The following is a 55,294-nucleotide window of genomic DNA, read 5'->3' as shown; positions in this document are numbered from 1 at the left end:
GGAAGAACGCCTGGCGGGCGCCCGTGAACGGATCCTGCTGGCCACTCGCGAGCTGGTCGCCACCGGCGGCTGGCGCAATGCACCGGTGACCGCCGTGGCGACCCAGGCGGGGGTGTCTACCGGCCTGATCTACCGGCACTTCCCGTCCAAGGCCGAGCTGTTCGTGGAGGTGCTCAACGCTGCGGTGGCCCACGAGGTCGCGATCATGGAGCGCATCGCCAGTGGCCCGGAGGTGGCCAGTGAGCGCCTGCGGCTGGCGATCGCCGCCTTCGTCCGCCGCGCCCTGGCCGGGCCGGGGCTGGCGCATGCCTTCATCGTCGAACCGGTCGACCCGGATGTGGAAGCCGAGCGCATGCGCGGTCGTCGCGCCTTCGGCGACGTGTTCCTGCGGCTGGTGGAGGAGGGCGTGGCGGCCGGTGAGCTGCCGGCGCAGGACGCGCATGTGGCCGCCGCCTGCCTGGTCGGTGCCTTCACCGAGGCGATGGTCGGTCCCACCGCGCCCAGCCGCGAAGCACACCGCGACGAGGACGCGCTGGTGGACGCAATCTGCAGCTTCTGCCTGCGCGCGATCGGCGCCCCCGCAAAACGGTAGCGCCGGGCCATGCCCGGCGGCTGTTGCCATCCTCGACCGTTGTTGCCGCGCTTCGCGCTCGCCGGGCACGGCCCGGCGCTACCCGCATGCGGCCACGGCCGCATGTTGCGCCGCACCAGCAGTGACGCCTGTTGTCGCACGCAAAGCGCGTTCTATACTCGGTCCATCACGCAGTCGCTCAGCCGTGGTCCAACGACTATCAGCCAGGGGTAACGAAGAGTGCGGAATTACGATCTGGAGTTCCTGAAACGCTTCTCCATGGTGATCGCGCTGCTGGCGACCATCACCCTCGGCCTCATCCTCCTTGCCGCCTACATCCACACCCGGATTCCACCCGAAGTATCGCCGACCGCGGCCAAGCGCACCGAACAGCGCATTTCGCCCACCGGCGCGGTCTATGCCGGCAGCACCGGCGCCGCCGCGCAGGCTGCGGCCAAGGCCGCCGCGCTGGCCAAGGCTGCTTCGCAGGTGGCTTACGGCGGCACCAAGGATGGCAAGGTGATCTTCGACAACCTGTGCACCGCCTGCCATACCACCGGCGTGGGCATGGCACCGACGCTGGACCACTCGCATTGGGACAAGCGCATCGCGCAGGGCAAGGACACCCTCTACAAGCACGCCATCGAGGGCTATACCGGCCCGGATGGCGGCATCATGCCGCCCAAGGGCGGCAACCCGGCACTGACCGAAGAACAGATCCATGCCACCGTGGACTGGATGCTGGGCAACCTGAAATAGCCGCCGCAACGCGCCGCTTCCTGTAGAGCCGAGCCCACGCTCGGCTGCTCTGCGCACGGTGTGGCCAGGCGCAGCCGAGCGTGGGCTCGGCTCTACCACCTACTAAGCTTTGCCCACCGAGGCCTGATTGCCCCTGTGCCCCCGCCGCGCAGGCGGATCTCCGCATTTCAGGGTTAGTCTGTGCGCCCTCTTCCCTGGAATCGCCCGTCGATGCGCCGCCGTTCCCTTGCTCTTGCCCTGTCCCTGCTGCTGCCGGCCAGCGCCTTTGCCCAGGCCCAGCCGCAGGCCGCACCAGCTACGACGCCCGCTGTCGCGCGCAGCAGCGCCACCGTGGTGCTGACCGCCGCACCGGCCGACTGGCGCGCGCTGGATGGCCAGCGCGTGCGCATCGCCGCACCGCTGACCCTGGCCGGTACCGATGGCCTGGAGCGCTTCGGCCAGCTCACCGTGGCCTTCGACGGCCGCCTCTGGCAGGCGACCGAAGTGGCTGCGCCGGGCACCGCCGGCTACGAGCAGGTGATGGCCGACAACCAGCGTCGCCGGCTGGTACTGGAAGATGGCAGTGACGCCCGCGACCCCGCCAGCGTGCCCTACCTGCCGGGCAACCTGGTGCTGCGCACCGGCATGCAGCTGCGCAACGTGGAGGGCATCGTGCGCGTGGATGCGCAGGGCCATCCGCGCCTGCAGGTCGAAGGCGCGCTGAAGCTGCCGGAACTGAAGCGCCCGGAAGTGCCCACGGTGCCGGGCAGCCTGCACGTGGCCGCCTTCAACCTGGAGAACTTCTTCAATGGTGACGGCCAGGGCGGTGGCTTCCCGACCCTGCGCGGCGCGCGCACGCTGGACGAGCACAAGGCGCAGCTCGCCAAGCTGGTCACCACGGTCAACGCCTTGGGCGCCGATGTCGCTGCGCTGATGGAACTGGAGAACGACGGCTACGGTCCGCACTCGGCCATTGCCGAACTGGTCGATGCGCTCAACCGCGACCGCGGCGCGCAGGGCGACTGGCGCTTCGTCGACGCCGGCACCGGCCCCGGCGACAACCCGATCCGGGTCGGGATCATCTACCGAAGCACGCGCCTGCAGCCGGTCGGCAAGCCGGCCACGCTGACCGGCGGCCCGTTCGTCGAGCACAGCCGCGTACCGTTGGCGCAGGCCTTCCAGGGCAATCAGGGGGCGCCGTTCGTGGTGGTTGCCAACCATTTCAAATCGAAGGGTTGCCGTGACGCGGCCGGTGCCGACGCCGACCGCAACGACAACCAGGGCTGCTGGAACGCCACCCGCGTGACCTCCGCGCAGCAGCTGCATGCTTGGCTGCAGACCGACCCGACCGGTACCGGTGTCAAGGACGCGGTGCTGCTCGGCGATTTCAATGCCTACGCGATGGAAGACCCGATCCGCACCCTGCATGACCTGGGCTGGCAGGACGCGTTCAAGGTCGCCAAGGTCGAGCATCCCTACAGCTACGTCTACAACGGCTATACCGGCCGCCTTGACCACGCGCTGCTGAACCCGGGCATGGCCAAGCGCCTGCGCGGTGCCGCCGAATGGCACAGCAACGCCGACGAGCAGGACGCCAGCGGCTACCAGGGCCGCAACGTGCAGGGCCCGTGGCGCAGCTCCGACCACGACCCGCTGCTGCTGGGCTTCGACAGATAGGGTTCGCCGGGGATCTGCTCTGGGAGGGACCTTGATCGGCACGGATGCCGCCGTTGCTTTTTGATCTACCTGTCCGCCTTCAAGCGAGCCGCGCTTCGCAGGTGAATCAGGGGCGAAGAGGCGCCGATGTCTGAGCGCAGCGAGTTCGGCGCCGTCCCCTGGTTCACCGAGAAGCGCAGGGTACCGGTGCACAGCACCGGCTCGCGGCTGGCGGCGCGTTTCTTTTGGTTACTTTTCTTTTCGCGCGAAAAGAAAAGTGACATCCCACCGCGGGCGCGGAAATGGCCCGCCGCAACCAACGCTCACCCCCAGGCGATGAACCCGATCGCCAGCACCGCCAGCGCCAGGCCGGCGCGGTTCCACTTCGTGGTGGCCTCGCCGAAGACGAACATGCCTACCAGCGCGCCCAGCACCACCACGCCGATGTTCATGCCGGCGAACACGGTGGCCGGACTCTCTGGCATCGCCTGGTGCGCCTGCACATAGAAAAGGATGTTGCCGCCATTGAGCAGGCCCAGCAGCGCGCCTGCGCCCAGGTTCCGCCAGGCCAGCCGGCTGCGGCCACGCGCATGCCGCCACAGCTGCAGGGCCAGCATCAGCACGAAGGCCACGCTGATGCTGGCCAGCACCGCCGCCATCGACGGCGTGCCGGACAGCGCCACCTGCTTGAGCAGCACGTCCACCACCGCGAAGCCGCCCCATACGCCCAGCAGCCAGCCCCAGCCACCGGGCGAGGACGCTACGGTCGGGCCGCGCGGGCGCAGGCTGATGGCCACCATCGCCAGCAGGCCCAGGCCGAGCCCGGCCAGCTTCCACGGCGTCGCGGTCTGACCGAAGAACAGGAAGGCGGCGGCCAGCGACAGCAGCAGTGACAGCCGCTGCGCGACATCGCTGCGGACGATGCCGGCCACCGCCACCGCGCGGCCCAGCACCAGGAAGATCGACGGCAGCACCACCGCCAGCGCCAGCAGCGACAGCCACGGCGCATGCGGCGCGCGCAGCGCATCCAGCGGCGGCTGCAGCACCACGGCCGTCAGGGTCGCAGCCACCAGATAGTTCCAGGTGACCATCTGCGCAACATCCAGTTGGCGGCGTCCGGCCACCTTCAACAGCACCGAAACCAGCACGCTGCAGATCACGGCCAAAGACAGGTAGAGCATGGGGCGGGCACAGGGCAGGGGCGGGGGACGGTATCATGGTGCCATGCACAAGCCTTCGTTCCCCGTCGCCCCCGGCGAAACCGCCTGCCTCGAACTGGACGGCCCGGCCGGCCCGCTGGAAGTGGTCGTCGACCTGCCCAAGGCCGATGTACCGGTGCAGCCGATCGTGGCCATCGTCTGCCATCCGCTGTCCACCGAGGGTGGCACCCTGCACAACAAGGTGGTCACCATGACCGCCACCACCCTGCGCGAGCTGGGCATCGCCACGGTGCGCTTCAACTTCCGCAGCGTCGGCGCTTCGGCTGGTACCTTCGACGGCGGCGTGGGCGAGCAGGATGACCTGAAGGCGGTCGCCGCCTGGGTGCGCAGCCAGCGCCCGCACGACCGGCTGTGGCTGGCCGGTTTCAGCTTCGGTTCGTTCGTGTCGCTGAAGGCGGCTGCCGCGCTGCAGCCGGAGGCGCTGATCTCGATCGCGCCACCGGCCGGTCGCTGGGATTTCGACGGTATCGCACCGCCGGCCCGCTGGCTGGTGATCCAGGGCGAGCAGGACGAGATCGTCGACCCGCAGGCCGTCTACCAGTGGCTGGACACGCTGGACTTCCCGCATGAGCTGGTGCGCATGCCCGAGACCAGCCACTTCTTCCACCGCAAGCTGATCGACCTGCGTGGCGCGCTGACCCACGGCGTGAAGCATTGGTTGGGCGCGGCGGCATGAGTGCAACCGAGCTGACCCCGTCGCAGCGGTATGCGGAAGGGGTTGCCCGTGGCGACTGGCAGAACGACCCGGCCCAGCATGCGGCGCTGGCCGAGCTGGACCGCATCCACCTGGGCCTGCTGGATAGTGCCGAGGATGGCTGGCTGGACCGCCTGTCCTCGTTCTGGAAGAAGCCCGAGCCGGTCAAGGGCCTGTACTTCTGGGGCGGTGTCGGCCGCGGCAAGACCTTCCTGGTCGACCTGTTCTACGACGGGCTGCCGATCAAGCAGAAGTACCGCACCCACTTCCACCGCTTCATGCGCAGCGTCCACGAGCGCCTGCGCGAGCACCAGGGCCAGAGCGACCCGCTGGCGAAGATCGCCCAGGAATGGCGCAGCAACCTGCGCGTGCTGGTGCTGGACGAGTTCTTCGTCACCGACATCGGCGATGCGATGCTGCTGGCGCGGCTGCTGGAGCGCCTGTTCGCCGAGGGCGTGACCCTGGTCACCACCTCCAACACCGCAGTGGAGAACCTGTACCTCAACGGCCTGCAGCGCGAGAGCTTCCTGCCGGCCATTGCCCTGCTGCAGCGCTTCTGCGTCGAGCTGTACGCCGAAGGAACCGAGGATTACCGCATGCGCGCGCTGACCCGCTCGCCGGTATACCGCGCACCGCTGGCGGCCGACAGCGATCAATGGTTGGCCACGCGCTGGAACGAGCTGAGCGGCGGCCAGCCGGCCAAGCCCGGCAACATCGAGATCGAGGGCCGCAAGATTCCGGTGCGCGGCCGTGGCAAGAGCATCGCCTGGTTCGATTTCGCCGCGCTGTGCGAAGGCCCGCGCGGGCCCTCGGACTACATCGAGATCGCGCACGAGTTCAACACGGTGCTGCTGGGCGGTATTCCCGCCTTCGACCGCCTGAACGAAGATGCCGCGCGCCGCTTCGTCAACCTGATCGACGAGCTGTACGACCGCCACGTCAACCTGGTCTGCACCGCCAGCACCTCGCCGATCGAGCTGTACACCGGCCAGCGCCTGCAGGGCGCCTTCGAGCGTACCGCCTCGCGCCTGATCGAAATGCAGAGCGCCGAGTACCTGGGTACCCCGCACCGGGCGTGAGCGACGCTGCGGGCGTGCATTGCCGGCCGCTGGCCGGCAATGATTCGGGGGGAGGGCGAAACGGCGTTACCTGCGGCCGCTCCTCCGGCCCGGCCGACACATGCGGCCTCGAGTCGCTGCCCGGCGGGTGATCCCCGACGTCCACCGCATTCCCACCGGCTGCCCACCACCTATCCACAGGGTTGTCCCTAGCCAGCTTCATCACTGTCATGTGAAGCTGTCATTGTTCCGTTTCTGCGGTGCGTTGTGCCACCGCAGTGACGCCTTTCGGGCTTGACTGCGCAGCCCGTTCCGGCGGGTCTGAAGCGTCTGATCAGGGCGCCGATGGCACGATCCTTGCGGCGCAAGGGATTGCCGAATTTCACTACATTTGGCGTTGACGGACCCCATTACCCCCACTATCTTGTGGCCGTCGGTCGCAGCAACCCCAGGTCTGGGGGTGGCAGCAGCACCCATCCGCGATCGTCAACGGCAGTGGCAGGCGCAGGGTCTCATCCTCTGCGACGCCGTCCTGCCATCCTGGGCCGTCATGTCCCGGGCTGCGTCACCCCGATGCATCGAGCACCCCCAAATCACGCCAAGAGGACATACGCCGTGAGCACCGAATCCAGCGCCACCATCGAGAAGGAAAGCGAATTCCTGTTGACGTCGCCGCCGACGGCCAACGCGATGAGTGTGACCAAGCGCAACGGGACCACCGAGCTGGTGGACCTGAACAAGATCGTGCGCGCGGTGCAGCGTTCCTCCGAAGGCCTGCACGCCGTCGATCCGATGCGCGTGGCCACCCGCACCATTTCCGGCCTGTACAACGGCGCCACCACCCGCGAGCTGGACGAGCTGTCCATCCGCACCGCCGCCCTGCTGATCGGTGAAGAGCCCGAGTACGGCCGCCTCGCTGCGCGCCTGCTGGCCAACTACATTGCCAAGGAAGTCTCGGGCCAGGAAATCTACGCCTTCTCGCAGTCGGTCAGCCGTGGCCATGAAGTCGGCCTGATCAACGACCGCCTGCTGAACTTCGTGCAGACCAATGCACGCAAGCTCAACGACGCCATCGACATCTCGCTGGACCTGAACTTCGATTACTTCGGCCTGCGTACCCTGTATGACCGTTACCTGCTGCGCCACCCGCACACCCGCAAGGTGATCGAGACCCCGCAGCAGTTCTTCCTGCGCATCGCCAGTGCGCTGAGCGAGGACGTGTCCGAGACCCTGGCGCTGTACAAGCGCATGGGCAACCTGGATTACCTGCCGTCCAGCCCGACCCTGTTCAATTCCGGCACCACCCACGAACAGCTGTCCTCGTGCTTCCTGCTGGATTCGCCGCAGGACTCGCTGGAGTCGATCTACGCCAAGTACGGCGACATCGCCCAGCTGTCGAAGTTCTCCGGCGGCATCGGCGTCAGCTACACCCGCGTGCGTTCGCGTGGTTCGCTCATCAAGTCGACCAACGGCCACTCCAACGGCATCGTGCCGTGGCTGAAGACCATGGATTCGTCCGTGGCCGCGGTGAACCAGGGCGGCAAGCGCAAGGGCGCAGCCTGCGTGTACCTGGAAACCTGGCACGCCGATATCGAGGACTTCCTCGAACTGCGTGACAACACCGGTGACGAAGCCCGCCGTGCGCACAACCTGAACCTGGCCAACTGGGTACCGGACCTGTTCATGAAGCGCGTCGAGGCCGACCAGGAATGGTCGCTGTTCGATCCGCGCGTGGTGCCGGAGTTCACCGACCTGTTCGGCGAAGCCTTCGAGGCCGCCTACCTGCAGGCCGAAGCCCAGGGCAAGGCCAACCGCACCATCCCGGCGCGCAAGCTGTACGCCCGCATGATGCGTACGCTGGCCGAGACCGGCAACGGCTGGATGACCTTCAAGGACAAGTGCAACCGCGCAAGCAACCAGACCCTGCGTCCGGGCAACGTGATCCACCTGTCCAACCTGTGCACGGAAATCCTGGAAGTCACCTCCAACGATGAAACCGCAGTGTGCAACCTGGGTTCGATCAACCTGGGCAACCACTTCGACGAGCACAACGAGTTCGACTTCGAGAAGCTGGCCGAGACCGTGCGCCTGGCCGTGCGCCAGCTCGACCGCGTCATTGACCTGAACTTCTACCCGATCGAAACCGCCCGCCGCGCCAACCTGCGCTGGCGTCCGGTCGGCCTGGGCTGCATGGGCCTGCAGGATGTGTTCTTCCGCAAGCGCCTGCCGTTCGACAGCGCCGAGGCCCGCGCCCTGTCGAAGAAGATTGCCGAAGCGATCTACTTCCACGCGCTGGAAACCTCCTGCGAGCTGGCCCAGGAACGCGGCAAGCACCCGTCGTTCAACGACACCCGTGCCGCCAGTGGCGAACTGCAGTTCGATGCCTGGAACGTGGTGCCGGAAGACACTGCGCGCTGGGATGCCCTGCGTGAGCGCATCAAGGAACACGGCCTGCGCAATTCGCTGATGATCGCGATCGCGCCGACCGCGACCATCGCCTCGATCGCCGGCTGCTACGAGTGCGTCGAGCCGCAGGTGTCCAACCTGTTCAAGCGCGAGACCCTGTCCGGTGACTTCCTGCAGGTCAACCGCTACCTGGTCAACGAGCTGAAGAAGCTGGGCCTGTGGACGCCGGAAATGCGCGATGCCATCAAGCTGGCCGAAGGCTCCATCGCGGGTCTGCCACAGATCCCGGAAACGCTGCGCGAGGTCTATCGCACCGCGTGGGAACTGCCGATGCGTTCGCTGATCGACATGGCCGCCGAACGTGGCGCCTTCATCGACCAGTCGGCCTCGCTCAACCTGTTCATGGAAAGCCCGAACATCGGCGCGATGTCCTCCATGTACATGTACGCCTGGAAGCAGGGCATCAAGACCACCTACTACCTGCGTTCGCGCCCGGCCACCAAGATCGCCAAGACCACGGTGAGCAGCGCGGCCCCGGCCAAGGTGTTCAGCCCGGACGAAGCCATCGCCTGCTCGCTGGAAAACCCGGAAGCCTGCGAGGCCTGCCAGTAACACACCGCGCGGTGGGTGCCGACCGTTGGTCGGCACTCGAGCACCTCGCACCTGTAGAGCCGAGCCACGCTCGGCCGCAGCACGGAAACACCCAGGTAGCGCCGGGCCACGCCCGGCGTTTTGACCCGAGAAGACAAGGAAACACCCATGGCCGACAAGCCCAAGCAGATGCTGCTCGATCCCGGTTTTGAACTGACCCTGCGCCCGATGCGCTACCCGCAGTTCTATGACATGTACCGGAACGCGATCAAGAACACCTGGACGGTGGAAGAGATCAATTTCCAGATCGACATCACCGACCTGCACAGCAAGATGTCGCCGGGTGAGCGCCACCTGATCCACCGCCTGGTCGCGTTCTTCGCCACCGGCGACTCGATCGTGTCCAACAACCTGGTGCTGAACCTGTACCAGCACCTCAATGCGCCGGAAGCGCGCATGTACCTGTCGCGCCAGTTGTATGAAGAAGCGCTGCACGTGCAGTTCTACCTGACCCTGCTGGACAACTACCTGCCGGACCCGGAAGAGCGCGCCAAGGCGTTCTCGGCGGTGGAGAACATCGACTCGATCAAGAAGAAAGCCGATTTCTGCTTCAAGTGGATCGACTCGATCCAGGACCTGACCCGCATCGAGACCCGCGAGCAGCGCCGCCAGTTCCTGCTCAACCAGATCTGCTTTGCCGCCTGCATCGAAGGCCTGTTCTTCTTCGCTGCGTTCGCCTACGTGTACTACTTCCGGTCGCGCGGCCTACTGCCGGGTCTGGCCTCGGGCACCAACTGGGTGTTCCGCGACGAAAGCGCGCACATGGAGTTCGCGTTCGAGTCGGTGCGCGTGGTGCGCGAGGAAGAGCCGGACCTGTTCGACGAAGAGATGAAGCAGCAGGTCTACGACATGCTGGCCGAAGCCATTGAATGCGAAGTGCAGTTCGCCGAGGACGTGCTGTCCGGCGGCGTGGCCGGCATCTCCACCCGTGACATGCGCCAGTACCTGCAGCACTGTGCCGACCAGCACTTCGCCAAACTGGGCATGGAAAAGAAGTACAACGTGCGCAACCCGCTGCCGTTCATGGAACTGCAGGACGTGCAGGAACTGACCAACTTCTTCGAACGCCGCGTCTCGGCCTACCAGGTCGGCGTGCAGGGCGAAGTCGCCTTCGACATGAACTTCTGATCGAACCGGCCCGGCCTGTCGCAACGAAAAACCCCGGCCAATGCCGGGGTTTTTTGTTGCGCGCCTGCTTTTGTAGAGTCGAGCCATGCTCGACTGCTGTTCGCAAGAAAGTCGAGCATGGCTCGACTCTACAATCAGCGCCGCCCTTCCATCGCCATGCGCACCGCCAACCCGGCCAGCACCGTGCCCATCAGCCAGCGCTGCACCCTCTGCCAGGTGGGGCGCACGGCCAGAAAGCCGGCGATGCTGCCGGCGGTCAGCGCGATCAGGCCGTTCACGCTGACGCTGACCAGGATCTGGGTGGAGCCCAGCACGATCGACTGCATCAGCACGCTGCCTTCGCTGTCCGGATGCAGGAACTGCGGCAGCAGCGACAGGTACATCACCGCGATTTTCGGGTTCAGCAGGTTGGTCAGGAAGCCCATCGTGAACAGCTTGCGCGGGCTGTCCTGCGGCAGGTCGCGCACCGCGAACGGCGAACGGCCACCCGGCTTGAGCGCCTGCCAGGCCAGGTACAGCAGGTACAGCGCGCCGCCGATGCGCAGCGCGTCATAGGCGAACGGCACGGTCATCAGCAGGGCGGTGATGCCCAATGCCGCGCACAGCATGTAGAACACGAAGCCCAGCGCCACCCCGCCCAGCGAGATCAGGCCCGCCATCGGCCCTTGGCAGATCGAGCGCGAGATGACGTAGATCATGTTCGGCCCGGGCGTGAGCACCATGGCCAGCGAAACCAGCGCAAAGGCCAGCAGGTCGGAAGTGGCGGGCATGGGCAGTCCTGGCAGCGGGCGTGGCGCAGTGTAACGCCTGCTGCAGGCGCGGCCTGCGCAGGCACCGCTGCCGGGTGACCGTTGCACGTGCATTCCGATGGCCATCACGCCGGTCGCTTAGAATCCGCAGCACCCCACACCGAAGCACCCCCATGACCCCGATCCCCGAGACCGTGCCGCCCATCGAAGTGCGCATGGCCGAAATCGTCTTTCCCAACCACACCAACCACCTGGGCACCCTGTTCGGCGGCCAGGCATTGGCGTGGATGGACAAGGCCGCCTTCCTGGCTGCTGCCCGCTACTCGCGCCGCACCGTGGTGACCGCGCGCAGCGACCAGGTCGACTTCAAACTGCCGATCCGCATCGGCCAGATGGTGGAAACCATCGGCCGCATTGTCGAAGTCGGCCGCAGCTCGATGAAGGTGGAGGTGGAACTGGTCGCCGAGGACCTGCACAGCGGCGAGCGCAAGCTGTGTACCCGCGGCCACTTCGTGATGATCGCGCTGGACGAGGAAGGCCACCCGATCGCGGTGCCGCCGCTGCCGGCCGCCTGAGCCGGCGCTTGCACGGGCGCTGCGGCGCCCCCATCTGGCAGCCATGACCTCGCCGCTGACCGACTTCATCGACCGCGCCCAGCGCCTGTTCGTGCTGACCGGCGCCGGTTGCAGCACCGCATCGGGCATCCCCGATTACCGGGATGCCGACGGCCAGTGGAAGCGCACCCCGCCGGTGACCTACCAGGCCTTCATGGGCGAGGCCGCTACCCGCCAGCGCTACTGGGCGCGCAGCCTGCTGGGCTGGCCGCGCTTCGGCCTGGCCCGGCCCAACGGTACCCACCAGGCCCTGGCCGCACTGGAGAGCCGTGGCAAGCTGCAGGTGCTGCTGACCCAGAACGTGGACGGCCTGCACCAGCGCGCCGGCAGCCGTAACGTGATCGACCTGCATGGCCGCCTGGACCTGGTGCGCTGCATGTGCTGCGAGCGGCGCAGCGATCGCGGGGAGTTCCAGCAGCGCCTGCTGGACGCCAACCCCGGCTGGGACACGCTGGAGGCCGGCATCGCCCCGGACGGCGACGCCGACCTGGAGACCGATTTCTCCAGCTTTGTGGTACCCGGGTGCCCGCACTGCGGCGGGGTGTTGAAGCCGGACGTGGTGTTTTTCGGCGAGAACGTGCCGCGCGAGCGGGTGGAGGCGGTGCACGAGCACCTGCAGCAGGCCGACGCCGTGCTGGTGGTGGGCTCGTCGCTGATGGTCTATTCCGGCTTCCGCTTCGTGCAGGCGGCGGCCAAAGCAGGACTGCCGGTGGCGGCACTGAACCGTGGCCGCACCCGTGCCGACGACCTGCTGCAGTTCAAGGATGAACGCGATTGTGCTGAGGCGCTGGCGTCGGTTATCGAACCATCGGCTGGGTAGAGTCGACTGTCAGTCGACTCTACAGGCCACCCGCCGCCGCGAAACAGCGATCCATCCAGATGGTTGATCCGGGAGCCGCGCAGCGGTGCAATATGCCCCCCTACGTCGTCCCATCACTGTCTTGAGCCAGCTGTTTTCGCCGATCTCGTTCGGCCCCCTGACCCTGTCCAACCGCATCGTCATCGCGCCGATGTGCCAGTACTCCGCCGAAGATGGCCGCGCCAGCGACTGGCACGCCATGCACCTGGGCAACCTGGCGCAGTCCGGCGCCGGCCTGCTGATCCTGGAAGCCACGGCGGTCGAGCCGCGTGGCCGCATCAGCTGGGCCGACCTGGGCCTGTGGGATGACGGCACCGAGGCAGCGCTGGCGCAGGTGCTGGCCAGCGTCCGCCGCTGGTCGCCGATGCCGCTGGGCATCCAGCTCGGCCATGCCGGTCGCAAGGCGTCGGTGAACCGCCCTTGGGACGGCGGTGGTCAACTGCCAGCCGGCGACACGCGTGGCTGGATCACCGTGGCGCCGTCGCCGCTGCCGTTCCATGCTGCCGATCCGGCGCCGCAGGAACTGGACGAGGCCGGCATCGCCGAGCTCGTTGCTGCCTTCGCCGCCAGTGCGGTGCGCGCCGAGCGCCTGGGCTTCGAGCTGATCGAGCTGCATGCCGCGCACGGCTACCTGCTGCACCAGTTCCTGTCGCCGCTGAGCAACCGCCGCACCGATGGCTACGGTGGCTCATTGCCGAACCGCCTGCGCCTGCTCGTGGAAGTATTCGACGCCGTGCGTGCGGCGGTATCGGACAAGGTCGCCGTGGGCGTGCGCATCTCCGCCAGCGACTGGGTCGATGGCGGCTGGGATCTGGTGCAGAGCGAAGCGCTGGCCCAGGTGCTGGACGCGCGCGGCTGCAACTTCCTGCACGTTTCCAGCGGTGGCCTGGACGAGCGCCAGAAGATCACCGTCGGCCCGGGCTACCAGGTGCCGTTCGCAGCAGCGATCAAGGCCAAGGTGCGCATGCCGGTGATCGCGGTGGGCATGATCACCGAACCGGAGCAGGCCGAATCGATCCTGCGCCATCGCCACGCCGATGCGGTAGCGCTGGCACGCGGCATCCTCTACGACCCGCGCTGGCCGTGGCACGCTGCTGCCGCATTGCGCGACAGCGTGGAGCCGGCGCCGCAGTACCTGCGCTGCGAGCCGCGCGAGGCGCGTGGCGTGTTCAAGACGCGCTGAGGCTCACACCCGCCAAGCCGGCGCGATGCCGGCCTGAAGGTGATCGAACAGCGCGCGGATCTTGGCGGTGAAATCGCGGCGGTCGCTGACGCAGAAGTAGACCTCCATCGGTTCCGGGCGCCACGCGGTGTCGGCGCCGAACACCGCCTGCAGGCGGCCATCGCGCAGGTACGGCTCGGCCACGAAGGCGGCCAGCCGGGTGATGCCGGCACCGGCCGCCGCCAGCGTCGCCAGCGCATCGATGTCATCGCAGACCATGCTCGGTGGCAGCGCGGCGTCCACGCGCTGGCCGTCCTTCAGCAGGCCCCAGCGCAATGGCCGGCCATCGGTGGGGAAGCGGTGCAGCAGCCCGCGATGACCGCCCAGCTCGGATGGCTGTTGCGGGGTGCCGCGTGCCTTCAGGTAGGCCGGCGAGGCGCAGAACACGAACGGAACACGCGCCAGCTGCCGCGCCACCACCCCGTCCTCCAGCTGGGCCCCGATGCGGATGCTGGCATCCACCGCTTCCGGGCCATGCTGCACGGCGCGGTCGGTCAGGCGCAGCTCCAGCTGCAGTTGCGGGTAGCGCTGCTGCAGCGAAGGCAGCAACGGCGCCAGCACATGGCGGCCGAACGCACTGCTGCTGGCGATGCGCAGCGGCCCGGCCGGTTCGATGTCGCCGGAGGTGACCATCGCCTGCGCGCGCGCCAGGTCGGCCTCGATGTGACGCACCTGCGCCAGGTACAGCGCGCCGGCCTCGCTGAGGGCCAGCTGCCGCGTACTCCGGTTCAGCAACCGTACGCCCAGATGGGCCTCCAGCCGGTTGATGTTCTGGCCGACCGCGGTGGCGCTGATGCCAAGGATGCGGGCCGCGGCGGCAATGCTGCCGGTCTCTGCGGTGCGGGTGAAGCTGCGGATCAGTTGCAACAGGTTCATGACCGACCAGCTTGCCACGGGAAGATCCAAGTATCGCTTGGTACTGAACCAAGCAGGTCGGTTGCACCCGTGATCATCCGGCCGCTGGGCAGGGCGCTGCCCTACACTGTGGCGATGCGCCCCGATTCCATCCTCACCCTGTCCTGCCCCGACCGTACCGGCATCGTCTATCGCGTGTCCGGCCTGCTGTTCGACCACGGCTGCAACATCCTCGACGCCCAGCAGTTCGGCGACGAGGAAAGCGGCCGCTTCTTCCTGCGCGTGCATTTCGATCGCGATGCCGGCCTGCCGCTGGAGACCGTGCACGCCGCGATGGCCACGCTCGCCCAGGACTTCGGCATGGACTGGCAGCTGCACGATGGCCGCCGCCGCGCACGCCTGCTGGTGCTGGTCAGCAAACAGGGGCATTGCCTCAACGACCTGCTGTTCCGCGCCCACAGCGGCCAGCTGAAGGTCGACATTGCGGCGGTGGCGTCCAACCACGCCGACTTCGCGCCATTGGCCGCCTCCTACCAGGTGCCGTTCCACCACCTGCCGGTGACCGCCGATACGCGCGCGGTGCAGGAGCAGCAGATCATCGACCTGGTCGAGCGTGAGCGCATCGACCTGGTGGTGCTGGCGCGCTACATGCAGATCCTGTCACCCACGCTGTGCCGCGCGCTGGCCGGCCGTGCGATCAACATCCACCACAGCTTCCTGCCCAGCTTCAAGGGCGCGCAGCCGTACCACCAGGCGCACGCGCGCGGGGTCAAGATCATCGGTGCCACCGCGCACTACGTCACCGAGGACCTGGACGAAGGCCCGATCATCGAACAGGACGTGGCCCGCGTTGACCATGCGATGGCGCCGCGCGAACTGGTGCGGCTGGGCAGTGATACCGAATCGCTGGTGCTGGCGCGTGCGGTGCGCCGCCATGTGGAACACCGCATCCTGCTCAACGGGCATCGCACGGTGGTGTTCCGGTAATCGCCCATCCCGCGTCCGCCGGGCATGGCCCGGCGCTACCCATGGGCGCGATCCGGTAGCGCCGGGCCATGCCCGGCGGTCGCGCGTCAGGCGAGCGCAATCCCCGCCTTGCCCAGCGCCTCGCGCACCATCACGTCGTTGGCTTCGGTCACCGGCTTGGTCAGCTCCCACAGGAACTTCACCCGGAAGCCGGACTTCACTGCGTCCTGCGCGCTCCACAGCACGCAGTAATCGCGGGCCAGGCCGCACACGTGCACTTCGCGGATGCGGCGCTCGTGCAGCCAGCCGGCCAGGCCGGTGGCCGGGCGCTCGCCATCGGGACCGTGGTTCTCGCGGAAGGCGCTGTACGAATCCACCTGTTGGCGCGTGCCCTTGCGCAGGATCAGGTCGGCCATGGCCCAGTCCACGCCCGGGTGCAGAGCGGCGCCATCGCTGCCCTGCACGCAATGGTCGGGCCACAGGGTCTGTGGCTGCGCGTGCAGCAGGATGGTCTCGAACGGACGCTTGCCGGGGTGCTGGCTGGCGAACGAGGCGTGATCGGCCGGGTGCCAGTCCTGGGTGGCCACCACCGTGCGGTAGCGGCGCTGCGCCAGCAGTTCGGCAATCGGTGCCACCAGCGCATCACCCTGGTCGCAGGCCAGCGCGCCGCCCGGCATGAAGTCCGGCTGCAGGTCGATCACCAGCAGGGCGACGTCGGCGGGCAGGGCGGTCATGGCAGATCCACTACAAGAGAAGGGGCGACCAGCGTGGCCGCCCCTCGCTCACACGTCAATCGCCCTGCGGCGTCCCAGCGTCCTGCCCGTAGTACAGCAGGCCGATTTTGATCCGCTCGCGGCCGTTCTCGCGACGGTGGCGGTTGGCATCGCGCAGCGAATACACGCAGCCGCAGTACTCCTGCTGGTAGAACTGCTCGCGCTTGCTGATCTCGATCATGCGGCTGGCACCGCCGCCCTTGCGCCAGTTGTAGTCCCAGTACTGCAGGCCTTCGTAGCGCGAGGCGGCGCGGATGCCGCAATCGTTGATCTGCGCCATGTTCTTCCAGCGCGAGATGCCCAGCGACGAACTGATGGTGTCGTAGCCGTGCTCGTGCGCGTACAGCGCAGTGCGTTCGAAACGCATGTCGAAGCACATCGTGCAGCGGATGCCGCGTTCGGGCTCGTTCTCCATGCCACGCGCACGGCTGAACCAGTTGTCGGTGTCGTAGTCGCAGTCGATGAAGGGAATGCCATGCTGCTCGGCGAAGCGGATGTTTTCCTGCTTGCGCAGTTCGTATTCCTTCACCGGATGGATGTTGGGGTTGTAGAAGAAGATCGCGTAGTCGATCCCGGAGGCGGTGATCGCCTCCATTACCTCGCCGGAGCAGGGCGCGCAGCATGAATGCAGCAGCAGGCGCTTGCCGTTGGCAGGCAGGGTCAGGGTGGGGCGTTGGAACTCGGTCATCGTCAGGTACCGCATGGACCGCCGGCAACGGCGGTGGCCCATGCATCTGTGCGTGGGTGGACAGGGCTGGCCGGATACCGTGAAAAGGACGCACGCGGCCGCACTGCCCGCACGCGCAGGTCAGCGACGGCCCCGGCACCCTCCCCGCGGAGAGTCCAGGTCGAGTCAGGGGACGGTCGTGTCCCCCGGCCGGGGCCGGTATTCGGGCTGATGGACACGGGCCGCAGCCCACCTACTACCTGCCGCTTCCCAGGCGCGAGCCCAGTGCTGTTGGCAGGATTCGTTTCCATTCACCGCTGCGGGGCAGCTCCGGAATGGGCGCGCGAGGCGCCTTCACCGGATTCCCGTTTAAATCCCTCCCGGCGCCGGAGCGATGGGAGGGATACCTTCGGCGTGTGCAAAGTGGACCTGTTGGTGGCGCGGGTCAAGAGCGCAGGGTGCAGAGCCCGCTGCGCTGCAACGGGATCCGCCCCCGGAAACGCCTTCAATGCCCTGCGGCAGCCCGCGTGCGGATGTCATCCAGCCGCTGGTCGTGCAGCAGGCGGCCGTTCTCCCACACGGTCACCATTGCGTCCTCGAAGCCGTCCGGCAGGGTGTCGTCGCCGCTGGCCGGCAGTGGCACCGTATGCAGGTTGCCATCGTCCAGGCGGCGCAGCAGGCGCATGCGGCCGCGCTTGCTGGTCTTGCCAGCATCGGTGACCGGATCCTTGTAGACGTCGATCCACTCACCCTCGACCCTCGCCGCCGAGCACTTCAGTGCGAACTTCTGCGTATCGCGGTCCAGCCGCTGCAGCAGCGCACCGCCCATGCCGAAGGCTACGTTGTCGGCGGCGTAGCCGTCGTCGGTGATGCGTTGCAGGATGGTGCGGATGGTATCCGGGTTGATGCCATCGCCCTGGATCACCCGCACGTGGTTGAGCACGCGGTAGCCCTTGCTGTTGAGGTTGTGGCCGAAGGAGTCATCCAGCCGGCGCAGGCTTTCGGCAACCACCTCCACCGGGTCGCCCGAGTCGGGGCGGATGACCAGGGTGGCACCGGAGGCGATCACTTCATCGCGCAGGGTGGTACCCCAGTGCTCGCTGATGGCGCGGTAGATGTCATAGCTGTCCGACACCACCGCTACGATCGCACCGGGCTTGCCGAACTGGCGCAGCATGTTGCGGTAGGCGTCCACCTCGCGCTCGCGGCCCCAGCTGGTGATGGTGCTGTGCTCGGCGGCGGGAATCGAATAGCCGGCCATCGGCGCGTGATAGTGCGCGCGCGCCAGGCACAGCGCCGAGACCGTATCGGTGCCGAGGAAGTTGACCAGGTGCGCGGCACCGCCCAGCGCGGCCGATTCCAGGCTCGATACACCGCGCGCGCCGAAGTCATGCAGCTTGAACGGCAGCTGCCCCTGCGGGTCGTCGCTGGTCTGCTGCAGGAACGCGGCAATGGTCTGCCGTGCGTGCCAGCTGATGGTGGCCACGGTGACCGGGTACCACACGCGCAGCAGCAGCGTTTCCAGGTACGACGGCACCCAGAACGCGGCCGGATCGGTCGATTCGATGGTCATCAGTGCCTGGTGGGTGGGCACCACGCTGCCTTCGGGCACGGCGCGGATGCGTACCGGCAGATGGCCGCCGAGACGGTCGACGATATCGCGCCAGCCAGCCTCGTTGAACGGTTCGCCATGCGCGGCGAACACCGCAGCGGCGTCGTCGATATCGGCGTGGGAGACCGGCCGTGCCAGAGCGTCCTTGAGGATCGCCTGCAGGCCGAAGAACACCGTGCGATCGTGCAGGCCGCCACGTGACTCGACGTAGAAGAACGTGGCATCGGTACCCGGCGGGTACTGCAGCCAGTGGCTGGCCTTGTAGCTGTCGGTGTTGAGGAGAAGATTATCGAGGTAGTGCATGACGGAAGCTCCTTCGCGTCGAGTGACACCAGCGGTCTATCCGCCAGTGGGGAGGCCGGGCCGGTCAGCCGCGGCCGAGGAAATACTCCAGGATGTGCAGGTGGTCTTCGAACAGCTGCGGGCCCATGTCCAGGGCTTCGCTTACCGGTATCCAGCGGGACTTGTCGGCATCGTCGCCACCGCGCACCGGCGGCAGGTCACCGGCCGGGAATTCGAAGTGGAAACCGTGGGTGATGGTGCGGCCACGCTGGCTGCGGTCCGGGTGATCGAACACCTGCTGGCCCTTCAGCGAGCCCTTCAGCACCGGCAATGGAATCTTCAGCCGGGTCTCTTCGCGCAGTTCGCGCAGGCAGCTGTCGAGCAGGCTCTGTTCCTGGCCGACGAAACCGCCGGGCAGCGCCCACAGTCCCTTGCCGGGTTCCGAACGGCGACGCACCAGCAGCACGTGGCCCGAATGCACCACCACCGCATCGGTGGTGACGAATGTGGGCGCGTAGGGCGCATCCTTCCAGGCGGCCTTATACTGTTCGATGAAGCGGTACTCGGCCACCAGCTGGCCATAGGCAGGCGCGCTTTTGCGGAACGCTTCGAGCATGTCGTACACCGGCGCCGGCACGTTGCCACGCAACATCAGCAGCGCGCCGTGGAAGTCGACGTCGCCGGCTTCGAACAGGTAGCGCCGCAGCTCGGTGGCCGACAGGGTGGCGGTGTGCTGCACGTCCACCAGCGGCCACTGCGGGAATTCGCGCAGGTAATAGCTGGAGGCATCCTTGTCCATGCCGATCAGGCCCACCTTCGCATCAGCGGCGGCACCGTCGTTGCGCAGGGCCTCGGCCACCTGGCGCTGCACGTTGGCGATCCACTGCGCTTCGTTGTAGAGGTGGTCGCGGAGCGGGCGGATCAGCAGGCGGTCGGTGTGGCCATCGAGGGCAGCCTGGATCATCACGGCGCGTTCGGCCACGGTCCAGGGATTGCGGAGGCTGCGGGGAGTATCGGCAGAACCGATCAGGAAGATCAGCTTGCGGGCCCGGCTCAGGGCCAGGCGGGCAACGGCGGCGTGACCGTTGTGGAAGGGCTCGAATCGCCCGATGAAGACGAGATAGTCGAATTCCATGAGAATCCCTCATGTCGTTGTGGCAGCCGCGGGTCTGTCCCTTGGCTTGCTGCAGATGCTACGCCGATGGTGGTCAGGGTCAAGTGGGAGGCTGCAACGGAGTCGTTCAATATTGTCGACGAAATCAATTGCTGGCGAAGCGGATCTGACGACTGGCCCACGGTAGATCACTCCGCAACTGTTGTAGGAAGGGCACATGCCGGAGTGATATCGAGCCAATCGGTCATTTGCTCAAAGATGCGAATCACCTGATCGATGTTCACACCGGTTCCCTCAAGTCTGCGGCAAGGGGCTTATGCGAGGCGAACTAGAGTGTTGGCATCGGTTAAATTGTCCGAACAGCCTGAGTTCAAGGGGGGATGCTTTGAAGATGCAATTCACTTATAGATGCTTTGCTGCACTGAAAAAATCTCTGTCGAACTGGGCATTGGTGCCACAGAGGCCAGGATTCTCCAGGAAATACGCCATTCTTATGGTAGTCATTGCCATTGCGGCGTGTGTGGTGGACTGGTACTCGCCGAATGAGTACTTTTGGTTTCAGCGCAGTGGCGCGTTGCTGGTCCTGGCGGGGGTGTCACTTCAATACTCAAAGTTGACGAGTAGCTGGAAGCAACGGCTTGATCCGGCTTACTTCGGGAAAACTACTGAAGAGCGTATAGGAGACGGATCTGGGATAAGTATGCTGGCTGAGGCAGAGGCTCTTGATCGGACCCGCAAATTGGTCGCGGAGCTGCATCAGATCGTTGCAGAGCCGGATTTGCGCGACTTCTTTTCCGTTGCATTTGCAATCGTGGGCACCCTCGTGTGGGCGCTTGGAGATGTTCCCTTCCGCAGCTCCTGACTCGTCTGGCCTGGAACTGATCACCGGTATTTCAGTAGATGAGAGTCTCAGGCCCTGAGAAGCCTCTGCGCCATACTGGTACTCACGCGGCGGACGGCATGCTCGGGGGCAAGACAGTGGCGGACAAGTACTGCGATCTGGTCATGAAAGGCGGCATCACCAGCGGCATCGTGTACCCCAATGCGGTACTGGCGCTGGCGCGCGAGTATCGCTTCAAGAGCATCGGCGGCACCTCGGCCGGCGCCATTGCTGCGGCGGTGGCGGCTGCGGCGGCATGCGGCGATCGTCGCCAGCAGGCCGGCGAGCACCTGCCCAGTGATGCCGGTTATGGGGGGCTGTCGGCGGTGTCGGCGCAGCTGTCGCGGCGCGGGTTCATCTACAGCCTGTTCCAACCGGCGCGGGGCGCGCGTGCGGCCTATCGGCTGCTGGTGGTGCTGACCGGCAATGCGGGCCTGCCACACAAGCTGCTGTGCCTGGCGGTGGCGGTATTCGAGATCGCACCGCTGGAAGTGCTGGTGTCGCTGGCGCTGCTGCTGGGCCTGGGCGGGTGGGGCGGCGGCTGGAGCGGTGTGGCCGCCACGCTGCTGCCGTCGCTGCTGTGCGCCTACGGTGCCGGTGTGGCCGGTGCCGCGCTGCGCGTGGCCCGCGTGGCACGGCGCAACCTGCTGGGCCTGTGCAGTGGCCTCGGCCGCGATGCACGCAAACCGGCGTTGACCGAGTGGCTGCATGAGTGCCTGCAGCAGTTGTCAGGCAAGCCACTTGATGCACCGCTGACCTTCGCCGACCTGCACGACGCACCGCGCTATGCCGGCGAGCCGGACAGCCCGCACGCGATCAGCCTGCAGATGATCACCACCTGCGTCTCGCACAACGAGCCGCGTACGCTGCCACTGGGCGGCGCACAGTTCTGGTTCCTGCGCGAAGAGTTCGAGCAGTTGTTCCCGGCCAGCGTGGTGCAGTGGCTGGTGGATCAGGCTGGCCCGCCGCTGGACGTGGAGGGGCGGCAGTACTACCACCTGCCGCAGGGCCCGAAGCTGCCGGTGCTGGTGGCCACACGCATGAGCCTGAGCTTCCCGTTGCTGATCAGCGCGGTGCCACTGCACGAACCCTCGCGCCGCGAGCGCCGCTGCGAACCCACCGCGCCGGCGGCCGACCCCGAGCACAACGTGGCCGACAGCATGGAAGGGCTGACCAGCGCCGGGCAGGCTTGCGGTCCGGTGATCACCGCCTTCCGCATCTGCTGGTTCTCCGATGGTGGCATCAGCAGCAACTTCCCGATCCATCTGTTCGACGCCGCGTTGCCGCGCTGGCCGACCTTCGCCATCAACCTGGTCTACCCGCAGCACGCCGAAGACGTGAGCCAGGGCAGCGGTAGCCGGCAGGCACTGGAGCATGCCGTGTTCCTGCCCACCGAGAACCGCCACGGCTGGCAACGGCATTACCAGTCCATTGCCACGCCGCTGGCCGCAGCCGAGCTGGGGCGTTTCCTGTTCGCGGTGGTGGCGACCATGCAGAACTGGCGCGACCTGCTGCAGGCGCGCGCGCCGGGTTATCGCGACCGCATCGTGCATGTGAGCCTGCAGGGCGACGAAGGTGGCATGAACCTGGACATGCCGCAGGAGGTGCTGACCCGCATCGCCGACAAGGGCAGCCTGGCCGGTTCGCGGTTCTGTTCGTTCTCGTTCGAGAACCACTACTGGATCCGCTGGCGCAACCTGGCCTCGGCCTACCAACGGTACACGCTGGAAGTGGCCCGTACCGACGACCCGGCGCAGCAGGTACTGGCCTATCGCGCGGCGTACTCGATGGTCGCTCGCGGCGAACCGACACCGCCGTCGTACAAGCTGGGCTCGGAAGACAAGCGTCGCGGCTCGCAGCAGCTGTGGGCGCAGATGGTCGAGCAGGGCCGAACCTGGGAGGACCTGGGCCCTGACCTGACCGACGGCGCACCGCGTCCGCTGCCGCAGATGAAGGTGACGCCGATCTACTGAGCCGGTTCTTGGTAGATCCACGCCGTGCGTGGATGCATCTCGAATCGGGGTCAGATCCGTTCTCCTATGGAAATTGGATCTGACCCCTGCGGTGGCTCATCGCCAGGGGGCAACCACCGCATCATCCTGCAAGGGTGCATACAACGGCAGCGCCAGCTCCTGCTTCACCCAGCCCGGATTGAGCGCACGCAGGCCGGCCAGGTATTCGCGGGCCAGTGCGATATCCCCTTGCCGCATCGCCAGGCGCGCAGCCCGCGCCCAGGTGCGGTCCCAGCCGTGGGCCAGTGACAACGAGGTCGCCAGCGCAGCGCGCGCACCCGCCACATCACCCTTCTCCCAGCGCTCCTCCGCGCGGATGATCGCCTCGTTGGACAGGCGCATGTCGTACAGCTCGCGCAGCCTCGCGACCGCGCGCGGGTCGGCGTCCACGCGCAGATCGGTGTCCTGCCAGTCGCCCCCCGGCGTGCGCACCAGCAGCGCGGCCGACCACTGCCCACTGCGCTGGCCGCCCGCGGCCTGGCCGGCTTCCAGCGCCGCCAGCAAGCGTGTGGCAAGCGCTCCGTGCGAAGCCGTAAAGGTACGTTGCATTGCCGTCAGCACGTCCGGTCCGGCCAGGCCATTGCCCTGCACGCTCAACATGCCGTCGCCGTGCGCACCGGCCCAGCTGGCCTGCTGCGCGGTGGCGCCGGTGTATTGCGCATTGCCACCGCGCGCACTGATCAGCCCCACCTGGCGCTCGGCGAGCGTGGTGCCATCGAAGTTGCCGTCTTCATCCAACAGCTGCTTCAGCACCTGTGCAGGTGTACGACCTTTGGCCAGTAGTTCAAGGCCTTTGGACCCATAGGTCGGGTTGGTCTCGAACTGGCTGGCGACCGCGCCGACCTTCGCCTGCGCCCACGGCACCCCCACGCCCCCGACCGCCAGGTTGTGCGTGGCGACCGCCACCCCGCAGTCGCCGGCCTCGTTGCAGGCGGCGATGGAAAAGGTCGCCCACGCCGGCGCGGCGACGGCAGCGAGCAGCAGGGCCAGGCAAGAGCGCAACAGGGACATGGGTGTCTCCATGGGCAGGCATTGCATTGGGATGCAGCCTACGCACGAAAGGTTTAGTAGATCCACGTCATGCGTGGATGCGCTTCGATGAAGGCTCGAAATATTCGATCTCGATCGGATTCCATCCACGCATGGCGTGGATCTACGGTGTCGACCAAGGTCGACACCCACCAACAGCAGCGGGAAACTGTCGAAGGCGGGGGTGGGTCCGGTTGCGGGGGCGTGAGCGCCATGGATGGCGCGACCGAGCCTACATGGACGTATTCACGGCGTCCCCCGCAACCGGACCCATCCCGCATCCCACGGAATGCCGGCTTTTGCCGTAGCCGTTGCCGTTGCTTCGGCCTCTGCAGGTGCAGGGCGCAGCCCTGCCGAACCAACCCTACCGCCCCGGCAACTGCGCGAACGCGCGCTGCATGCAGTCCTCGCGCGGGCACACCCGGCACCCCGGGCCGATCGACACCGAATTGCCCGGGCTCTGCACATCCAGCCCCAGCGAATACACCAGCCGCTCGGCATGCTGCAGATCGCAGCCCAGCGCCACCGCGAAGGTCTTGCGCGGCTGGCCATGGCCGACCGGACCACTGCTGACTTGCCGTGCCAGCCAGAAATGCCGTCGCCCATCGGGCATGCGCGCGGTCTGCGTAAGGATGCGCCCGGGCTGGTTGAACGCCTCGTAGACGATCCACAGCGGGCACGAACCACCCACCTGCGAGAAGTGGAAGTCGGTGGCCGAATGGCGCTTGGACACATTGCCCGCGCGGTCCACGCGGATGAAGAAGAACGGCAGCCCGGGCGCGCTGCGCCGTGCCAGCGTGCTCAGCCGATGGCAGACCGCTTCGAAGCCGACGCCGAACTGGTGTGCCAGCAGTTCAATGTCGTAGCTGCTGGCCTCGGCCGCACGCAGGAAGCGCATGTACGGCATCACCAAGGCGCCAGCGAAATAGTTCGACAGACCGATGCGGGCCTGAGCGATGCGTGCCTCATCGGTGAAGCCGGCACGTGCCACCACCGCATCGATCTGCGGCAGGTAGCCGTGCAGGGCCAGCTCGGCGGCCATCTGGAATGCCTGCTGGCCTGGCTCCAGGTAGTCCGGCAACCACAGCCGCCGTGCTTCGGCATCGTACTGGCGCTTCTCGCGCCCGGCCTGCAGCGCGGCCACTTCCACCAGCACGCCGTGGCGGTCGGCCAGCAGCTGGCGCAGGCGTGGTGCCACGTGCCCGGGCGACAGCCCCCACTCGGCGAACAGACGCTCGGCCAGCTCGTCCAGTTCGGGAATGTGGTTGTGCATGCGGTTGAAGAACTCACGCACCTGGTCGCCTGCGGGCAGGATGCTGCCGGCGCCGGGCTCGCCCAGCTGGAACTCCAGGGCGGCGGCATGCTCACGCAGCGCCAGGTGGCGGCGGTGCAGATCCAGCAGGGCGCGGCTGACCTGCGGCAGGTTGCCGGCCAAGGCGCGCAGCTCGGTCGCGCTGACCTCCGCCAGGCCCAGGTCGCGCAGGGTTTCGCCCAGCGCTTCCTGCAGCGCGGCAGGCTCATCTTCGTCGAATAGTGAGGAAACGTCGCCCAATACTTCGCCCAGCTTCTTCTGAACGGCCGGGGTGAGTGGGCGCTTGTTGCGCTCGATCTGGTTCAGGTAACTGGCCGACAGGCCCAAGGCGCGGGCCAGATCCACCTGACTGTAGCCGCGCTGCTCGCGCAGCCGCAGCAAGCGAAGGCCAAGCTGCCGCTGGCTGGATGAATAATTCACAGAATTAACATTAATCGTCTGGCGTGTTGGCCAGATTAAGCGGATTCAGGCCGGAAATCGAGGTGGCTGCTGTGAATAATGCCAAGCATCTTTCGAGCCCGTGGGATTGTCGTCATGACTGTTGAAGCGCCCCGTATCCGCATGCTGATCGATGGCCAGTTCATCGAATCGGCCACCTCCCACTGGCAGGACGTGATCAATCCGGCCACCCAGGACGTGCTGGCCAAGGTGCCGTTCGCCACCACCGCAGAAGTGGACGCCGCCGTCGCCGCCGCCAAGGAAGCCTTCAAGACCTGGCGCAAGACCCCGATCGGCACCCGCGCGCGCATCTTCCTGAAGTACCAGCAGCTGATCCGCGAGAACATGAGCGAGCTGGCCCACATCCTCACCGCCGAACAGGGCAAGACCCTGCCCGACGCCGAAGGCGATGTGTTCCGCGGCCTGGAAGTGGTCGAGCATGCGGCCGCCATCGGCAACCTGCAGCTGGGTGAGTTGGCCAACAACGTGGCCAATGGCGTGGATACCTACACGATCATGCAGCCGCTGGGCGTGTGCGCCGGCATCACCCCGTTCAACTTCCCGGCGATGATTCCGCTGTGGATGTTCCCGATGGCGATCGCCACCGGCAACACCTTCATCCTCAAGCCATCCGAGCAGGACCCGATGGTCACCATGCGCCTGGTCGAACTGGCGCTGGAAGCCGGCATTCCGAAGGGCGTGCTGAACGTCGTCCACGGCGGCGAGGAAGTGGTCAACGCGATCTGCGACCACCCGGACATCAAGGCCGTGTCGTTCGTCGGTTCCACCCGCGTCGGCACCCACGTGTACAACCGTGCCTCGCTGGCCGGCAAGCGCGTGCAGTGCATGATGGGCGCCAAGAACCACGCCGTGGTGCTGCCGGACGCCAACAAGGAACAGACCCTCAACGCGATGGTCGGCGCCGCCTTCGGTGCGGCCGGCCAGCGCTGCATGGCCGCCTCCACCCTGGTGCTGGTCGGTGAAGCGCGCAACTGGGTGCAGGATCTGGTTGAAAAGGCCAAGACCCTGAAGGTCAGTGCCGGCACCGTGGCCGGCACCGACGTCGGCCCGGTCATTTCCTGCAGCGCCCGCGAGCGCGTGGAAGGCCTGATCGCCTCGGGCGTGGAGCAGGGTGCCAAGCTGGTGCTGGATGGCCGCAAGCCGCAGGTCGATGGCTTCGAGAAGGGCAACTTCGTCGGCCCGACCATCTTTGCCGGTGTCACCACCGACATGCGCATCTACCAGGAAGAAATCTTCGGGCCGGTGCTGGTCATCCTCGAAGCAGAGACGCTGGAAGACGCCATCGCGATGGTCAACAGCAACCCGAACGGCAACGGCACCGCACTGTTCACCCAGTCCGGCGCTGCCGCGCGCAAGTTCCAGGAAGACATCGACGTCGGCCAGGTCGGCATCAACGTGCCGATCCCGGTGCCGGTGCCGCTGTTCTCGTTCACCGGTTCGCGCGCCTCCAAGCTGGGCGACCTGGGCCCGTACGGCAAGCAGGTGGTGCTGTTCTACACCCAGACCAAGACGGTCACCGCGCGCTGGTTCGATGACGAGACGCTGAGCCACGGCGTCAACACCACGATCAGCCTGAAGTAACGGCAGGAGCAGCCATGAGCCACTCGATGACGACGGAACTGGAAGAAGCGCAGCAGGCGTACCGCGAGGCAGCGCGCGACTTCGCACAGGCCGAACTGGCGCCACACGCCGCGCGATGGGATGCGGAGGGCATCTTTCCGCGCGAGGCGATCGCCAAGGCCGGTGAACTGGGCTTCTGCGGTCTGTACATGGACCCGGAAGTGGGCGGCAGCGGCCTGAGCCGACTGGACGCCGCCGTCGTCATCGAGGAGCTCGCCAACGTCGATCCGTCGACGGCGGCGTACATCAGCATCCACAACATGGCCTCGTGGATGGTGTCCACGTGGGGTCAGCCGGCACTGCGCGATGCCTGGGGCAGCGACCTGTCCTCAGGCAGCAAGCTGGCCTCGTACTGCCTGACCGAGCCGGGCGCCGGTTCCGATGCGGCCTCGCTGAAGACCACCGCCGTGCGCGATGGCGACTTCTATGTGCTGAACGGCTCGAAGGCCTTCATCTCCGGCGCCGGGGCCACCGAGCTGCTGGTGGTGATGGCGCGCACCGGCGGTGCCGGTGCCGGTGGTGTCAGCGCCATTGCCGTGCCCTCGGACCTGCAGGGCATCAGCTTCGGCCGCAAGGAAGAGAAGATGGGCTGGAACAGCCAGCCCACCCGCGGCATCACCTTCGAGAACGTCCGCGTGCCGGTCAGCCACCTTCTCGGAGAGGAAGGCGGCGGCTTCAAACTGGCGATGAAGGGGCTCGACGGCGGCCGCATCAACATCGCCGCCTGTTCGCTGGGTGCCGCGCAGGGTGCGCTGGATGCCGCACGCCGCTACATGGGCGAGCGCCGCCAGTTCGGCAAGGCGCTGGCCGAATTCCAGGCGCTGCAGTTCAAGCTGGCCGACATGGTCACCCAGCTGGTGGCCGCGCGGCAGATGGTGCACACCGCCGCACGCAAGCTCGATGCCGGTGCCAGCGACGCCAACGTGTGGTGCGCGATGGCCAAGCGTTTCGCTACCGATGCCGGTTTCAACGTCTGCAACGAAGCGCTGCAGATCCACGGTGGCTACGGCTACATCCGTGAATACCCGATCGAACGCCTGCTGCGTGACTGCCGCGTGCACCAGATCCTGGAAGGCACCAACGAGATCATGCGGGTGATCGTTGCCCGTCACCTGCTCAACACCGAAGAGGAACTGCGATGAAGGATTGGCGTACCCAGGAGCACGTGGGCCTGAAGGTGGAGGTCGATGGCCACACCGCCGTGGTCACCCTGAACAACCCGCCGGCGCACACCTGGACCGTGCACAGCCTGTCGGCGCTGCGCGACCTGGTGGGCGCGCTCAACGCAGACCGCGACATCTACGCGTTGGTGATTACCGGTGACGGCGAGAAGTTCTTCTCCGCCGGTGCCGACCTCAACCAGTTCGCCTCCGGCGACAAGGCCGCTGCGCGCGAGGCCGCGCGTCGCTTCGGTGAAGCCTTCGAAGCGCTGTCCGGGTTCCGAGGCGTGTCGATCGCCGCCATCAACGGCTACGCCATGGGCGGTGGCCTGGAATGCGCACTGGCCTGCGACCTGCGCATCATCGAAGACCACGCCCAGGTGGCGCTGCCGGAGGCCACCGTCGGCCTGTTGCCGTGTGCCGGTGGCACCCAGAACCTGCCGCGCCTGGTGGGCGAGGGCTGGGCCAAGCGCATGATCCTGCTGGGCGAGCGCATCAATGCCGAGACCGCACTGCGCATTGGCCTGGCCGAAGAAAAGGTCGGCAAGGGCGAAGCCAAGGCACTGGCACTGGAATGGGCGAAGAAGGCCGGCAAGCAGAGCCCGACCAGCATCGCCGCCTGCAAGACGCTGGTACAGGCCACCCGCGCCGGCACCCACGCCTCGGCGCTGGTGGCCGAGCGCGAAGCCTTCGTCGACCTGTTCGACACCGCCGACCAGGTCGAGGGCGTAACCGCCTTCCTGGAAAAGCGCACCGCGCAGTGGAAGAACGCATGAGCATCGACACCGCTGCCGACGACGCACCGGTGCTGTTCGAAGAGCGCGTGGCCGGCAATGGCACGCGCATCGGCATCGCCACGCTCAACGCGCCGCGCACGCTCAACGGATTCTCGCTGCCGATGGCGCACCTGCTGCTGAAGCAGTTGAATGCCTGGGCCGACGACGACGGCATCGCCATGGTGGTGCTGCAGGGCGCCGGTGAAAAGGCGTTCTGCGCCGGCGGCGACCTGCACAGCCTGTACAAGAGCATGGTCGCCTTCCGCGAGGCCGGCCACAGCGACATCCGCCAGAACGCCTATGCCGCCGAGTTCTTCGACGTCGAATACCGCGTCGATTACCTCATCCACACCTACGCCAAGCCGATCCTGTGCTGGGGCCATGGCATTGTGATGGGCGGCGGCATCGGCCTGATGTCCGGTGCCAGCCACCGCGTGGTCAGCGAACGTTCCAAGCTGGCCTTCCCGGAAATCACCGTCGGCCTGTTCCCCGATGTCGGTGGCAGCTGGCTGCTGCCGCGGGTGCCGGCCAAGGGCGGCCTGTTCCTAGCCCTGACCGGTGCACTGCTCAACCCGGGCGATGCCATCTATGCCGGCCTGGCCGATGTGCACGTGGCCGAAGAGCGCCGCAGTGCAGTGTTCGATGCGCTGCTGCAGGTGGCCTGGTCCAGCGACCCCGCACACAACCACGAACGCCTGACCCACCTGCTGCAGTCGCATGCCAGTGATGCTGCGACCGGTCCGCTGCTGGCCAATGCGGCACAGGTCGAGGCGCTGTGCGAAGGCGATGACCTGCAGGCCATCGTGGCGCGCATTACCGGCCTGCAGACCGACGACGCCTGGTTGCAGGCGGCTCAGAAGACCCTTGCTGCCGGTGCGCCGGGTTCGGCGCGGCTGGCCTTCGAGCTTCAGCGTCGCAGCGCCGGCCAGGATCTGGCCGCGATCTACCGCCTGGAGTACATCGTCGCCCTGCATTGCGCCGCCCACGGCGATTTCGCCGAAGGCATCCGCGCGCTGCTGATCGACAAGGATCGCAATCCGCAGTGGAACCCGGCCACCCTGGCCGGGGCCACCGGCGCGTGGGCCGACACCTTCTTTGCTTCCCCCTGGGCCGATGCCGCGCATCCGCTGGCCGACCTGGGCACTCCCCTTGTTGAAAGGAGCCTTGCATGAGCCGCATTGCATTCATCGGGTTGGGCAACATGGGTGGCCCGATGGCCGCCAATCTGGTCAAGAACGGCCACAGCGTGCGCGTGTTCGATCTGGTTCCGGCCGCGGTCCAGGCCGCCGTTGACGCCGGTGCCAGTGCTGCGTCGTCGGCACGCGACACCCTGGCCGACGCCGAAGTGGTGATCTCCATGCTGCCAGCCAGCCGTCACGTCGAAGGCGTGTACCTGGGCGACGACGGCATCCTGGCCGCGATCCCGGAGGGCGCACTGGTCATCGACTGCAGCACGATCGCGCCGGCCAGCGCGCGCAAGGTGTCAGAGGCCGCCGCCGCACGTGGCCTGCAGATGATCGATGCACCGGTCTCCGGTGGTACCGCAGGCGCCCAGGCCGGCACGCTGACCTTCATCGTCGGTGGCGAAGAGGACGCGCTTGAGCGTGCCCGTCCGGTGCTGCAGGCGATGGGCAAAAACATCTTCCACGTGGGCGCCAGCGGCGCCGGCCAGGTCGCCAAGCTGTGCAACAACATGGCGCTGGGCGTGATCATGGCGGTGACCGGTGAAGCCATTGCGCTGGGCGTGGCACACGGGCTGGACCCGAAGGTGCTGTCGCAGATGATGGCGGTCAGCACCGGCCGCAGCTGGGCCACCGAAGTGTGCAACCCGTGGCCGGGCGTGCTGGAAAACGCGCCTGCGTCGCGCGGTTACAGCGGTGGCTTCGGCAGCGATCTGATGCTGAAGGACATGGGCCTGGCAGTGGAAGCAGCGATGAGTGTCGGCGCCTCGATCCCGCTGGGCGAAGTGGCCCGCAACCTGTACTCGATGAACCACCAGGCTGGCCGCGGCAAGCTGGATTTCTCCAGTGTGGTGCAGCTCATCACGAGCGAGAAGTAAGGCTTGGATATGTAGAGCCGAGCCCGTGCTCGGCTGCTTTTCCGCCGGATGTTCCCGCGCCGGACGGATCAGCCGAGCAGGGGCTCGGCTCTACAGAAGCGAATGCGTCCCCGGCTGCGCGCCGGGGCCCACCCGAGGTGGGATGGGCGGATGTTCGGTTTCGACCGGCGTCCGCCCATTTTTTTCCCTCGCTCGGGTAGTGCCGGCCGCTGGCCGGCATCACCGCATCAGGCCACGACCAGCGTCACGTCGATGTTGCCGCGGGTGGCATTCGAGTACGGGCACACGATGTGCGCCTTCTGCACCAGCTCTTCGACCTGCTCGCGCGGCACGCCCGGCACGTTGATGGTCAGCTCGGCTTCGATGCCGAAACCGGTCGGGATCTGGCCGATGCCGACCTTGCCGGTGACGGTGGTGTCGGCCGGCAGCGCGACCTTGGCCTGGCCGGCCACGAACTTCAGCGCACCCAGGAAGCAGGCAGAGTAACCGGCCGCGAACAGCTGCTCCGGGTTGGTACCCGGGCCACCGGCGCCGCCCAGCTCGCGCGGGGTCGACAGCTGGATGTCCAGCACGTTGTCGGAGGAGACGGAACGGCCTTCACGGCCGCCGGTGGAGGTGGCCTGGGCGGTGTACAGAACCTTTTCGATGGACATCGGGATGCTCCTGGTCGGTGGGTGGGTGGTGCGATGGAGACTACTTTGCCCGCTTTCCGCGTACGTTGGGTTGCAGGACGTACGAAAAACTTGATCGATCGTCCTGTCGGCCTAGATCGTCCACTCACGGTCAGTGGTGAACATGATCGTCAACCAGCGGTCCGGCGAAGCCTCGCCCAGCGCATCGCCGATCTCATCACGCAGCTGGTCCCATTCCACCAGCGGCCGCGGTGGGTCGTTTTCCGGCACCACGAAGAACAGCTCGATCTGCTCGCCTCGCCCCACCTGGGCCACGTAGCTGCGGTGCTCGACGAAACCATGCTTGGCCACGATCGCGCGTGCCACGGCATCCACGTGCGCCTGTAGCTCCGGCGGGGTGACCAGCAGGATGCCGGCCAGCGCCCGGCGCACGGTGCCGAGCGGGGCGATCATCACCAGCACGCAGACGAAGGCAAGGATGGCCGGGTCGATGTACGGCCCGACCCAGGCCCAGGACGTGCCCTGCACCAGCACGCCGCCGAGGAAGGCCAGCAGGTAGCAGGCCGACATGCTGGCCGCGATCACCCAGTTTTTCGCATCCAGTGCGATGAACGCCGAGCCGATGCGGCGGTTGGCGCGCAGGATGAACCAGGCCAGTGCGCCTTCGCCGACGATGGACAGCCCGGCGAAGGCGATGGCCGGGCCCAGCGCAATGTGGCGGCCACCGGACATCAGCGCATCCACCGCATTGACCAGCGCATACAGCGCCGCGCCGATCATCAGCGTGCCGCTCACCCCCAGCACGATCGGCTCCAGGTGCCAGAAGCCCATGGTGAAGCGCTGGTTGAGCCGCGATTGCAGCGCATCGGTCTGCGTGGACAGCGCAATCAGCCGCGCCACCAGCAGTGACAGCCAGGTCATCACCACGTCGATCAGGCCGTAGATGCCGTCGAAGATGATCAGCGAGGAATTGGCCAGCAGGCCGAACACCACTGCGGCGGCGGCCAGTAGCAGCGAGGCGGCGATCGACAGGCGCAGCACGCCCTGTTCGGTGGTGGGGTCGAAGAACTGCGCGCGGTCGTTGGCCATGCCTGGATTGTAGAGCGGAGCCACGCTCCGCTGCCGTTGCGGACTGTCCCCTACATGACAGACCACGCACGCTGCCGGGCTTCCTGGCAGCCTGGGTGTTCTACGGGCTGACTTCACGCCCCAAGCCACCGCAGTTCGAAAGGACCGTGGAAGCGCTGGTGTTCACCTTCGCAGTCCAGGCGCTGGTCAAGTTCACCGAACTTATGCTCCTGCTGGCGGGCCGCTGCTTTGTGCTGGGGACCTGGACCGAGTCCAGTAGCCTGCTCTGGGGTTTTGCCCTCGCCGGGCTGTTGGGGGCAGGATGGCCCTCGCTGCAAACAAGGACTACTTCCACGGCGTTCTCCGTCGCGCAGGCTTCACCACGCGTAAGTCCCACCCGAGCGAGTGGTGCTGCGTGCTGGGTGCCCGTCCTGCCTTCGTGGTACTGCAGTTGAAGGATGGCCGTCGTTTGACCGGATATCCCAAGGAGTGGCAATCAGCCCCGCTGCGGGACAGTTCTATATGCAGATGCCGGCCTCGCTCGTGGAAGCCGTTCCACCCGATGAAGGTGCCGATCCAGCAGCGGATCCGGTGGCAAACCCCGCCGTGGTCGAGCTTCCGCAGCTCGATGGCATACTGATCCATGCGGTGGATGTGCAATGGGTCGAGATTCTCCAGGTGACAGGCGATGGCTAAGTTGAGGAAGGGTTCCAACCCACCATTGGACCAGCTGGTCGTATCCATGGAGAACGCAAACCCCAAGCTCCCGGAGGGCAGGAGGCGTCCGCCGCCGCCGCCCAGCCCGCCCCGGCCGCCAGCCGGAAACGGGCCCGCGCGGCGCTCGCAGCGCGGCTGACCGGGCGCATTCAGCCGAGCGGTGTAAACTATTGATCTCACTGGCAATGCCAGTCTCCATAATCAACACCCTGATGACGTCCGCCACCGCCCGTTACGCTGATTCCCTGCGCCTGTCCGTTGCGCCGATGATGGACTGGACCGACCGCCATTGCCGCGTGTTCCATCGCGTGCTGGCGCCGGGTGCACGCCTGTACACGGAGATGGTGCACGCCAACGCGGTCATCCACGGCGACCGCGAGCGCCTGCTCGGCTTCGACCGCAGCGAACAGCCGCTGGCGCTGCAGCTGGGCGGCAGCGATCCGGCCCTGCTGGCGCAGGCCGCGCGCATTGCCGCCGAGTGGGGATACGACGAGGTCAACCTCAACTGCGGCTGCCCGTCCGACCGCGTGCAGGCCGGGCGTTTCGGCGCTTGCCTGATGCGCGAGCCGGTGCTGGTGGCCGAGTGCGTGGCGGCGATGGTCGATGCGGTCGACATCCCGGTGACGGTGAAATGCCGCCTGGGCGTGGACGAAGACAACGATTACGACGTGTTCGCCGCCTTCGTCGACCGCCAGGTCGCCGCCGGTGCCGCAATGGTGGTGGTGCATGCGCGCAACGCGTGGCTGAAGGGCCTGTCGCCGAAGGAGAACCGCGAGGTTCCGCCGCTGAAGTACGACTGGGCCTACCGCCTCAAGCAGGAGCGCCCGGCACTGCCGGTGGTGATCAACGGCGGCCTGGCCAGCATCGAGGCGGTGCAGGCGCAGGCCGCGCACGTCGATGGTGTGATGCTGGGCCGCGCGGCCTACCACGACCCCTACCTGCTGCATCAGCTGGAGGCGCTGCACACCGGCGCCCCGCTGCAGGCCCGTGGTGACCTGTTGCGTGCGCTGCGCCCCTACATCGAGACGCGTCTGGGCGAAGGCCTGGCGCTGAAGCACATCACCCGCCACCTGCTCGGCCTGTTCCACGGCCAGCCCGGCGGCCGCGCATTCCGTCAGGTGCTGAGCGAGGGCGCACACCGCCCGGGCGCCGACTGGAGCCTGGTCGAACAGGCCTTGACGGTCACCGAACGCGAAGCTGATCGCGCCGCAGCGTGACGTCGGTCACGGTCCTGACTTGACAAGGGGCGGCGATTCGTCCCGAATGTTCACCTAGATGAACAACTCGCGGCATCGCCCGGAAAAGTTCAGATCGGATTCACTGCCCCAAACCAAGAATTTGCAAAGGAATTGTAAAGGCCGGGTCCCGCACCCGGCTTCCGGATTTACGACTTTTGAACGAATCGCCGTGCTCGGCTAGGATCGCATCGATGTCTTCCGCTCCCTTCCATCGCCGCATTGCCCTGGCCACCTGCGTGGCGCTGTCGGCTGTGCCGCTGTCGTCGGCGCTTGCGCAGCAGCCGCCGCGCGGCGACCAGGGGCGGGCGGAGATGATGGAGCGGGGCGAGCGCGGTGGCCGTGGCGACGAGCGCTCGCTGTCCGATGCCGTGCGCCGCGTGCAGCGCACCACCGGCGGCCACATCCTCGGCGCCGAGCGCGTGCCGTTCGATGGTCGTGATATCAACCGGGTGAAGTACATGGACGATCGGGGCCGGGTCCGCTACATGGACGACCCCGCCCCGTCGCGTTCACAGCCGCGCACGCCGCGGGCGGATATGTCATCACTACGCGGCGATAACCCCTGAACAGGGATAGTTGTCGCTATCAACCCGTACCCCACAGGCCTCCGGGCCACACCCAGGACACTAGGGAGAGTTCATGCGTATCCTTCTGGTCGAAGACGAAGCCCCGCTGCGTGAGACCCTGGCAGCCCGGCTCAAGCGCGAAGGCTTTGCAGTCGATGCTGCGCAGGACGGCGAGGAAGGCCTCTACATGGGGCGCGAAGTTCCGTTCGATGTCGGCATCATCGACCTCGGCCTGCCCAAGATGTCGGGCATGGAACTGATCAAGGCCCTGCGTGACGAAGGCAAGAAGTTCCCGGTGCTGATCCTGACCGCGCGTTCGAGCTGGCAGGACAAGGTCGAAGGCCTGAAGCAGGGCGCCGACGACTACCTGGTCAAGCCGTTCCACGTCGAAGAGCTGCTGGCCCGCGTCAACGCGCTGCTGCGCCGCGCCGCCGGCTGGAGCAAGCCGACCCTGGAATGCGGCCCGGTCGCCCTGGACCTGGCTGCGCAGACCGTCAGCGTGGCCGGCAGCAATGTCGACCTGACCAGCTACGAATACAAGGTGCTGGAGTACCTGATGATGCACGCCGGTGAACTGGTCTCCAAGGCCGACCTCACCGAGCACATCTACCAGCAGGACTTCGACCGCGACTCGAACGTGCTGGAAGTGTTCATCGGCCGCCTGCGCAAGAAGCTGGACCCGGATGGCGAACTGAAGCCGATCGAGACCGTGCGCGGCCGCGGCTACCGTTTCGCGATTCCGCGCAACGAGGGCTGAGCCGGCTCAGCCTGGCGAGACCATGATGTCCGGCCGTCTGTGGTTCTTCCGACGCTGGCGGCCGCGCTCCCTGCAGGCGCGCCAGATGCTTGCCGCGTCCGTGGGCCTGGTCGCGTTCCTGGCCCTGGCCGGTTACGCACTCGACGCCGCCTTCGCCGATACGGCGAAGGCGAACCTGCGTGAGCGCCTGAAGAACTACGCCACCGCGTACGCGGCCGGCATCGACTTCACCCGCGACCGCTCGCTGTACATCCGCGAGCAGCCGCCAGATTCGCGCTTCGACGTGCCGGGCAGTGGCCTGTACCTGCAGGTGGTGATGCCGCACGGCAAGGGCAATTCGATGTCCGCCGAAGGACCGATGCTGCCCACCGTCGGCGGCGGCCTGCTGGCGCCACGCCAGGAAGTGTTCGAAGGCCCGCTGCCGATGATCCAGATCGACGGCAGCCAGGGCTCGGTGTACCGCTATGGCCTGGGCCTGGTGTGGGACGCCGACGCCGACCCGGCCACCGAATTCCCGTACACCATCTATGTGATGGAAGACTCGCGCGCGTTGGGCGCGCAGCTGCGCGTGTTCCGTGGCCGTGTCTGGTTCTACCTGGGCGGCATCGGCCTGATCCTGCTGCTGCTGCAGACCGTCATCCTGCAGTGGAGCCTGCGTCCGCTGCGTCGGGTGATCACCGAGCTGACCAAGGTGCAGCGCGGCGAGACAGAGCGCATGAGCGAGCGCCACCCGCGCGAGCTGGAACCGCTGACCGACAGCATCAACGCCTTCATTGAAAGCGAGCGCGAGAACCTCGAGCGCCAGCGCAATACCCTGGCCGACCTGGCGCACAGCCTGAAGACGCCCATCGCCGTGCTGCGCACGCAGATGGACAGCGGGGCCGGCGATGGCGCCCTGCGCGAGGAGCTGGACGTGCAGCTGCAGCGCATGAACAACCTGGTCTCCTACCAGCTGGCACGTGCTGCATCGTCGGGCCACAAGCTGTTCTCCGCGCCGCTGCCGATTGAATCCAACGCCGAGGAGATCGTGCGCGGCCTGGAAAAGGTCTATGCCTCCAAGGGCGTGCTGTGCGAATTCGACATCGACCCGGCCGCGCGCTTCCACGGCGAACCGGGCGACCTGCAGGAACTGCTCGGCAACCTGCTGGAAAACGCCTTCAAGTGGGCCAACCGCCGCGTGCTGCTGACCGCGCAGCCGCTGCCGGCACCGAACGCGCGCCGCGCTGGCCTGCTGCTGGCGGTGGACGACGATGGCCCGGGCATTGCCCCGGACGACATCGGCAAAGTGCTACAGCGTGGCGTGCGTGGCGACGAGCGCGTGCAGGGCCACGGCATCGGCCTGTCGATCGTGCAGGACCTGATCAAGGATTACCGCGGCGAACTGGCCGTCGGCCGTTCCAGCGAACTGGGCGGCGCCCGTTTCGAAGTGCGCTTGCCGCCGGGGCCGTAAGCCCCCGCAAACGGTAGTGCCGGCCGCTGGCCGGCACCCTCATGATCTTCGGTGGCATTGCCAGGGTGCCGGCCAGCGGCCGGCACTACCGTGTCTCGATCGCCGGCGGCTCGCCATAGAACCGCCGCAGCTGCGCGGCCACCTCCGGCAACGCCTGCTGCAGCAGATCCGGTGCCGAGAAGTGATACTCGCTGGTCACCGCGAAGAATTCTTCCGGCGCTTCGGCCGCATACGGATCGATCAGCGTTTCTTCGCCCGCATCCACCTGCGCGCAGAACGCATCGTAGGCGCGCTGGAAGATGGCCGCCCACTCACGCTGCCATTCGCGCGGCAGCGGCGGCGTGCCGTCCATCGCGCCATCCAGTGCATCCAGCTTGTGCACCATCTCGTGCACCGCCACGCAGTAGCCCTCGTGCGGCGCGGCCAGGTCGGCCTGCACATCGGCCCAGGACAGGATCAGCGGACCGCTGTCCCACGACTCGCCAATCAGTTCGTCATCCCACTCATGCAGTACGCCGGCCGCATCCATGTGGCTGCGATGTACGCGGAATGCATCGGGGTAGACGATCAGCTGCGACCAGCCTTCCAGACCCACCTCGCCGAACTCCAGCAGCGGTAGGCAGCATAGTGCCGCCAGCAGCACGCCATCGCCGGCCTCCAGCTGCAGCTCGCCGATCGGGGTAATGGTCTTCTCGTGCAGGAAGCGTGCGGCCAGTACGCGCAATCGCGCGCGGCGTTCGTCGTCCAGACCGTGCAGCCAGGCCGCACGGCGGCAGGCCTCATTCCACAGTACATCGTCGATCGGCCGCGGCGCAGGTCGCAGCCACTGCAGCAACGACTTGATCAGCGGAACATTCCCGGCAGGTAGCTGTGCCACTTCGGTGCGCGGATGCGCTGCAGCACGTCGTCGTCGCTGCCACCGCCGCCCGTGCTGGTGTTGGCTGCCGGGCGGACCGGTGCCGGCTTGGTGGTGGCGGCCGAAGCGGTCGCGGTCGGTGCACGCTGCGAGGCGGCATCGCCGTTGGAGGACACGCAGGCGCCGCGGCTGTCGTCCAGCGCTGCCGTCGCAGACGCCGCGAAGGGCATCGTCAGCAGGATCAGGCAATGGGCATAGCGGCGCATTGACGACATCCACGTTAAGGGAAGGTGAGTTCCCGATTCTAGCCCGAACCCGGCGCCCCGTTGGAAGCCCCCGCAGAACCCAGCGTGGCGGGCGCCGCTGGCGGCTTTCCCGCATAATTCCTTCCTGACTTCGTGGAAGCTGCCGTGGACGACCGCCAATTGCTGGCCAAACTCGCTGCCGGTCGCCTCTCCGGCGACGCCCTGGCCCGTGAGCTGGGCCAGACCCGGGCGGCCATTTGGAAGCGTATTCAAGGACTTAGAGCCGCCGGTGTGGACATCGAAGGCCGTGCAGGTGAGGGCTATGGCCTGACCCGCCCGGTCGACCTGCTGGACCCGGATGCGATCCGTGCCGGCCTGCCCGCCGAGGTGCTGCCGCTGCTGCACGACCTGCAGGTGGCCTGGACGGTGGACTCGACCAATGCCGAATTGCTGCGTTGCAGCGCGCCCCAGCGCGGGGTGAGCGTCCTGCTGGCCGAACGCCAGACCGGCGGCCGCGGCCGTCGCGGCCGTACGTGGGCGTCGCCGCTGGCCGCGCATGTGTACCTGTCGGTGCTGCGGCTGTTCTCCGGTGGCCTCGGCCGCCTGGCCGGGCTGAGCCTGGTGGCCGGCATCGCCGTGGCCGAAGCGCTGCACGACCTGGGCTATACCCAGGCGCAGCTGAAGTGGCCGAATGACCTGATCGTCGATGGCAAGCGCAAGCTGGTCGGCCTGCTGGCCGAGGGCGGTGGCGAATATGCCGGCCCGGCGCGCGCGGTGATCGGCATCGGCATCAACACGCACATGCCGCCATCCTTCGCCGAGCAGATCACCCAGCCGTGGGTGGACCTGGACACGCTGGCCGGCAAGCCGGTGGACCGCAACGTGGTGGTTGCTGCCGTGCTGGCGCGCCTGCTGCCGGCACTGGAAGAATTCGATCGCGAAGGCCTCGCTCCCTTTCTGCCGCGCTACGCCGCGTTCGACATGCTGGCCGGTCGCGAAGTACGGGTGGAACTGGAAGGGCAGTGGCAGCATGGCACCGCGCTCGGCCTGGCCGATGACGGCGCCTTGCGCGTGCGCATCGATGGCCGTGAGCGCCTGCTGCACGCCGGCGAAGTCAGCGTGAGGGCGGCATGAGCGATTGGTTGTTCGACCTCGGCAACTCGCGCTTCAAGTTCGCGCCGTTGCAGGGCGACCGTGCCGGTGACGTGCAGGCCTGGGCGCATGGCGCCGAAGGCATGGCCGGACAGCCGCCGCACAGCCTGCCCAGCGGCACCACCGCGTTCGTGGCCAGCGTGGCCGCACCGTCGCTGACCAGCGCGATGCTGGACCAGCTGCAGCGTCGCTTCGAGCACGTGCACGTGGTGCGTACCAGCGCCGAATGCGCCGGTGTGCGCATTGCCTATGCCAAGCCGGAAAAGTTCGGCGTCGACCGCTTCCTGGCGCTGCTGGCCGCTGCCAAGGCGCAGCGCCCGGTGCTGGTGGTGGGCGTGGGCACCGCACTGACGATTGACCTGCTCGACGCTGACGGCCAGCACCACGGTGGCCGCATTTCCGCATCGCCCACCACCATGCGCGAAGCGCTGCACGCCCGTGCCGTGCAACTGCCGGCTACCGGCGGCGACTACAGCGAATTCGCCAACGACACCGCCGATGCGCTGGCTTCCGGTTGCGATGGCGCCGCAGTGGCGTTGATCGAACGCAGCGCGCAGCAGGGGCACGCGCTGCTGGGCGTGGCGCCGTCGCTGCTGGTGCACGGGGGCGGCGCACCGGCGCTGATGCCGTTGCTGCCCGGCGCCGACTACCACCCCTCGCTGGTGCTGGATGGCCTCGCCCGCTGGGCGGTGCACCAGCCCGCAGGCTAGTATCCGCGCATGCTGACCCGTGCCCTGATCGTCGTACTGGCCATCCTCAATCTTGGCGTCGCCTGCTGGTGGCTGCTGCGCGATGCGCCGGAGAAGCCTGCGCCGCCGCCGCAACCCGCCGGCGTGGCCGAGTTGCGCTGGGTGCCCGGTGGCGTGGATGCCGCTGCGGCCGCCGAAGCCACGGCTGCCGCGCCGACCGCGCCGTTGATGGAGCGCGAACCGGCGGAGAAGACGGCCGTGGCTGTAACGCCGGCGCCCGCCGCCCCGGCCAAGCCGGAGATTGCCAAGCCGCAGGCGGCTGAGGCTACGCCGGTTGCTGCCGCTGCCAAGCCGGCAACACCGCCTGCATCAGCCCAAGCGCCGGGAAAACCCGCAACCCCGCCCGAGGCTGCCGAACCGCCGCGCTGCGTTGCGCTGGGCCCGTTCGCCGACCGTGCGGCCGCGACCAGCGCGCAGGGCAAGGCCGGCACGCTGCTCAGCCAGGTACGCCTGCGCGAACAGCCCGCTGCCAGCGGCAGCGCCCGCTACCGGGTGATGCTGCCGGCAGCCGCCAGCCGCGAAGAGGCCCAGGCCACGGTGAAGCGCATCGTCGCCGCCGGCCTGAGCGACTACTACATCATCAGCCAGGGCGAGGAGGCCAACGCCGTGGCGCTGGGCCAGTACCGCAACCGCGAAGGCGCCGAGCGGCGCATGGCGGCGGTGCAGGCCGCCGGCTTCCAGCCGCGCCTGGTGGCCAGCGGCGACGCCGGCCAGTGGTGGCTGGAAGCGCAACTGGCGGCGGGCACGCAGCCGGCCCAGGCCCAGCAGCGCAGCGGGGCGGCACAGAGCCGGTCGCTGGAATGCACGCGGTTGCGCTAGAATCCCCGGACCGCGGCGCTGCCGCCGGTGCACCACCCATGCCGCTTTAGCTCAGTTGGTAGAGCAACTGTCTTGTAAACAGTAGGTCATCCGTTCGATTCGGATAAGCGGCACCACCAAACTCCAGTTGTGCAGCTCGACACGGCGGCGCAGTAATCGGTCGAGCACTGCTCTCTGCTGCGTCTCTCCCCTTCTTTTCCTTCCTTGCTGTTATCTCATCTTGCACCTGACGAGGTGCGTCCCACCTGCCTGTGCGCGTGCTTCGTGGTCGATGCGCGTTTCTCGTAGTTGAAAATGTGTAGCCAGTAGGCTACATCTTCCATGAAGATCCAGCGTACCCGTCAGTTCGCGGCATGGATTGACGCTCTCAAGGACGTAACTGCACGCGCTCGCATCCTGGCCCGCATCGGTCGGCTCGCCGAAGGCCATCCGGGTGATCACCGCCATCTGGGGACGGTATTTCCGAACTGCGTATCGATGCAGGGCCGGGCTACCGCCTGTACTACACCCAGCGCGGCAGGCAGTTGCTGGTTCTTTTGGTCGGAGGTGACAAAAGCTCACAGCAACGCGATATCGAAAAGGCCAGGGAGATTGCACGTGCCCTGTGAGCGTCGAACCGGCTGTAGTCGAAACGAATCAATACCGAAGTACTGGAGCAGTTCCATCATGGCGACCAAGAAAAAAGTCGAACTCAAAGCATTTGATGTGGCCGAACACCTTCGGACACCCGAAGAAATGGCCGCCTATCTCGACGCCTGCATCGAGGAAAGCGACGGCGATTCCGCGTTCATTGCCAAGGCGCTCGGCGACATCGCGCGCGCTCAGGGTATGAGCAAGGTTGCGCGCGCGGCGGGCCTGTCGCGCGAGAGTCTTTACCGCGCACTGTCCGGCGAACGCAGCCCCGATTTCGCCACCATCCTGAAGGTGACCCGTGCCTTGGGTGTGCGCCTGCATGCCAGTGCCCTGTGAGGCATCAAGGCACTGAGCTCCACTTCCGCCGCCCCAAGAAGTCCGGTGCGATCAGTCTCAATCAATCCGAATGATGCGGATCAACCCTCTTGTTGACGATCTGTCTCCGAAGGCGGCCACCGTGCCACAGGGAAATACCTCTTTCGCACCGTCATGGTTGATGAAGGAGATCGTGCAGTGTGCCCGCGTTCCAGGTGTGATGCGGGTGATGTCGCGGTCATTCAGGACGAAGCTGTACCACATGACTTCAGGGCTTATGGAAAGCGCCTTGGGACGCGTGGTGGAGGCGATCATCTCGGCAACAGCGCCACCGCGCGAATCCACTTCGTCCAGCCGCAGCTCAACAAAAACAGGTTTCAGGTTTGGATAGGGTGTGCGCATTTCAGGAGTGGGTCAGCCTGATTCGATAGCCGGGGTAGCGAGGCGTTGACGCTGTGCGTTGGAATCCCACCGTTCTGCATTACTGAGCCCCCTGCACCTGCAACGCCACATACTCCGCCAGCCCCCGGCAGGCCAGCATCAGTCCCTCGCGCGTGCCATCGCCGATATCGTCTTTCTCTTCCCCGTCCACGCGCACGCGCTCTGCGGCGTGATACAGCTCCAGCAGCGACACCAGGCCCACTGCGGCGCGATCCCTGCGTGCGGCGGCCACCGTGTCGCCAGGTGTGCTTGCCGGTCCCGGCCACGGCTGTCCATCGGCGGCGTCCCCGGCGTGGATGCGCTGCAGGCAGCCGGGCAGGTTGATGGGCGCGGGCGCCTCGTTGGCGGCGGCGAAAGCGGCTTCCAACGGCTGCGCCAGTTCGGGCGGCAGGCGCAGGGCAGCCTCGCCCAGGGTGGCGGTCAGGTACGGGTGATGGGTTTTGGGCATGCGGGCGTCCTCGTCGGCAACAGAGGTGCCACCCGAAGAGGGTGGCGGGCGATGCGTGGCTTCCAAGACCGGGTCAACGAATCGGCGGGCACGAGGCCCCCACGCACCGCCCGCCGTCGATCGGCGAACGGATTGCCAGCCGGCGCCGCCCCTGAAAGGACGACGCCGGCTGGCAAGCGTATACATCGTTGACAACACGGGCTTGGAAGTCCCGACCACCTTTGCAGGTGGCGATTCATCATGCGCACGCGAAATCCCCGCCTGCCAGTCGTTTGTTTCGATGGCATCGGGTGATCTGAAAGGAAGAATGAATTATCGCGTTCGGCCCGTTTCGAGCATCGCAATGCCAGAAGCGACATATCGCGCGGGGCTGCAACCAACGACGAATCCTGGTGCGTCATTGCTGTCGCACAGCCCTTCATGGCGCAGGAAGTAAAGCTGGCTTAACTTCCCCGGCAGGGCTTCCAGAACACCCTACCAGACATGAATCCCCACGCGCACCACCCGGATCTTGATATTCCTCACGTACAGCCAGCGACGCCCCACGCATACTGCCTCCACACGCCCACCTGGGCCCCTTCGGGATCCGCACATGCGTCGCCACGTCCTGTCGCTCACCGTCGCACTGGTATCCGCCGCTTTCGTGGCCCCGGCCATGGCTGCGGTACCGTTCTTCAACGCCAGCTGCCCGGGCGGCATCGATGTTCACGCCGACGATGGCGGGCCGGTCTACGTGCAGGGCCGCGAGGCCACGCTGAAGCGCTTCAACGACCGCTATTTCGAAGCACGCGATGCCAACAGTGGTATCACGTTGTCGATCAGCCGCAGCGATGACGGCACGCCGCAGATCAGCTACACCGGCCGTGGCGGCGCCAATGGCATCTGTCAGGTCAGTAGCAGTGGTGCGCCTGCGCCCGCCGCAAACAGCGTTCGCCCTCGCGACGCTGCCGCCGGGGATGCCGCGCTACCCCGCGAAGTCACCTGCGAATCCACCGGCCAGCAGCAGGTGTCGTGCGATCTGAATACCCGCGGCAACGTCGAAATCGTGCGCCAGCTCAGCCGTACCCGCTGCGAGGAAGGCAAGAACTGGGGGCTGACGCGGCATTCGGTGTGGGTGAACGGCGGCTGCCGCGCGGTGTTCCGCAATGTGTCCTCGGTGGCCACCCCCGCGCCGGCGGGCGATACCGCGCTGGGTTCCTGCAACATGCGCAAGAGCGCGCAGGGCACGCCGGTGACCCAGATGCCGGTGGGTAGCGACTACCAGGAACTGATCATCGATTACCCCGATGGCCGCTTCCTGTGCATGATGCGCAACAACGGCCAGGTGCAGAGCCTGACGCCGATGCGGAAGCAATGACCACGCCTTAGCGTGAAATTACTTTCGTGTGCCTGTTCCCAACGTCTTGCGGACCGCCGTTCAGTTGGGGCGATCTCTGTCGATATCTTTGGGATGAACGGCGCCATCGGGTGGCCGGTGGCAATGGTCCAGGATCCAGTCGATGAGAGACTTCAAGTCGGGAGACATTCATGGCGATGTCAACATTAACGACGGCTCCAGCACTTCTTACAAGTTGTTGATCCATTGCAGTGCCACAGAGTTACTGGATGAAGAGCGGTATCGACGGTCGCTTCTGGACAGAGAGCAGGCAACACGGTGGGGACGGGTTTACAAGTTGCTGGGCGTGGCGGTGCTGGCCGGACTTGTCGCGGCGGTATGGCTCTTTCTTGAAGGAAGGATGGATGCGGTTACGTTGGTATTAGGGCTCTTTGCGCTGGTCGTTGGCTACGCTGCAGTCAAAGGTTCCACCATAAGGACGGACTTTGAGCAGCGTCAGATCGATGCCTTGCAGGAAATCCACACACTCTTGCGCGAGCGGGGCGCGCGTTGAGCGGGCCAGCCCTGCTGCACCGCCGCGAGTGGTGTCACACAGCTCTGGCTAGACTGTGCTTCTTTTTCCCCCGCAGGAGGCACCCATGGCCCATCCCATTTCCGTATCGTTGATTGGCGTTCCCACCGATGTCGGTGCGGGCCATCGCGGTGCACGGCTGGGGCCGGAAGCGCTGCGCGTGGCTGGGCTGCCGGAGGCGCTGGAGGCGCGTGGCGTGGACGTGCGCGACCTGGGCAATCTGGATGGTCCGCGCAACCCGTGGACCGCGCCGGTGGAAGGTTACCGGCACCTGGATGAAGTGGTGGCGTGGAACCACGCGCTGATGGAAGCCAGCTATGCCGAACTGCAGGCCGGGCGCATGCCGATCATGCTCGGCGGCGACCACTGCCTGGGCATCGGTTCGATCACTGCGGTGGCGCGCTGGTGCCGCGAGCAGGGCAAGACCCTGCGCGTGCTGTGGCTGGATGCGCATTCGGACTTCAACACCAGTGACGTGACCCCGTCGGGCAACATCCACGGCATGCCGGTGGCCTGCCTGTGCGGCCTCGGCCCGGAGGCGCTGACCCACCTCGGCGGCAGCGCACCGGCGATCACCCCGTCGCAGATGCACCAGATCGGTATCCGCTCGGTGGACCCGGAAGAAAAGCGCCTGATCAAGACCCACAAGGTGGATGTCTATGACATGCGCTACATCGACGAGAACGGCATGAAGCGCACCGTGGAGGCGGCGCTGGCCGGTATCGACGAGAACACCCACCTGCATGTCAGCTTTGATGTGGACTTCCTCGACCCCAGCATCGCACCGGGCGTGGGCACCACCGTGCCGGGCGGGGTGAACTACCGTGAGGCGCAGCTGGTGATGGAAATGATCGCCGACACCGGGCGCATGGGGTCGCTGGACATCGTTGAGCTCAACCCCTTGCTGGACAAGCAGAATGCCACCGCCGAACTGGCCGTTGACCTGGTCGAAAGCCTGTTCGGCAAGTCCACCCTGATGCGCGACTGACCGCCCCTGCTGAACGGATTGCCGAACCGTTCACACCCGCTCCACGCCCCTGCCGCCAGATTGCACTTCACGCGGCGGCAGTGGGCATTGGTGCCCTCCCGCCGAGCGAAAGAATCCCATCCGCGAATGAAGCGGTATAGCGGCGAACCCAAGGAGAAGCCCATGAAGCGCGTAGTTGCCCTGATGCTGTTGTCGATGTTCTCGGTGGCCCTGCTGGCCGGTTGCAACACTGTGGCCGGTGCCGGCAAGGACGTGCAGAAGGCCGGTGAGAAGGTTGAGGATGCCGCCAAGGGCAACTGAGCCCGGCGCGGAACGGAAGGAAAGAGGCCGGGGATCATCCCCGGCCTTTTTCTTGCACGCTGCCACACACGGCTGTGCAAGCGGAGTGAACCATTCAAGCAGGTGAGCACGCATTTCATTGCTGGTTGACCGGTACTCAACAGCGACTGCGCGAAGCTGGAACCACGGTAAGAACGCCGTTGCAACCAAGGACTCCCAGCAATGAACAAAGACATCATTTCCGGCAAGTGGTCGCAGCTGAAGGGCAAGGCCCAGGCCAAGTGGGGCGATCTGACCAACGACGATTTCGATGTGGCCGAAGGCAATGCCGAATACCTGGCCGGTCGCCTGCAGGAGCGTTATGGCTGGGCCAAGGACCGCGCCGAGAAGGAAGTCCGGGATTTCGAAGACAGCGTGCGCAAGGATTACCCGGATTACAAGTAAGCCCCCGGGTTTCCCCCACGACACAACGCCCGCGCCGAAAGGTTGCGGGCGTTGTGTTGTCTGCGCGGAGGATCAGCGTGCCGGCGGGTCCGGCACGTAGCGGTTGGGGAACGCCTGCGGTTCGCGCGGCAGGCGTGACGGCGAATCGACCAGGATGCCGCGCGCGCGCAGGTTGCGGGCGCTGTCGTAGCGCAGCTGCAACACCTGCGCCGGGCTGCGGCTGGCGCGCTCGAACTCGGTATCGCGCACCGAGGACTGCTCGCGCGCGCCGTGGCCGGTGCCCAGCGCCGGCGCCTGCGGCTTGCTGGCGTAGCCCTCGATGCGGCTGGCGCTGGCATCGGCGGCCGCTTCGGCCTGTGCAGCCGGGGCCGGCGGTGGCAGGCCCCGGCGCAGGATCGGCTCAGGGCGCCAGCGGCGCGCTTCCTCGAACACGGCCACGCCCACCACGCCGATGTTGTCGGGGCGGCCGGTGCGGCTGGCATAGCTGCCGCTGGGGCTGCTGAAGACGAACTGCGCCACTTCGTCCTGGCTCTTGCGCCAGCCGGTGATGTCGGCGCGCTGTCCGGGGTTGAGCACGTAACCGGTCTGCGAGGGATCGGCATCTTCGCCGGAGATGGCGTTGACGCCGTCCACCGACAGCACCACCAGCACCCGGCGGGGGCTGTCGTTGTACAGGCGCACGGCGTAGCGGTGACCGCGCTCACCGGCCACCCAGCGCTGGCCCTCGGCGGGGTAGCTGCGCAGTTCGGTGCCGCGGTCGCGGTCGACCAGGGCCATGCGCACGGGGCCGCCCTCGTAGACCGGCGGCGGCATCGGAGCCGGGCGGAAGCCGGCCAGAGGCAGGATAAGCAGCAGGGGCAGCAGGCGTTTCATCGGGCGTCTCCAGCGGGGTTGCGTGAATGAACGCGCCGCGGGCCCTGACGGGGTTGGTGGCGTGCAAGGTAAACTGGCCCCGTTCATCGAAGGTTACCCCACGCAGTCATGACCACCCGAGTCCTTACCGGCATCACTCCCTCCGGCACGCCCCACCTGGGCAACTACGTTGGCGCCATCCGCCCGGCCATCGCGGCCAGCCGCGCGCCGGGGATCGAGAGCTTCTTCTTCCTGGCCGACCTGCACAGCCTGATCAAGTCACAGGACCCGCAGCGCACCCAGCGCGCGACCCTGGAGATCGCGGCCAGCTGGCTGGCCTGCGGCCTGGACCCGGAACACGTGTGGTTCTACCGGCAGAGCGACATCCGCGAGACCACCGAGCTGATGTGGTTCCTGACCGCCATCGCCAGCAAGGGCATCCTCAACCGCGCGCACGCCTACAAGGCGGCGGTGGACAAGAACCGCGAGGAAGGCGTGGACGAGGATGCAGGCGTCAGCGCCGGCCTGTTCATGTACCCGGTGCTGATGGCCGCCGATATCCTCATCTTCAAGGCCAACCAGGTACCGGTGGGCCGTGACCAGATCCAGCACATCGAGATGGCGCGCGATTTCGCCCAGCGCTTCAACCACGTGTACGGCAAGGAGTATTTCCCGCTGCCGGACGTGGTGATCGACGAGCAGGTGGCGACGCTGGCCGGCCTGGATGGCCGCAAGATGAGCAAGAGCTACCACAACACCATTCCGCTGTTCGTGCCGCGCGAGGAGCTGAAGAAGCTGGTGTTCTCGATCCTGACCGATTCGCGCGCACCGGGCGAGCCGAAGGACACCGAGGGCTCGGCGCTGTTCCAGATGTACCAGGCCTTCGCCACCCCGGAACAGACCGCCGAATTCGCCAGGGCGTTCGCCGCCGGCATCAGCTGGGGTGACGCCAAGCAGCAGCTGTTCGAGCGCATCGACAGCGAGCTGTCGCCGCTGCGCGAGCGCTACAACGCGCTGATGGCCGAGCCGGATAAGATCGAAGCGCTGCTCAAGCGCCGTGGCCAGCAGCTGCGTGAGCAGCTGGCGGCACCGCTGCTGGAGGAACTGCGCCATGCGGTGGGCCTGCGTGACCTGTCCACCGCCGGCGATATCGCCAGCGAGGACGCCGGCGTGGCCCGCGTGGCACCGCCGCAGTTCAAGCAGTACCGCGAGAAGGACGGCCGTTTCTACTTCAAGCTGACCGCCGGTGACGGCACGCTGCTGATCCAGAGCGAGGGCTTCGATTCGCCGCGCGATGCCGGGCAGTTGATCGCGGTGATCAAGCAGGCCGAGCAGGGCGACCAGCTGCAGAGCGAACTGTTCAAGCTGGAAGCCGAAGTGGACGCCGTGCTGGCCGCGCTGGCCGTGCTGCGCGAAGGGACCTGATCGCCGGGCCTGCCTGCCCTTTGTAGAGTCGAGCCATGCTCGACTTTGCTCCGCCTCTGTAGAGCCGAGCCCATGCTCGGCTGGGCTGCAAAGCAGCCGAGCATGGGCTCGGCTCTACAGGGAAGCACTCCGCCGGCACGACCGTGGCACAGCGCCCGTGGCATGATGCCCACGCGCCTCCGGCGCGATGACATGGAGTCTGCGATGGCCTGGTTGTCGCTGCTGCTGTTCCTGCCCTGGTTCCTGCTGCTGGGCAGCCTGTACTGGCTGTTCCCGCGCCAGCCGCGCACCGCGCGGCGGCGCCTGTTCGATGGCACCACCCTGTTGCTGGCCTTCGCCCTGAGCATCGCGTCGATGCTGTGGGGGTATCGCATCGGCATGGCACAGCTTGGTGCCGGCCCCATCTGGCCGCAGGTACTGGCGGTGCTTTACGCCTACGGCGCGTTCCTGGCGGTGCTGGTGCTGGCGCTGCTGGTGCGGCCGCGATGGCTGGACCGGTAGTCCCGCCTTTGTAGAGTCCAGCCATGCTCGACTTCGCGTGCCGCTGTAGAGCCGAGCCTATGCTCGGCTGATGCCTGACAGAATGGCAGCCGAGCGTGGGCTCGGCTCTACAGAAGCGCCCCTCCGACCAAAGCCGCATCGAACCCGGGCCGCCTGCGCGCCTACCATGGGCTTCTGTTTCCGAGACTGCCAGGTGCGTGCCGATGACCGCCGACCCCAGCATCCATACCATCGATACCGGTTTCCAGCGCCCGGACTTCGACGCGGCTTACCTGATCGTTGAAAGCGGCCGCGCGGCCTTTGTCGATTGCGGTACCGGCCTTTCCGTGCCGGCCATGCTGCAGGCGCTGGCCGACGCGGGGCTGGGCGTGGACGCGGTGGACTGGCTGCTGCTGACCCATGTGCACCTGGACCATGCCGGTGGCGCCGGCCTGCTGATGCAGCAGCTGCCGAACGCGAAAGCGGTGCTGCACCCGCGCGGTGCGCCGCACATGATCGACCCGACCCGGCTGATCGCCGGTGCTACGGCGGTGTATGGCGCCGAGGAAATCGCTCGCAGCTATGGTCGTATCGAGGCCATTCCCGAACATCGTGTGGTGGTGGCCGAGGACGGCCACCGTATCGACCTGGCCGGCCGCGAGCTGGTATTGCTGCACACGCCGGGCCACGCACTGCACCACTACTGCGTATGGGATGCACGAAGCCGCAGCTGGTTCACCGGCGATACCTTCGGCATTTCCTACCGCGAGCTGGACAGCGCGCAGGGGGCCTTCATCTTCCCGACGTCGTCGCCGGTGCAGTTCGACCCGGAAGCGATGAAGGCCTCGATCCGGCGCATGCTGGGCTACGGCCCGCAGGCGATGTACCTGACCCACTACGGCCGTGTGGAACAGGTGGAGAAACTGGCCAACGACCTGTTCGAACAGATCGATGCGATGGCCGCCATCGGCCGCCAGTGCGATGGCCGGCCGGACCGTCACCGCTGCCTGCTGGCTGCACTGCAGGCGCTGTACCTGGAACGTGCACAGCTGCATGGCTGTGCGCTGGACGATGCGGCGGTGACTGCGGTGCTGGCGATGGACATCGAACTCAACGCGCAGGGCCTGGCCTGCTGGCTGGATCGCATCCGTCGGTAGCTCCACGCCATGCGTGGATGACGCAAGCTCACGCTGCACCGCGATGTCACGACCACGTTACACTCTGGTGACTTCCAAGCTAGCCGTGGTACTGCCGTGAATCCGATGCGCGTGTTGCTGCTGTCGTCCTGCCTGTTCGTCGGTGGCCTGGCCCATGCGGCCAATGACCTTCCCGGTGGCGGCATCGATCCGCAGGCACTGTCGCGGCACGTGCGCGTGCTGGCGTCGGATGAGTTCGAGGGCCGCGCACCGGCCACCGAGGGCGAAGAGCGCACGGTGCAGTACCTGATCGAGCAGTTCCGCAGCTATGGCCTGCAGCCGGGCGGCGTGGACGGCAGCTGGGTGCAGCCGGTGCCGCTGGTGCGCGCGCAGCTGGAAGGCGCGGCCAAGGCCAGCCTGTCGCTGAAGCAGGGCAAGCGTGCGCTGGCCAATGGCGTGGACGTAACCCTGCAGAGCCTGCAGCCGCGCAAGCGCGTGCAGATCAAGAATGCACCGTTGGTGTTCGTCGGTTACGGCATTGATGCGCCGGAACGCCACTGGAACGACTACAAGGACGTGGACCTGCACGGCAAGATCGCCGTGGTGCTGATCAACGACGCCGATTTCGAAGCCGATGCGCCGGGCGCGTTCGACGGCAAGGCGGTGACCTACTACGGCCGCTGGACCTACAAGTTCGAGGAAGCCGCACGCCGTGGCGCCGAGGGCGTGCTGATCGTGCACGAGACCGCGCCGGCCGCCTATGGCTGGGCCACGGTGAAGAGCTCGGGTACCTCGCCGCTGTTCGACATCGAACGCAGCCAGGCCGAGGCGATGGCGCAGCACACGCCGCTGCGCGGCTGGATGCAGCGCGAGCTGGCCGAGGCGATCTTCGCCGACGCCGGCCTCGATTTCGATGCGGAGAAGCGCAAGGCGATGCGTGCCGACTTTCGCCCGGTGGCGCTGGACAACGCCAAGCTGAGCGTGGACTTCGCGCTCAAGCGCGAACAGGTAGTCACCCGCAACGTGGTGGCCAAGCTGCCCGGTGGCGAGCATGCCGACGAGGCGGTGATCTTCTCCGCGCACTGGGATGCGTTCGGTATCGGCCAGCCCGACGCCAAGGGTGACCGCATCCGCCGTGGTGCGATCGACAATGCCACCGGCGTGGCCACGGTGCTGGAACTGGGCCGCGTGTTCGCCGCTGGCCCGCAGCCTCAGCGCACGCTGTACTTCGTAGCACTGACCGCCGAAGAGAAGGGCCTGCTGGGCGCCAGCTACTACGCCGCGCATCCGCTGGCGCCGCTGGACAAGACCGCCGCGGTGCTGAACATCGAAATGTTCAGCCCGGATGGCCCGACCCGCGACATCGCCTCGTGGGGCAAGGGCCGGGTGTCGCTGGAAGGCGACCTGGAACGCGTGGCCAAGGCCCGCGGCCGCAGCTACAGCCCGGATCCGAACCTGGAAGCCGGCTTCTTCTACCGCGCCGACCACTTCGCCTTCGCCCGCCTGGGCGTGCCGGCGATCACCATCGGCCCGGGCCTGGACAAGCTGGACGGTGGGGTTGAAGCCGGCCGCGCGCTGCGCGAGAAGTACTTCGCCGACTGCTACCACCAGGCCTGCGATGCCTGGACGCCGAGCTGGGACCCGAGCGGCCACGCTGCGGACACCCTGCTGGTCTACGACCTGGGTGCGGAGCTGGCCAACAGCCGCCGCTGGCCCACGTGGGAAAAGGAATCGGAGTTCCGCGGCGCGCGCGACAAGAGCGAAGCGGCCCGCCGCTGAGGATCGGAATCGGCGGGGTGTCATGTCATTCCGCCGCGGGTAGAGTCGACTGATAGTCGACTATCGCGCGCAGCGCGGGTTTTTCGGTGCCGACAGAGAGAGCAGTCGACTAACAGTCGACTCTACCGATTGCCGATTGCCGATTGCCGATTGCCGATTGCCGATCAGCGGCCGGCACTACCTGCGCCGGCGCAACAGCTTCCACGCGCCCCAGCCGCCGGTGGCGAGCGCTGCCAGATAGCACGCCACCATCGTGCGCAGGCCGACCAGCGATCCGCCGTTGACGCCGCGATGCAGGCGCAGCTGCAGCGAGCTGTGGCCGCTGCCCAGGTCCACTGCCAGCTGCAGCGCCAGTGCGGCGCAGAACACCAGCAGGGCGACCCCGAGCCCGGTGCTTGGCCATGCGGCCTGTGCGTTGGGGCGGCGCAGCAGCCAGGCCAGTGCCGTGGCTGCGGCCAGCGCCGCCGCGATCCACATCAGTGGCGTGGCGGCAGATGCAGCGGCCACCGGCAGTGCACCGGTGGCCGCGATCAGGGCAACGCGCTTACTTGCGGGTGCCGTCGAGCCAGTTCGGGCCCTTGTTGGTGAGGAAGAACACATAGACCACCAACGATACCGCGATCGTTGCGGTCACGTAGAGGGCGAACCAGTCGACGTGGCCGGTCTTCAGCGCGCCCTGGTACAGCAACGGGGCGGTGCCGCCGAACAGCGAGTTGGCCAGCGCGTAACCCAGGCCTACGCCCAGTGCACGCACGTGGGTGGGGAACAGCTCGGCCTTCACCACCGCGTTGATGGACGTGTAGCCGGTGAGGATGACGAAGGCCAGTGCCAGGGTCAGGAAGGCCAGGGTGGCGTCGTGCTGGTGCGGTAGCTGGGTGATCAGGTACCAGCTGTACAGCACGCCGCCGGCGCCGAAGAACACCAGCAGGGTCTTGCGGCCGATGATGTCAGACAGCCAGCCGCCGACCGGCTGCAGCGCCATCAGGAACGCCAGCACGCCCAGGTTGATCAGGGTGCCGGTCATCGGATCGTTGCCGGCGAAGGCGCTCTGGATCATCTTCGGGCCGTTCACCGAGTAGGTGTAGAAGGCCACGGTGCCACCGGCGGTGATCAGGAAGCACAGCAGCAGCGGCCGCCACTGGTGCACGAACAGTTCGTACATCGAACCGGATTTCTGTGCCTTGCCCTCGCGCGCGGCCTCGATGGACGACTCCGACAGCGACTCGTCCATGCCACGGCGCAGCCAGAACACCACCACCGCGGCGATGCCGCCGATGCCGAATGCGATGCGCCAGCCCCACTCGGAGATCTCCGGCTTGCCCCAGAAGGTCAGCATCAGCAGCAGGGTCAGCTGGGCCAGCACATGGCCGCCGACCAGGGTGACGTAGTGGAAGGAGGACAGGAAGCCGCGGCGGCCGGGAATGGCCGCCTCGGACATGTAGGTGGCGCTGGCGCCGTACTCGCCACCGGTGGCGAAGCCCTGCAGCAGGCGCGCGAACAGCAGGATCACGGCGGCCCAGATGCCGATGCTGGCGGCGGTGGGGGTGATGGCGATGAGGAACGAACACAGCGCCATCAGCGTGACCGAGACCGTCAGCGCCAGGCGACGGCCATGGCGGTCGGCGAAGCGGCCGAAGAACCAGGCACCAATCGGGCGCATCAGGAAGGTCGCGGCGAAGATCGCCCACACGTACAGGGTGGAGTTCTTGTCGTCCGGCGAGAAGAACTGCGATTCGAAGTACACGGCGAACACCGAGTACACGTAGACGTCGTACCACTCCACCAGGTTGCCGGCGGAGCCTTTGAGGGTGTTGGAGATCGAACGCCGCAGGGCGGCACGGTCGTTCGCGGGTACGGCAGGATGGGACGTGGTGCTCATCTGGGTGGGAATCCTCGATGCGGCGCGTCCGTGCGCAGGGAAAACGGCGCCCGGCCTTGGGGCGGCGCGGCCGGACAGCCCTCTTGGTACTGCATGGGCCGTCAACACGGGGTAGCAGACCAGAGCAGGGTGCATGGATGGATGACAGCGTGCCACCGTATGGGGTCCCGGACCATACTCAAAACGTCCTAGAATCCGCCTTCCCCCGGCTCCCTGGTGTGTCATGTCGGCTCCCCCCTCTTCGTCTGCGGCTGCCCCCCGGGGTGGCCTTGTTGCGCTGGCATTGCTGCTGGTCTACGTGGTCTGGGGCTCGACCTACCTGGGCATCGCCAAGGCCCTGCACGGCGGCGCGCTGCCGCTGACGATGGTGTCCGGCAGCCGGTTCATCATTGCCGGTGGCCTGATGTTCCTGGCCTTGCGCCTGTTCTGGAAGATGCCGAACCCGACCCTGCGGCAGTGGCGCAACCTGGGCATCATGGGCGTGACCATGCTGGTGCTGGGCAACGGCATGGTGGTGCTGGCCGAGCGCGAGGTGTCCTCGGGACTGGCAGCCACTGCGGTGGCCTCGGTGCCGCTGTGGATGGCGCTGTTCTCGGCGCTGCGCGGCCAGCACGCCAGCCGCGGTGAGTGGCTGGGCATCGCCATCGGCTTCCTCGGCGTGGTCTGGCTCAACGCAGGCAGCAGCCTGACCGCCTCGCCGACCGGGCTGGTGCTGCTGCTGATCGCGCCGGTCGGCTGGGCATTCGGCTCGGTGTGGGCACGCGGACTGGACCTGCCGGGCCCGTTCATGACCGCCGCCGGGCAGATGATCTGTGGCGGTGTGCTGCTGGTGCTGATCGGCCTGGCGGTCGGCGAGCGCCCGACCACGCTGCCCGATACCGGTGGCCTGCTGGCGAT

Annotated in this window: 55 protein-coding genes, 1 tRNA gene, 1 pseudogene and 1 riboswitch (2 of these 58 cut by a window edge); of the genes and pseudogenes, 39 read left to right on the top strand and 18 right to left on the bottom strand. The window is 66.9% G+C overall.

The features are described from left to right. The 3 genes from G370_RS0118205 to G370_RS0118195 form a co-directional block, all read left to right on the top strand. Window positions 1–592, top strand: partial view of a TetR/AcrR family transcriptional regulator gene (locus tag G370_RS0118205; protein ID WP_019661871.1) — the 3' portion only. 26 nt of this gene lie to the left of the window's left edge; the window shows 592 of its 618 coding nt (coding positions 27–618); the start codon falls outside the window, past its left edge; the stop codon is at window positions 590–592. A 219-nt stretch (window positions 593–811) separates the two neighbouring features. Beyond that, entirely contained in the window at window positions 812–1,330 is a 519-nt protein-coding gene (locus tag G370_RS0118200) for a c-type cytochrome (protein WP_005407662.1), read from the top strand. Window positions 1,331–1,540: 210 nt separating this feature from the next. After that, complete coding sequence (locus G370_RS0118195) at window positions 1,541–2,986, top strand: ExeM/NucH family extracellular endonuclease (RefSeq protein ID WP_019661870.1); 1,446 nt, start codon at window positions 1,541–1,543, stop codon at window positions 2,984–2,986. A gap of 302 nt (window positions 2,987–3,288) precedes the next feature. Here the strand turns inward: G370_RS0118195 and G370_RS0118190 are convergent, their stop codons facing one another. Beyond that, window positions 3,289–4,146 carry an EamA family transporter gene (locus tag G370_RS0118190; RefSeq protein ID WP_019661869.1) on the bottom strand — a complete coding sequence of 286 codons (858 nt, stop codon included), beginning with the start codon at window positions 4,144–4,146 and terminating at the stop codon, window positions 3,289–3,291. A gap of 43 nt (window positions 4,147–4,189) precedes the next feature. Here G370_RS0118190 and G370_RS0118185 point away from each other — a divergent pair, with 43 nt between their 5' ends. The 4 genes from G370_RS0118185 (at window position 4,190) to G370_RS0118170 (ending at window position 10,122) form a co-directional block, all read left to right on the top strand. After that, window positions 4,190–4,861 carry an alpha/beta hydrolase gene (locus tag G370_RS0118185; protein WP_019661868.1) on the top strand — a complete coding sequence of 224 codons (672 nt, stop codon included), beginning with the start codon at window positions 4,190–4,192 and terminating at the stop codon, window positions 4,859–4,861. Beyond that, window positions 4,858–5,958 (top strand): cell division protein ZapE, encoded by a 1,101-nt coding sequence (zapE, locus tag G370_RS0118180; RefSeq protein WP_019661867.1) that lies wholly within the window; start codon window positions 4,858–4,860, stop codon window positions 5,956–5,958. The genes G370_RS0118185 and zapE overlap by 4 nt, the downstream gene beginning before the upstream one ends. 594 nt (window positions 5,959–6,552) lie before the next feature. Next, a complete protein-coding gene (locus tag G370_RS0118175) occupies window positions 6,553–8,955 on the top strand; it encodes a ribonucleoside-diphosphate reductase subunit alpha (RefSeq protein WP_019661866.1) in 2,403 nt (800 codons plus the stop codon). Between the two features lie 147 nt (window positions 8,956–9,102). After that, window positions 9,103–10,122: a ribonucleotide-diphosphate reductase subunit beta gene (locus G370_RS0118170; protein ID WP_019661865.1), complete on the top strand. Its 1,020-nt coding sequence runs from the start codon at window positions 9,103–9,105 to the stop codon at window positions 10,120–10,122. 134 nt (window positions 10,123–10,256) lie between these two features. On the opposite strand, the gene G370_RS0118165 is transcribed toward G370_RS0118170, so the two are convergent. Beyond that, window positions 10,257–10,892 (bottom strand): LysE family translocator, encoded by a 636-nt coding sequence (locus G370_RS0118165; protein ID WP_019661864.1) that lies wholly within the window; start codon window positions 10,890–10,892, stop codon window positions 10,257–10,259. Window positions 10,893–11,044: 152 nt separating this feature from the next. On the opposite strand from G370_RS0118165, the gene G370_RS0118160 reads away from it, so the two are divergent. The 3 genes from G370_RS0118160 (at window position 11,045) to G370_RS0118150 (ending at window position 13,527) form a co-directional block, all read left to right on the top strand. After that, window positions 11,045–11,446 (top strand): acyl-CoA thioesterase, encoded by a 402-nt coding sequence (locus G370_RS0118160; RefSeq protein ID WP_005407672.1) that lies wholly within the window; start codon window positions 11,045–11,047, stop codon window positions 11,444–11,446. Window positions 11,447–11,489: 43 nt separating this feature from the next. After that, window positions 11,490–12,305 (top strand): NAD-dependent protein deacetylase, encoded by an 816-nt coding sequence (locus tag G370_RS0118155; protein ID WP_019661863.1) that lies wholly within the window; start codon window positions 11,490–11,492, stop codon window positions 12,303–12,305. Between the two features lie 121 nt (window positions 12,306–12,426). Further along, entirely contained in the window at window positions 12,427–13,527 is a 1,101-nt protein-coding gene (locus G370_RS0118150) for an NADH:flavin oxidoreductase/NADH oxidase (protein WP_026347243.1), read from the top strand. Between the two features lie 3 nt (window positions 13,528–13,530). On the opposite strand, the gene G370_RS0118145 is transcribed toward G370_RS0118150, so the two are convergent. Further along, complete coding sequence (locus G370_RS0118145; protein ID WP_019661861.1) at window positions 13,531–14,442, bottom strand: LysR family transcriptional regulator; 912 nt, start codon at window positions 14,440–14,442, stop codon at window positions 13,531–13,533. Window positions 14,443–14,556: 114 nt separating this feature from the next. Between G370_RS0118145 and purU the strand changes: the two genes are divergently transcribed. Next, window positions 14,557–15,408, top strand: a complete 852-nt coding sequence (gene purU / locus G370_RS0118140; RefSeq protein ID WP_026347242.1) for a formyltetrahydrofolate deformylase — start codon at window positions 14,557–14,559, stop codon at window positions 15,406–15,408. Between the two features lie 86 nt (window positions 15,409–15,494). Here purU and pncA read toward each other — a convergent pair whose 3' ends face one another. From pncA to G370_RS0118120, 4 genes are all read right to left on the bottom strand, one after another. Next, window positions 15,495–16,121, bottom strand: a complete 627-nt coding sequence (gene pncA / locus G370_RS0118135) for a bifunctional nicotinamidase/pyrazinamidase (RefSeq protein WP_019661859.1) — start codon at window positions 16,119–16,121, stop codon at window positions 15,495–15,497. A gap of 55 nt (window positions 16,122–16,176) precedes the next feature. After that, window positions 16,177–16,863 (bottom strand): epoxyqueuosine reductase QueH, encoded by a 687-nt coding sequence (locus tag G370_RS0118130; RefSeq protein ID WP_019661858.1) that lies wholly within the window; start codon window positions 16,861–16,863, stop codon window positions 16,177–16,179. Window positions 16,864–17,024: 161 nt separating this feature from the next. Continuing rightward, a riboswitch (cobalamin riboswitch) is annotated at window positions 17,025–17,253 on the bottom strand. A 79-nt stretch (window positions 17,254–17,332) separates the two neighbouring features. Next, a complete protein-coding gene (locus G370_RS0118125; RefSeq protein WP_019661857.1) occupies window positions 17,333–18,742 on the bottom strand; it encodes a nicotinate phosphoribosyltransferase in 1,410 nt (469 codons plus the stop codon). A gap of 64 nt (window positions 18,743–18,806) precedes the next feature. Further along, the gene (locus tag G370_RS0118120) at window positions 18,807–19,856 is read right to left on the bottom strand and encodes a bifunctional nicotinamide-nucleotide adenylyltransferase/Nudix hydroxylase (RefSeq protein ID WP_019661856.1); all 1,050 of its coding nucleotides are present in this window, start codon (window positions 19,854–19,856) and stop codon (window positions 18,807–18,809) included. A 370-nt stretch (window positions 19,857–20,226) separates the two neighbouring features. On the opposite strand from G370_RS0118120, the gene G370_RS0118115 reads away from it, so the two are divergent. Both G370_RS0118115 and G370_RS0118110 read left to right on the top strand, forming a co-directional pair. After that, complete coding sequence (locus G370_RS0118115; RefSeq protein WP_154081364.1) at window positions 20,227–20,697, top strand: hypothetical protein; 471 nt, start codon at window positions 20,227–20,229, stop codon at window positions 20,695–20,697. A gap of 98 nt (window positions 20,698–20,795) precedes the next feature. After that, complete coding sequence (locus tag G370_RS0118110; protein ID WP_019661854.1) at window positions 20,796–22,688, top strand: patatin-like phospholipase family protein; 1,893 nt, start codon at window positions 20,796–20,798, stop codon at window positions 22,686–22,688. Between the two features lie 96 nt (window positions 22,689–22,784). Here G370_RS0118110 and G370_RS0118105 read toward each other — a convergent pair whose 3' ends face one another. Next, complete coding sequence (locus G370_RS0118105) at window positions 22,785–23,738, bottom strand: DUF1028 domain-containing protein (RefSeq protein ID WP_019661853.1); 954 nt, start codon at window positions 23,736–23,738, stop codon at window positions 22,785–22,787. 382 nt (window positions 23,739–24,120) lie between these two features. Further along, a complete protein-coding gene (locus G370_RS0118100; protein WP_019661852.1) occupies window positions 24,121–25,488 on the bottom strand; it encodes a helix-turn-helix domain-containing protein in 1,368 nt (455 codons plus the stop codon). A 114-nt stretch (window positions 25,489–25,602) separates the two neighbouring features. Between G370_RS0118100 and G370_RS0118095 the strand changes: the two genes are divergently transcribed. The 5 genes from G370_RS0118095 to mmsB are packed head-to-tail and all read left to right on the top strand — an operon-like array spanning window position 25,603 to window position 31,142. Beyond that, on the top strand, window positions 25,603–27,108 hold the full coding sequence (locus G370_RS0118095; RefSeq protein WP_019661851.1) for a CoA-acylating methylmalonate-semialdehyde dehydrogenase: 1,506 nt from the start codon (window positions 25,603–25,605) through the stop codon (window positions 27,106–27,108). 14 nt (window positions 27,109–27,122) lie between these two features. After that, complete coding sequence (locus G370_RS0118090) at window positions 27,123–28,289, top strand: acyl-CoA dehydrogenase family protein (protein WP_019661850.1); 1,167 nt, start codon at window positions 27,123–27,125, stop codon at window positions 28,287–28,289. Continuing rightward, window positions 28,286–29,083, top strand: coding sequence for an enoyl-CoA hydratase (locus G370_RS0118085; RefSeq protein ID WP_019661849.1), 798 nt, complete (start codon window positions 28,286–28,288; stop codon window positions 29,081–29,083). The genes G370_RS0118090 and G370_RS0118085 overlap by 4 nt, the downstream gene beginning before the upstream one ends. Continuing rightward, window positions 29,080–30,255 carry an enoyl-CoA hydratase/isomerase family protein gene (locus G370_RS0118080; protein ID WP_019661848.1) on the top strand — a complete coding sequence of 392 codons (1,176 nt, stop codon included), beginning with the start codon at window positions 29,080–29,082 and terminating at the stop codon, window positions 30,253–30,255. Before G370_RS0118085 ends, G370_RS0118080 begins: the two co-directional genes overlap by 4 nt. Continuing rightward, window positions 30,252–31,142, top strand: coding sequence for a 3-hydroxyisobutyrate dehydrogenase (mmsB, locus tag G370_RS0118075; protein WP_019661847.1), 891 nt, complete (start codon window positions 30,252–30,254; stop codon window positions 31,140–31,142). Before G370_RS0118080 ends, mmsB begins: the two co-directional genes overlap by 4 nt. Window positions 31,143–31,369: 227 nt before the next feature. Here mmsB and G370_RS0118070 read toward each other — a convergent pair whose 3' ends face one another. Both G370_RS0118070 and G370_RS0118065 read right to left on the bottom strand, forming a co-directional pair. After that, the gene (locus G370_RS0118070; protein ID WP_005411948.1) at window positions 31,370–31,795 is read right to left on the bottom strand and encodes an organic hydroperoxide resistance protein; all 426 of its coding nucleotides are present in this window, start codon (window positions 31,793–31,795) and stop codon (window positions 31,370–31,372) included. Window positions 31,796–31,906: 111 nt separating this feature from the next. Next, window positions 31,907–32,863 carry a cation diffusion facilitator family transporter gene (locus G370_RS0118065; RefSeq protein ID WP_019661846.1) on the bottom strand — a complete coding sequence of 319 codons (957 nt, stop codon included), beginning with the start codon at window positions 32,861–32,863 and terminating at the stop codon, window positions 31,907–31,909. Window positions 32,864–33,331: 468 nt separating this feature from the next. Between G370_RS0118065 and G370_RS1000000121695 the strand changes: the two genes are divergently transcribed. From G370_RS1000000121695 to G370_RS0118035, 5 genes are all read left to right on the top strand, one after another. Further along, window positions 33,332–33,538, top strand: coding sequence for a hypothetical protein (locus tag G370_RS1000000121695; RefSeq protein ID WP_154081363.1), 207 nt, complete (start codon window positions 33,332–33,334; stop codon window positions 33,536–33,538). A 206-nt stretch (window positions 33,539–33,744) separates the two neighbouring features. Further along, window positions 33,745–34,776, top strand: a complete 1,032-nt coding sequence (dusA, locus tag G370_RS0118050; protein ID WP_019661844.1) for a tRNA dihydrouridine(20/20a) synthase DusA — start codon at window positions 33,745–33,747, stop codon at window positions 34,774–34,776. A gap of 212 nt (window positions 34,777–34,988) precedes the next feature. Further along, entirely contained in the window at window positions 34,989–35,363 is a 375-nt protein-coding gene (locus G370_RS0118045; protein WP_019661843.1) for a hypothetical protein, read from the top strand. A 73-nt stretch (window positions 35,364–35,436) separates the two neighbouring features. Then, on the top strand, window positions 35,437–36,120 hold the full coding sequence (locus G370_RS0118040; RefSeq protein WP_004136763.1) for a response regulator transcription factor: 684 nt from the start codon (window positions 35,437–35,439) through the stop codon (window positions 36,118–36,120). A 25-nt stretch (window positions 36,121–36,145) separates the two neighbouring features. After that, a complete protein-coding gene (locus G370_RS0118035; protein ID WP_032953760.1) occupies window positions 36,146–37,570 on the top strand; it encodes an ATP-binding protein in 1,425 nt (474 codons plus the stop codon). Between the two features lie 85 nt (window positions 37,571–37,655). On the opposite strand, the gene G370_RS0118030 is transcribed toward G370_RS0118035, so the two are convergent. Next, window positions 37,656–38,447: a M90 family metallopeptidase gene (locus G370_RS0118030; RefSeq protein WP_019661842.1), complete on the bottom strand. Its 792-nt coding sequence runs from the start codon at window positions 38,445–38,447 to the stop codon at window positions 37,656–37,658. Next, window positions 38,414–38,692 carry a hypothetical protein gene (locus G370_RS0118025; RefSeq protein ID WP_005411956.1) on the bottom strand — a complete coding sequence of 93 codons (279 nt, stop codon included), beginning with the start codon at window positions 38,690–38,692 and terminating at the stop codon, window positions 38,414–38,416. Before G370_RS0118025 ends, G370_RS0118030 begins: the two co-directional genes overlap by 34 nt. 144 nt (window positions 38,693–38,836) lie before the next feature. Between G370_RS0118025 and birA the strand changes: the two genes are divergently transcribed. From birA to G370_RS0118000, 6 genes and pseudogenes are all read left to right on the top strand, one after another. Next, window positions 38,837–39,805 carry a bifunctional biotin--[acetyl-CoA-carboxylase] ligase/biotin operon repressor BirA gene (gene birA, locus G370_RS0118020; protein ID WP_019661841.1) on the top strand — a complete coding sequence of 323 codons (969 nt, stop codon included), beginning with the start codon at window positions 38,837–38,839 and terminating at the stop codon, window positions 39,803–39,805. Beyond that, window positions 39,802–40,533 (top strand): type III pantothenate kinase, encoded by a 732-nt coding sequence (locus G370_RS0118015; protein ID WP_019661840.1) that lies wholly within the window; start codon window positions 39,802–39,804, stop codon window positions 40,531–40,533. The genes birA and G370_RS0118015 overlap by 4 nt, the downstream gene beginning before the upstream one ends. 9 nt (window positions 40,534–40,542) lie before the next feature. Next, a complete protein-coding gene (locus G370_RS0118010; RefSeq protein ID WP_019661839.1) occupies window positions 40,543–41,391 on the top strand; it encodes an SPOR domain-containing protein in 849 nt (282 codons plus the stop codon). A 40-nt stretch (window positions 41,392–41,431) separates the two neighbouring features. Continuing rightward, window positions 41,432–41,507 (top strand) — tRNA-Thr (locus G370_RS0118005). Window positions 41,508–41,712: 205 nt separating this feature from the next. Further along, window positions 41,713–41,999, top strand: a pseudogene (locus tag G370_RS1000000121455) (type II toxin-antitoxin system RelE/ParE family toxin). Window positions 42,000–42,057: 58 nt separating this feature from the next. Further along, the gene (locus G370_RS0118000; protein ID WP_019661838.1) at window positions 42,058–42,360 is read left to right on the top strand and encodes an addiction module antidote protein; all 303 of its coding nucleotides are present in this window, start codon (window positions 42,058–42,060) and stop codon (window positions 42,358–42,360) included. A gap of 57 nt (window positions 42,361–42,417) precedes the next feature. Here G370_RS0118000 and G370_RS0117995 read toward each other — a convergent pair whose 3' ends face one another. Both G370_RS0117995 and G370_RS0117990 read right to left on the bottom strand, forming a co-directional pair. After that, the gene (locus G370_RS0117995; RefSeq protein ID WP_019661837.1) at window positions 42,418–42,741 is read right to left on the bottom strand and encodes a hypothetical protein; all 324 of its coding nucleotides are present in this window, start codon (window positions 42,739–42,741) and stop codon (window positions 42,418–42,420) included. A 79-nt stretch (window positions 42,742–42,820) separates the two neighbouring features. Continuing rightward, complete coding sequence (locus tag G370_RS0117990; protein WP_019661836.1) at window positions 42,821–43,228, bottom strand: hypothetical protein; 408 nt, start codon at window positions 43,226–43,228, stop codon at window positions 42,821–42,823. Between the two features lie 592 nt (window positions 43,229–43,820). Between G370_RS0117990 and G370_RS0117985 the strand changes: the two genes are divergently transcribed. From G370_RS0117985 to G370_RS0117965, 5 genes are all read left to right on the top strand, one after another. Then, complete coding sequence (locus G370_RS0117985; protein WP_019661835.1) at window positions 43,821–44,585, top strand: DUF3011 domain-containing protein; 765 nt, start codon at window positions 43,821–43,823, stop codon at window positions 44,583–44,585. Window positions 44,586–44,727: 142 nt separating this feature from the next. Further along, a complete protein-coding gene (locus G370_RS0117980; RefSeq protein WP_019661834.1) occupies window positions 44,728–45,117 on the top strand; it encodes a hypothetical protein in 390 nt (129 codons plus the stop codon). Between the two features lie 85 nt (window positions 45,118–45,202). Next, the gene (gene rocF, locus G370_RS0117975; RefSeq protein ID WP_019661833.1) at window positions 45,203–46,123 is read left to right on the top strand and encodes an arginase; all 921 of its coding nucleotides are present in this window, start codon (window positions 45,203–45,205) and stop codon (window positions 46,121–46,123) included. Between the two features lie 162 nt (window positions 46,124–46,285). Next, a complete protein-coding gene (locus G370_RS0117970) occupies window positions 46,286–46,423 on the top strand; it encodes an entericidin A/B family lipoprotein (protein ID WP_019661832.1) in 138 nt (45 codons plus the stop codon). 201 nt (window positions 46,424–46,624) lie between these two features. Further along, window positions 46,625–46,846, top strand: a complete 222-nt coding sequence (locus G370_RS0117965) for a CsbD family protein (RefSeq protein WP_019661831.1) — start codon at window positions 46,625–46,627, stop codon at window positions 46,844–46,846. 72 nt (window positions 46,847–46,918) lie between these two features. Here G370_RS0117965 and G370_RS0117960 read toward each other — a convergent pair whose 3' ends face one another. Further along, window positions 46,919–47,719 carry a hypothetical protein gene (locus G370_RS0117960; RefSeq protein WP_019661830.1) on the bottom strand — a complete coding sequence of 267 codons (801 nt, stop codon included), beginning with the start codon at window positions 47,717–47,719 and terminating at the stop codon, window positions 46,919–46,921. Between the two features lie 108 nt (window positions 47,720–47,827). Here G370_RS0117960 and G370_RS0117955 point away from each other — a divergent pair, with 108 nt between their 5' ends. The 4 genes from G370_RS0117955 (at window position 47,828) to G370_RS0117940 (ending at window position 52,518) form a co-directional block, all read left to right on the top strand. Then, the gene (locus G370_RS0117955) at window positions 47,828–49,123 is read left to right on the top strand and encodes a tryptophan--tRNA ligase (RefSeq protein WP_019661829.1); all 1,296 of its coding nucleotides are present in this window, start codon (window positions 47,828–47,830) and stop codon (window positions 49,121–49,123) included. A 204-nt stretch (window positions 49,124–49,327) separates the two neighbouring features. Beyond that, entirely contained in the window at window positions 49,328–49,624 is a 297-nt protein-coding gene (locus G370_RS0117950) for a hypothetical protein (RefSeq protein ID WP_019661828.1), read from the top strand. A gap of 203 nt (window positions 49,625–49,827) precedes the next feature. Then, entirely contained in the window at window positions 49,828–50,760 is a 933-nt protein-coding gene (locus G370_RS0117945) for an MBL fold metallo-hydrolase (RefSeq protein ID WP_019661827.1), read from the top strand. 105 nt (window positions 50,761–50,865) lie between these two features. Then, the gene (locus G370_RS0117940; RefSeq protein ID WP_019661826.1) at window positions 50,866–52,518 is read left to right on the top strand and encodes a M28 family metallopeptidase; all 1,653 of its coding nucleotides are present in this window, start codon (window positions 50,866–50,868) and stop codon (window positions 52,516–52,518) included. A gap of 177 nt (window positions 52,519–52,695) precedes the next feature. On the opposite strand, the gene G370_RS0117935 is transcribed toward G370_RS0117940, so the two are convergent. After that, window positions 52,696–52,995, bottom strand: a complete 300-nt coding sequence (locus tag G370_RS0117935) for a hypothetical protein (RefSeq protein ID WP_032955509.1) — start codon at window positions 52,993–52,995, stop codon at window positions 52,696–52,698. Between the two features lie 67 nt (window positions 52,996–53,062). Then, window positions 53,063–54,397: an MFS transporter gene (locus G370_RS0117930; protein WP_019661824.1), complete on the bottom strand. Its 1,335-nt coding sequence runs from the start codon at window positions 54,395–54,397 to the stop codon at window positions 53,063–53,065. Window positions 54,398–54,620: 223 nt separating this feature from the next. On the opposite strand from G370_RS0117930, the gene yedA reads away from it, so the two are divergent. Further along, window positions 54,621–55,294, top strand: partial view of a drug/metabolite exporter YedA gene (yedA, locus tag G370_RS0117925; protein WP_019661823.1) — the 5' portion only. 232 nt of this gene lie beyond the right edge of the window; the window shows 674 of its 906 coding nt (coding positions 1–674); the start codon lies at window positions 54,621–54,623; its stop codon lies beyond the right edge, outside the window.

Source organism: Stenotrophomonas hibiscicola ATCC 19867, from assembly GCF_000382065.1.
Lineage (GTDB): Bacteria > Pseudomonadota > Gammaproteobacteria > Xanthomonadales > Xanthomonadaceae > Stenotrophomonas > Stenotrophomonas hibiscicola.
The sequence above is the reverse complement of the archived record's forward strand: the minus strand, read 5'-3'. Positions and strand labels throughout refer to the sequence as shown.

Excerpts from the sequence above, each read along its gene's own strand:
- G370_RS0118195 (WP_019661870.1), top strand. The coding sequence starts at position 1,541 with ATGCGCCGCCGTTCCCTTGCTCTTGCCCTGTCCCTGCTGCTGCCGGCC.
- G370_RS0118190 (WP_019661869.1), bottom strand. The coding sequence starts at position 4,146 with ATGCTCTACCTGTCTTTGGCCGTGATCTGCAGCGTGCTGGTTTCGGTG.
- G370_RS0118185 (WP_019661868.1), top strand. The coding sequence starts at position 4,190 with ATGCACAAGCCTTCGTTCCCCGTCGCCCCCGGCGAAACCGCCTGCCTC.
- zapE (WP_019661867.1), top strand. The coding sequence starts at position 4,858 with ATGAGTGCAACCGAGCTGACCCCGTCGCAGCGGTATGCGGAAGGGGTT.
- G370_RS0118170 (WP_019661865.1), top strand. The coding sequence starts at position 9,103 with ATGGCCGACAAGCCCAAGCAGATGCTGCTCGATCCCGGTTTTGAACTG.
- G370_RS0118165 (WP_019661864.1), bottom strand. The coding sequence starts at position 10,892 with ATGCCCGCCACTTCCGACCTGCTGGCCTTTGCGCTGGTTTCGCTGGCC.
- G370_RS0118160 (WP_005407672.1), top strand. The coding sequence starts at position 11,045 with ATGACCCCGATCCCCGAGACCGTGCCGCCCATCGAAGTGCGCATGGCC.
- G370_RS0118155 (WP_019661863.1), top strand. The coding sequence starts at position 11,490 with ATGACCTCGCCGCTGACCGACTTCATCGACCGCGCCCAGCGCCTGTTC.
- G370_RS0118145 (WP_019661861.1), bottom strand. The coding sequence starts at position 14,442 with ATGAACCTGTTGCAACTGATCCGCAGCTTCACCCGCACCGCAGAGACC.
- purU (WP_026347242.1), top strand. The coding sequence starts at position 14,557 with ATGCGCCCCGATTCCATCCTCACCCTGTCCTGCCCCGACCGTACCGGC.
- pncA (WP_019661859.1), bottom strand. The coding sequence starts at position 16,121 with ATGACCGCCCTGCCCGCCGACGTCGCCCTGCTGGTGATCGACCTGCAG.
- G370_RS0118130 (WP_019661858.1), bottom strand. The coding sequence starts at position 16,863 with ATGCGGTACCTGACGATGACCGAGTTCCAACGCCCCACCCTGACCCTG.
- G370_RS0118125 (WP_019661857.1), bottom strand. The coding sequence starts at position 18,742 with ATGCACTACCTCGATAATCTTCTCCTCAACACCGACAGCTACAAGGCC.
- G370_RS0118120 (WP_019661856.1), bottom strand. The coding sequence starts at position 19,856 with ATGGAATTCGACTATCTCGTCTTCATCGGGCGATTCGAGCCCTTCCAC.
- G370_RS0118115 (WP_154081364.1), top strand. The coding sequence starts at position 20,227 with ATGCAATTCACTTATAGATGCTTTGCTGCACTGAAAAAATCTCTGTCG.
- G370_RS0118110 (WP_019661854.1), top strand. The coding sequence starts at position 20,796 with ATGCTCGGGGGCAAGACAGTGGCGGACAAGTACTGCGATCTGGTCATG.
- G370_RS0118105 (WP_019661853.1), bottom strand. The coding sequence starts at position 23,738 with ATGTCCCTGTTGCGCTCTTGCCTGGCCCTGCTGCTCGCTGCCGTCGCC.
- G370_RS0118095 (WP_019661851.1), top strand. The coding sequence starts at position 25,603 with ATGACTGTTGAAGCGCCCCGTATCCGCATGCTGATCGATGGCCAGTTC.
- G370_RS0118090 (WP_019661850.1), top strand. The coding sequence starts at position 27,123 with ATGAGCCACTCGATGACGACGGAACTGGAAGAAGCGCAGCAGGCGTAC.
- G370_RS0118085 (WP_019661849.1), top strand. The coding sequence starts at position 28,286 with ATGAAGGATTGGCGTACCCAGGAGCACGTGGGCCTGAAGGTGGAGGTC.
- G370_RS0118080 (WP_019661848.1), top strand. The coding sequence starts at position 29,080 with ATGAGCATCGACACCGCTGCCGACGACGCACCGGTGCTGTTCGAAGAG.
- mmsB (WP_019661847.1), top strand. The coding sequence starts at position 30,252 with ATGAGCCGCATTGCATTCATCGGGTTGGGCAACATGGGTGGCCCGATG.
- G370_RS0118070 (WP_005411948.1), bottom strand. The coding sequence starts at position 31,795 with ATGTCCATCGAAAAGGTTCTGTACACCGCCCAGGCCACCTCCACCGGC.
- G370_RS0118065 (WP_019661846.1), bottom strand. The coding sequence starts at position 32,863 with ATGGCCAACGACCGCGCGCAGTTCTTCGACCCCACCACCGAACAGGGC.
- dusA (WP_019661844.1), top strand. The coding sequence starts at position 33,745 with ATGCCAGTCTCCATAATCAACACCCTGATGACGTCCGCCACCGCCCGT.
- G370_RS0118045 (WP_019661843.1), top strand. The coding sequence starts at position 34,989 with ATGTCTTCCGCTCCCTTCCATCGCCGCATTGCCCTGGCCACCTGCGTG.
- G370_RS0118040 (WP_004136763.1), top strand. The coding sequence starts at position 35,437 with ATGCGTATCCTTCTGGTCGAAGACGAAGCCCCGCTGCGTGAGACCCTG.
- G370_RS0118035 (WP_032953760.1), top strand. The coding sequence starts at position 36,146 with ATGTCCGGCCGTCTGTGGTTCTTCCGACGCTGGCGGCCGCGCTCCCTG.
- G370_RS0118025 (WP_005411956.1), bottom strand. The coding sequence starts at position 38,692 with ATGCGCCGCTATGCCCATTGCCTGATCCTGCTGACGATGCCCTTCGCG.
- G370_RS0118015 (WP_019661840.1), top strand. The coding sequence starts at position 39,802 with ATGAGCGATTGGTTGTTCGACCTCGGCAACTCGCGCTTCAAGTTCGCG.
- G370_RS0118010 (WP_019661839.1), top strand. The coding sequence starts at position 40,543 with ATGCTGACCCGTGCCCTGATCGTCGTACTGGCCATCCTCAATCTTGGC.
- G370_RS0118000 (WP_019661838.1), top strand. The coding sequence starts at position 42,058 with ATGGCGACCAAGAAAAAAGTCGAACTCAAAGCATTTGATGTGGCCGAA.
- G370_RS0117995 (WP_019661837.1), bottom strand. The coding sequence starts at position 42,741 with ATGCGCACACCCTATCCAAACCTGAAACCTGTTTTTGTTGAGCTGCGG.
- G370_RS0117990 (WP_019661836.1), bottom strand. The coding sequence starts at position 43,228 with ATGCCCAAAACCCATCACCCGTACCTGACCGCCACCCTGGGCGAGGCT.
- G370_RS0117985 (WP_019661835.1), top strand. The coding sequence starts at position 43,821 with ATGCGTCGCCACGTCCTGTCGCTCACCGTCGCACTGGTATCCGCCGCT.
- G370_RS0117980 (WP_019661834.1), top strand. The coding sequence starts at position 44,728 with ATGAGAGACTTCAAGTCGGGAGACATTCATGGCGATGTCAACATTAAC.
- rocF (WP_019661833.1), top strand. The coding sequence starts at position 45,203 with ATGGCCCATCCCATTTCCGTATCGTTGATTGGCGTTCCCACCGATGTC.
- G370_RS0117970 (WP_019661832.1), top strand. The coding sequence starts at position 46,286 with ATGAAGCGCGTAGTTGCCCTGATGCTGTTGTCGATGTTCTCGGTGGCC.
- G370_RS0117965 (WP_019661831.1), top strand. The coding sequence starts at position 46,625 with ATGAACAAAGACATCATTTCCGGCAAGTGGTCGCAGCTGAAGGGCAAG.
- G370_RS0117960 (WP_019661830.1), bottom strand. The coding sequence starts at position 47,719 with ATGAAACGCCTGCTGCCCCTGCTGCTTATCCTGCCTCTGGCCGGCTTC.
- G370_RS0117955 (WP_019661829.1), top strand. The coding sequence starts at position 47,828 with ATGACCACCCGAGTCCTTACCGGCATCACTCCCTCCGGCACGCCCCAC.
- G370_RS0117950 (WP_019661828.1), top strand. The coding sequence starts at position 49,328 with ATGGCCTGGTTGTCGCTGCTGCTGTTCCTGCCCTGGTTCCTGCTGCTG.
- G370_RS0117945 (WP_019661827.1), top strand. The coding sequence starts at position 49,828 with ATGACCGCCGACCCCAGCATCCATACCATCGATACCGGTTTCCAGCGC.
- G370_RS0117940 (WP_019661826.1), top strand. The coding sequence starts at position 50,866 with ATGCGCGTGTTGCTGCTGTCGTCCTGCCTGTTCGTCGGTGGCCTGGCC.
- G370_RS0117935 (WP_032955509.1), bottom strand. The coding sequence starts at position 52,995 with ATGTGGATCGCGGCGGCGCTGGCCGCAGCCACGGCACTGGCCTGGCTG.
- G370_RS0117930 (WP_019661824.1), bottom strand. The coding sequence starts at position 54,397 with ATGAGCACCACGTCCCATCCTGCCGTACCCGCGAACGACCGTGCCGCC.